The sequence below is a fragment of the Polymorphospora sp. NPDC051019 genome (genome assembly GCF_040683055.1).
In the GTDB taxonomy this organism is placed as follows: domain Bacteria; phylum Actinomycetota; class Actinomycetes; order Mycobacteriales; family Micromonosporaceae; genus Polymorphospora; species Polymorphospora lycopeni.
The window spans coordinates 192820-248494 of record NZ_JBFBCH010000001.1 but is presented as its reverse complement, the minus strand read 5'-3'; the positions used below and the strand labels follow the sequence as shown (position 1 = coordinate 248494).

General features: G+C 73.0%; 55 protein-coding genes (1 of these 55 cut by a window edge). 23 read left to right on the top strand and 32 right to left on the bottom strand.

Translation table 11 applies throughout. From position 1 onward, the window contains the following. Nucleotides 1-147 precede the first annotated feature (147 nt). The 4 genes from AB0M79_RS01110 to AB0M79_RS01095 all read left to right on the top strand — a co-directional run bounded on the left by AB0M79_RS01110 (nt 148) and on the right by AB0M79_RS01095 (nt 3511). Nucleotides 148-306 carry a hypothetical protein gene (locus AB0M79_RS01110; RefSeq protein ID WP_364206554.1) on the top strand — a complete coding sequence of 53 codons (159 nt, stop codon included), beginning with the start codon at nt 148-150 and terminating at the stop codon, nt 304-306. Beyond that, nucleotides 306-1832: an N-acetylmuramoyl-L-alanine amidase gene (locus AB0M79_RS01105; RefSeq protein WP_364206552.1), complete on the top strand. Its 1527-nt coding sequence runs from the start codon at nt 306-308 to the stop codon at nt 1830-1832. Before AB0M79_RS01110 ends, AB0M79_RS01105 begins: the two co-directional genes overlap by 1 nt. 268 nt (nt 1833-2100) lie before the next feature. After that, nucleotides 2101-3126 (top strand): TerC/Alx family metal homeostasis membrane protein, encoded by a 1026-nt coding sequence (locus AB0M79_RS01100; RefSeq protein WP_364206550.1) that lies wholly within the window; start codon nt 2101-2103, stop codon nt 3124-3126. Between the two features lie 73 nt (nt 3127-3199). Then, nucleotides 3200-3511: a hypothetical protein gene (locus tag AB0M79_RS01095; protein WP_364206548.1), complete on the top strand. Its 312-nt coding sequence runs from the start codon at nt 3200-3202 to the stop codon at nt 3509-3511. Nucleotides 3512-3553: 42 nt separating this feature from the next. On the opposite strand, the gene AB0M79_RS01090 is transcribed toward AB0M79_RS01095, so the two are convergent. Next, complete coding sequence (locus AB0M79_RS01090) at nt 3554-4201, bottom strand: hypothetical protein (RefSeq protein WP_364206546.1); 648 nt, start codon at nt 4199-4201, stop codon at nt 3554-3556. A gap of 610 nt (nt 4202-4811) precedes the next feature. Here AB0M79_RS01090 and AB0M79_RS01085 point away from each other — a divergent pair. The 5 genes from AB0M79_RS01085 to AB0M79_RS01065 are packed head-to-tail and all read left to right on the top strand — an operon-like array spanning nt 4812 to nt 8892. Then, nucleotides 4812-5510 carry a GPP34 family phosphoprotein gene (locus AB0M79_RS01085; protein WP_357540193.1) on the top strand — a complete coding sequence of 233 codons (699 nt, stop codon included), beginning with the start codon at nt 4812-4814 and terminating at the stop codon, nt 5508-5510. A gap of 22 nt (nt 5511-5532) precedes the next feature. Then, on the top strand, nt 5533-7041 hold the full coding sequence (locus tag AB0M79_RS01080; RefSeq protein ID WP_364206543.1) for an APC family permease: 1509 nt from the start codon (nt 5533-5535) through the stop codon (nt 7039-7041). A gap of 40 nt (nt 7042-7081) precedes the next feature. Continuing rightward, nucleotides 7082-7693 (top strand): GNAT family N-acetyltransferase, encoded by a 612-nt coding sequence (locus AB0M79_RS01075; RefSeq protein WP_357540197.1) that lies wholly within the window; start codon nt 7082-7084, stop codon nt 7691-7693. Beyond that, the gene (locus AB0M79_RS01070; protein WP_364206541.1) at nt 7690-8268 is read left to right on the top strand and encodes a helix-turn-helix transcriptional regulator; all 579 of its coding nucleotides are present in this window, start codon (nt 7690-7692) and stop codon (nt 8266-8268) included. The genes AB0M79_RS01075 and AB0M79_RS01070 overlap by 4 nt, the downstream gene beginning before the upstream one ends. 36 nt (nt 8269-8304) lie before the next feature. Next, nucleotides 8305-8892 (top strand): GNAT family N-acetyltransferase, encoded by a 588-nt coding sequence (locus tag AB0M79_RS01065; protein WP_364206539.1) that lies wholly within the window; start codon nt 8305-8307, stop codon nt 8890-8892. 112 nt (nt 8893-9004) lie between these two features. Here AB0M79_RS01065 and AB0M79_RS01060 read toward each other — a convergent pair whose 3' ends face one another. The 8 genes from AB0M79_RS01060 to AB0M79_RS01025 all read right to left on the bottom strand — a co-directional run bounded on the left by AB0M79_RS01060 (nt 9005) and on the right by AB0M79_RS01025 (nt 16777). Next, nucleotides 9005-9532: an NAD(P)H-dependent oxidoreductase gene (locus tag AB0M79_RS01060; RefSeq protein WP_357540203.1), complete on the bottom strand. Its 528-nt coding sequence runs from the start codon at nt 9530-9532 to the stop codon at nt 9005-9007. Between the two features lie 152 nt (nt 9533-9684). Next, on the bottom strand, nt 9685-10866 hold the full coding sequence (locus AB0M79_RS01055; RefSeq protein WP_364206536.1) for a carbohydrate-binding protein: 1182 nt from the start codon (nt 10864-10866) through the stop codon (nt 9685-9687). A gap of 78 nt (nt 10867-10944) precedes the next feature. After that, nucleotides 10945-11841, bottom strand: coding sequence for a carbohydrate ABC transporter permease (locus AB0M79_RS01050; protein WP_364206534.1), 897 nt, complete (start codon nt 11839-11841; stop codon nt 10945-10947). After that, nucleotides 11838-12764, bottom strand: coding sequence for a sugar ABC transporter permease (locus AB0M79_RS01045; protein ID WP_364206532.1), 927 nt, complete (start codon nt 12762-12764; stop codon nt 11838-11840). Before AB0M79_RS01045 ends, AB0M79_RS01050 begins: the two co-directional genes overlap by 4 nt. 6 nt (nt 12765-12770) lie before the next feature. After that, on the bottom strand, nt 12771-14192 hold the full coding sequence (ngcE, locus tag AB0M79_RS01040) for an N-acetylglucosamine/diacetylchitobiose ABC transporter substrate-binding protein (RefSeq protein ID WP_364206530.1): 1422 nt from the start codon (nt 14190-14192) through the stop codon (nt 12771-12773). A gap of 292 nt (nt 14193-14484) precedes the next feature. Further along, nucleotides 14485-15237, bottom strand: a complete 753-nt coding sequence (locus tag AB0M79_RS01035) for an SIS domain-containing protein (RefSeq protein WP_364206528.1) — start codon at nt 15235-15237, stop codon at nt 14485-14487. After that, nucleotides 15237-16148 (bottom strand): MurR/RpiR family transcriptional regulator, encoded by a 912-nt coding sequence (locus tag AB0M79_RS01030; protein WP_364206526.1) that lies wholly within the window; start codon nt 16146-16148, stop codon nt 15237-15239. Before AB0M79_RS01030 ends, AB0M79_RS01035 begins: the two co-directional genes overlap by 1 nt. A 104-nt stretch (nt 16149-16252) precedes the next feature. After that, entirely contained in the window at nt 16253-16777 is a 525-nt protein-coding gene (locus AB0M79_RS01025; RefSeq protein WP_364206524.1) for a dihydrofolate reductase family protein, read from the bottom strand. On the opposite strand from AB0M79_RS01025, the gene AB0M79_RS01020 reads away from it, so the two are divergent. Then, entirely contained in the window at nt 16662-17051 is a 390-nt protein-coding gene (locus AB0M79_RS01020; RefSeq protein ID WP_364206522.1) for a hypothetical protein, read from the top strand. The two genes, AB0M79_RS01025 and AB0M79_RS01020, sit on opposite strands and share 116 nt — an antisense overlap. A gap of 129 nt (nt 17052-17180) precedes the next feature. Here the strand turns inward: AB0M79_RS01020 and AB0M79_RS01015 are convergent, their stop codons facing one another. Genes AB0M79_RS01015 through AB0M79_RS01005 form a run of 3 tightly spaced genes read right to left on the bottom strand, consistent with a single transcriptional unit; the run spans nt 17181 to nt 20928 of the window. Then, nucleotides 17181-18497, bottom strand: a complete 1317-nt coding sequence (locus tag AB0M79_RS01015; RefSeq protein WP_364206520.1) for an MFS transporter — start codon at nt 18495-18497, stop codon at nt 17181-17183. After that, nucleotides 18494-19099, bottom strand: coding sequence for a helix-turn-helix domain-containing protein (locus AB0M79_RS01010; protein ID WP_364206518.1), 606 nt, complete (start codon nt 19097-19099; stop codon nt 18494-18496). Before AB0M79_RS01010 ends, AB0M79_RS01015 begins: the two co-directional genes overlap by 4 nt. Nucleotides 19100-19158: 59 nt before the next feature. Further along, on the bottom strand, nt 19159-20928 hold the full coding sequence (locus AB0M79_RS01005; RefSeq protein WP_364206516.1) for a glycoside hydrolase family 3 N-terminal domain-containing protein: 1770 nt from the start codon (nt 20926-20928) through the stop codon (nt 19159-19161). 96 nt (nt 20929-21024) lie between these two features. On the opposite strand from AB0M79_RS01005, the gene AB0M79_RS01000 reads away from it, so the two are divergent. The 6 genes from AB0M79_RS01000 to AB0M79_RS00975 all read left to right on the top strand — a co-directional run bounded on the left by AB0M79_RS01000 (nt 21025) and on the right by AB0M79_RS00975 (nt 28401). After that, a complete protein-coding gene (locus AB0M79_RS01000) occupies nt 21025-22287 on the top strand; it encodes a nucleotide disphospho-sugar-binding domain-containing protein (RefSeq protein ID WP_364206514.1) in 1263 nt (420 codons plus the stop codon). Beyond that, complete coding sequence (locus AB0M79_RS00995; RefSeq protein ID WP_364206512.1) at nt 22284-24083, top strand: glycoside hydrolase family 15 protein; 1800 nt, start codon at nt 22284-22286, stop codon at nt 24081-24083. Before AB0M79_RS01000 ends, AB0M79_RS00995 begins: the two co-directional genes overlap by 4 nt. Before the next feature lie 136 nt (nt 24084-24219). Then, nucleotides 24220-25533, top strand: coding sequence for a low temperature requirement protein A (locus AB0M79_RS00990; RefSeq protein ID WP_364206510.1), 1314 nt, complete (start codon nt 24220-24222; stop codon nt 25531-25533). Nucleotides 25534-25595: 62 nt separating this feature from the next. After that, complete coding sequence (locus AB0M79_RS00985; protein WP_364206508.1) at nt 25596-26738, top strand: DUF5925 domain-containing protein; 1143 nt, start codon at nt 25596-25598, stop codon at nt 26736-26738. A gap of 86 nt (nt 26739-26824) precedes the next feature. Continuing rightward, nucleotides 26825-27376 (top strand): RNA 2'-phosphotransferase, encoded by a 552-nt coding sequence (locus AB0M79_RS00980; protein WP_364206506.1) that lies wholly within the window; start codon nt 26825-26827, stop codon nt 27374-27376. 320 nt (nt 27377-27696) lie between these two features. Further along, nucleotides 27697-28401: a carbonic anhydrase gene (locus AB0M79_RS00975; RefSeq protein WP_364206504.1), complete on the top strand. Its 705-nt coding sequence runs from the start codon at nt 27697-27699 to the stop codon at nt 28399-28401. Nucleotides 28402-28568: 167 nt separating this feature from the next. On the opposite strand, the gene AB0M79_RS00970 is transcribed toward AB0M79_RS00975, so the two are convergent. From AB0M79_RS00970 to AB0M79_RS00950, 5 genes are all read right to left on the bottom strand, one after another. Then, the gene (locus AB0M79_RS00970) at nt 28569-29381 is read right to left on the bottom strand and encodes a lysophospholipid acyltransferase family protein (protein WP_364206502.1); all 813 of its coding nucleotides are present in this window, start codon (nt 29379-29381) and stop codon (nt 28569-28571) included. Then, entirely contained in the window at nt 29378-30130 is a 753-nt protein-coding gene (locus AB0M79_RS00965) for a GNAT family N-acyltransferase (RefSeq protein ID WP_364206500.1), read from the bottom strand. The genes AB0M79_RS00970 and AB0M79_RS00965 overlap by 4 nt, the downstream gene beginning before the upstream one ends. A 120-nt stretch (nt 30131-30250) precedes the next feature. Further along, nucleotides 30251-31411: a DEAD/DEAH box helicase gene (locus tag AB0M79_RS00960; RefSeq protein WP_364206498.1), complete on the bottom strand. Its 1161-nt coding sequence runs from the start codon at nt 31409-31411 to the stop codon at nt 30251-30253. Between the two features lie 342 nt (nt 31412-31753). Next, a complete protein-coding gene (locus AB0M79_RS00955; protein ID WP_364206496.1) occupies nt 31754-32593 on the bottom strand; it encodes an SRPBCC family protein in 840 nt (279 codons plus the stop codon). Then, on the bottom strand, nt 32586-33143 hold the full coding sequence (locus tag AB0M79_RS00950; protein WP_357537493.1) for a helix-turn-helix domain-containing protein: 558 nt from the start codon (nt 33141-33143) through the stop codon (nt 32586-32588). Before AB0M79_RS00950 ends, AB0M79_RS00955 begins: the two co-directional genes overlap by 8 nt. A gap of 96 nt (nt 33144-33239) precedes the next feature. Here AB0M79_RS00950 and AB0M79_RS00945 point away from each other — a divergent pair, with 96 nt between their 5' ends. Then, entirely contained in the window at nt 33240-34208 is a 969-nt protein-coding gene (locus tag AB0M79_RS00945; RefSeq protein ID WP_364206494.1) for an aldo/keto reductase, read from the top strand. A 79-nt stretch (nt 34209-34287) separates the two neighbouring features. Here the strand turns inward: AB0M79_RS00945 and AB0M79_RS00940 are convergent, their stop codons facing one another. Then, nucleotides 34288-36003, bottom strand: a complete 1716-nt coding sequence (locus AB0M79_RS00940; protein ID WP_364206492.1) for an Hsp70 family protein — start codon at nt 36001-36003, stop codon at nt 34288-34290. Nucleotides 36004-36137: 134 nt separating this feature from the next. Here AB0M79_RS00940 and AB0M79_RS00935 point away from each other — a divergent pair, with 134 nt between their 5' ends. Both AB0M79_RS00935 and AB0M79_RS00930 read left to right on the top strand, forming a co-directional pair. Further along, nucleotides 36138-36863 carry a DUF998 domain-containing protein gene (locus AB0M79_RS00935; RefSeq protein ID WP_364206490.1) on the top strand — a complete coding sequence of 242 codons (726 nt, stop codon included), beginning with the start codon at nt 36138-36140 and terminating at the stop codon, nt 36861-36863. A gap of 129 nt (nt 36864-36992) precedes the next feature. Further along, nucleotides 36993-39215, top strand: coding sequence for a choice-of-anchor J domain-containing protein (locus tag AB0M79_RS00930; protein WP_364206488.1), 2223 nt, complete (start codon nt 36993-36995; stop codon nt 39213-39215). A 115-nt stretch (nt 39216-39330) separates the two neighbouring features. Here the strand turns inward: AB0M79_RS00930 and AB0M79_RS00925 are convergent, their stop codons facing one another. Next, the gene (locus AB0M79_RS00925) at nt 39331-39906 is read right to left on the bottom strand and encodes a hypothetical protein (protein ID WP_364206486.1); all 576 of its coding nucleotides are present in this window, start codon (nt 39904-39906) and stop codon (nt 39331-39333) included. Continuing rightward, nucleotides 39903-40376 (bottom strand): hypothetical protein, encoded by a 474-nt coding sequence (locus AB0M79_RS00920; protein WP_364206484.1) that lies wholly within the window; start codon nt 40374-40376, stop codon nt 39903-39905. Before AB0M79_RS00920 ends, AB0M79_RS00925 begins: the two co-directional genes overlap by 4 nt. A gap of 112 nt (nt 40377-40488) precedes the next feature. On the opposite strand from AB0M79_RS00920, the gene AB0M79_RS00915 reads away from it, so the two are divergent. Then, entirely contained in the window at nt 40489-41007 is a 519-nt protein-coding gene (locus AB0M79_RS00915; protein WP_364206482.1) for a GNAT family N-acetyltransferase, read from the top strand. Nucleotides 41008-41104: 97 nt separating this feature from the next. Here the strand turns inward: AB0M79_RS00915 and AB0M79_RS00910 are convergent, their stop codons facing one another. The 5 genes from AB0M79_RS00910 to AB0M79_RS00890 all read right to left on the bottom strand — a co-directional run bounded on the left by AB0M79_RS00910 (nt 41105) and on the right by AB0M79_RS00890 (nt 45781). Further along, nucleotides 41105-42133, bottom strand: coding sequence for an amidohydrolase family protein (locus AB0M79_RS00910; RefSeq protein WP_364206480.1), 1029 nt, complete (start codon nt 42131-42133; stop codon nt 41105-41107). Continuing rightward, entirely contained in the window at nt 42130-42993 is an 864-nt protein-coding gene (locus AB0M79_RS00905; protein WP_364207586.1) for an ABC transporter permease, read from the bottom strand. Before AB0M79_RS00905 ends, AB0M79_RS00910 begins: the two co-directional genes overlap by 4 nt. A 153-nt stretch (nt 42994-43146) precedes the next feature. Continuing rightward, complete coding sequence (locus tag AB0M79_RS00900) at nt 43147-43947, bottom strand: ABC transporter ATP-binding protein (protein ID WP_357537480.1); 801 nt, start codon at nt 43945-43947, stop codon at nt 43147-43149. Next, the gene (locus AB0M79_RS00895) at nt 43944-44765 is read right to left on the bottom strand and encodes an ABC transporter permease subunit (RefSeq protein WP_364206478.1); all 822 of its coding nucleotides are present in this window, start codon (nt 44763-44765) and stop codon (nt 43944-43946) included. The genes AB0M79_RS00900 and AB0M79_RS00895 overlap by 4 nt, the downstream gene beginning before the upstream one ends. Further along, entirely contained in the window at nt 44762-45781 is a 1020-nt protein-coding gene (locus AB0M79_RS00890; RefSeq protein ID WP_357537477.1) for an ABC transporter substrate-binding protein, read from the bottom strand. Before AB0M79_RS00890 ends, AB0M79_RS00895 begins: the two co-directional genes overlap by 4 nt. A gap of 249 nt (nt 45782-46030) precedes the next feature. Between AB0M79_RS00890 and AB0M79_RS00885 the strand changes: the two genes are divergently transcribed. Next, complete coding sequence (locus AB0M79_RS00885; protein ID WP_364206476.1) at nt 46031-47050, top strand: LacI family DNA-binding transcriptional regulator; 1020 nt, start codon at nt 46031-46033, stop codon at nt 47048-47050. Nucleotides 47051-47162: 112 nt separating this feature from the next. Here AB0M79_RS00885 and AB0M79_RS00880 read toward each other — a convergent pair whose 3' ends face one another. The 3 genes from AB0M79_RS00880 to AB0M79_RS00870 all read right to left on the bottom strand — a co-directional run bounded on the left by AB0M79_RS00880 (nt 47163) and on the right by AB0M79_RS00870 (nt 49594). Beyond that, nucleotides 47163-48362 carry a glycoside hydrolase family 64 protein gene (locus tag AB0M79_RS00880; RefSeq protein WP_364206474.1) on the bottom strand — a complete coding sequence of 400 codons (1200 nt, stop codon included), beginning with the start codon at nt 48360-48362 and terminating at the stop codon, nt 47163-47165. A 203-nt stretch (nt 48363-48565) separates the two neighbouring features. Then, nucleotides 48566-49003 carry an NUDIX domain-containing protein gene (locus AB0M79_RS00875; RefSeq protein ID WP_364206472.1) on the bottom strand — a complete coding sequence of 146 codons (438 nt, stop codon included), beginning with the start codon at nt 49001-49003 and terminating at the stop codon, nt 48566-48568. Between the two features lie 66 nt (nt 49004-49069). Continuing rightward, nucleotides 49070-49594 (bottom strand): DinB family protein, encoded by a 525-nt coding sequence (locus tag AB0M79_RS00870; RefSeq protein ID WP_364206470.1) that lies wholly within the window; start codon nt 49592-49594, stop codon nt 49070-49072. Nucleotides 49595-49727: 133 nt separating this feature from the next. Between AB0M79_RS00870 and AB0M79_RS00865 the strand changes: the two genes are divergently transcribed. After that, complete coding sequence (locus tag AB0M79_RS00865; RefSeq protein ID WP_364206468.1) at nt 49728-50882, top strand: glutathione-independent formaldehyde dehydrogenase; 1155 nt, start codon at nt 49728-49730, stop codon at nt 50880-50882. Nucleotides 50883-50925: 43 nt separating this feature from the next. On the opposite strand, the gene AB0M79_RS00860 is transcribed toward AB0M79_RS00865, so the two are convergent. The 4 genes from AB0M79_RS00860 to AB0M79_RS00845 are packed head-to-tail and all read right to left on the bottom strand — an operon-like array spanning nt 50926 to nt 54674. After that, on the bottom strand, nt 50926-51927 hold the full coding sequence (locus tag AB0M79_RS00860) for an acyl-CoA dehydrogenase family protein (RefSeq protein ID WP_364206466.1): 1002 nt from the start codon (nt 51925-51927) through the stop codon (nt 50926-50928). A 10-nt stretch (nt 51928-51937) separates the two neighbouring features. Further along, the gene (locus tag AB0M79_RS00855; protein ID WP_364206464.1) at nt 51938-53113 is read right to left on the bottom strand and encodes an acyl-CoA dehydrogenase family protein; all 1176 of its coding nucleotides are present in this window, start codon (nt 53111-53113) and stop codon (nt 51938-51940) included. Beyond that, the gene (locus AB0M79_RS00850; RefSeq protein WP_364206462.1) at nt 53110-53856 is read right to left on the bottom strand and encodes an enoyl-CoA hydratase; all 747 of its coding nucleotides are present in this window, start codon (nt 53854-53856) and stop codon (nt 53110-53112) included. The genes AB0M79_RS00855 and AB0M79_RS00850 overlap by 4 nt, the downstream gene beginning before the upstream one ends. Before the next feature lie 59 nt (nt 53857-53915). Next, nucleotides 53916-54674, bottom strand: a complete 759-nt coding sequence (locus AB0M79_RS00845; protein ID WP_364206460.1) for an SDR family NAD(P)-dependent oxidoreductase — start codon at nt 54672-54674, stop codon at nt 53916-53918. A 151-nt stretch (nt 54675-54825) separates the two neighbouring features. Between AB0M79_RS00845 and AB0M79_RS00840 the strand changes: the two genes are divergently transcribed. Further along, a protein-coding gene (locus AB0M79_RS00840) for an ATP-grasp domain-containing protein (RefSeq protein WP_364206458.1) crosses the window boundary here: on the top strand, nt 54826-55675 show its 5' portion. The gene runs 293 nt beyond the window's last position; 850 of the gene's 1143 nt are visible here — the first part of the coding sequence; the start codon lies at nt 54826-54828; its stop codon lies beyond the right edge, outside the window.

The following is a 55675-nucleotide window of genomic DNA, read 5'->3' as shown; positions in this document are numbered from 1 at the left end:
CCAACATCATTGGAGGATATTTTCGCCCGGCCAACCCGGCTCCGGGTGCCGCGACGACGCGGCGGTGGTCGGCGGCGTGCGGGGATCCCGCCGGTGTGCCGGACAGCCGGCCGTGCGGGCGGCAGCGTGCCCACCTGAAGGAGCACCATGGACACTGCCCGCACCATCCGGCTGCCGCGCCGCATCCTGCTCGGCGCGTCGGCCCTGATCGCCGCGACCGTCGCCGCCGTCGGCCTGACCGGCCGGCCGGCGCAGGCCCGCCCCCGCGCCGTGGAGTGCGTCGCCGACCTGATCGAGACAGCCTGATGGCCACCGTCCCCTGGCTCGCCGACGTGCTGCGCGGGGCCGGCGTCCAGGTCGTCGAACACGGCGACTGGCGGGCCCGGATGCGCCCCGGCGCCTTCGACCCGATCGGGGTGCTGTGGCACCACACCGCCGCCACCTCCAGCCCCACCAACCCGCACCCGGCGCTCAACATCTGCATCAACGGCCGGCCCGACCTCGCCGGCCCGCTGTGCCACGCGCTGGTCGACCACCACGGCGTCTTCCACCTGATCTCCGCCGGCCGGGCCAACCACGCCGGTGCGAGCCGGGGCAGCGGCCCCATCCCGGCCGGCGACGGCAACACCCTCATGATCGGCTGGGAGATCGACTACAACGGGGTCAACCAGCAGATGACCCCCGCGCAGTACAACGCCTCGGTCGCGGCCACCGCCGCCGTACTGCGCCGGCTCGGGCGCGACGCCAGCCACGCCCGCGGCCACCGGGAGACGAGCACCACCGGGAAGATCGACCCCTCGTTCATCAACCTCGACACGATGCGCGCCGACGTCGCCGCACGGATGGCCGGCGGTGGCGCCGCCCCGGTCGCCGGCCAGGCCTACCTCTACGGCGACCAGCAGCACTTCGTCGCGGTCGGCACCGGCGGGGCGCTGGTCAACCTCTCCTGGTCGCCGTCGACCGGCATCATCCGGCCGGAGTGGGGCGGCGCCGCACTGACCGGCAAGCCGGTCGGCTACGTACACAACGGGCAGCAGCACGTCTTCGCCCGCGGCACCGACAACACGCTGCGACACTGGTGGCAGAGCGGCGGCGGGGCGCCGGGACGCGACAACTGGGGCGCCGTCGGCCGGGTGATGTCCAACCCCACCGGCTTCGCGTACGGCAACCAGCAGCACGTCTTCTACCGCAACCCCGACGGGCTGCTGGAGCACAAGTTCTTCGACCTGGTCAGCGGCCAGGTCAGCGGCGGGGTGTGGGCCGGGGGACCGTTCGTCGGCAACCCGTACGCGTTCGTGCACAAGGACCAGCAGCACATCTTCGCCCGCAACGCCGCCGGCGGCCTCGTCCACTGGTTCTGGTGGCCCGGCATCAACCCGAGCAGCGACAACTGGGGCATCACCTCGGGCATCGCCTCCGACGTCACCGGGTTCTCCACCCCGACCCAGCACCACATCTTCTACCGCAACACCGGCGGTGCGCTGCAGCACCGCTTCTTCGACGACCCGTCCGGCACCCTCAACGGCGGGGTGTGGGCCGGTGGCACCTTCGCCGGCAACCCGCACGCGTTCGTCCACCGCGACCAGCAGCACATCTTCGGCCGGCGGGCCAACGGCGACCTGGCGCACTGGTTCTGGTGGCCGGGCATCAACCCGAGCAGCGACGACTGGGGCGCCCGGGGCGTGGTCGCCGGCGACCCGGCCGGCCTGACCACCGGCGGCGGCCACCACGTGTTCTACCGGACCAACAACGGCACCCTCGAACACCGGGTCTTCCACGACGCCGCGGGCCACCTCGCCACCGACAACTGGGGCGGCTCGCTCGCCGCCTGAACCCCCGTACACCCGTCGGGTCCGGCGCCCGCCGAGCCGGGCGCCGGGCCGGATCGGCCGGCGTGCCTCTTCTGACGGTGCGAGGGGTTTCACGAGAGATAACCGGACTCAAGCCTGCTTGTCCGGATATGGTGCCCACCGTCGTGCCACGAGGAATTCCCAGCTTGAGCACGTACCGTGGGTTTGGTGATCAACTTTGCGAGTGATGTCGCCTTTCGGCATGGCGTCCGCCCAACCGGGGTAGTGCGCGTCGCGGGAGGTAGGCCAGATGCTTGAGATCAGTACCGGGGTGTGGCTGCTCACGATCGGCGTGATCGTGGGGCTGCTCGCCCTCGACCTGGCGGTCGCCGCGGCGAAACCGCACGCGGTCGGGTTCCGCGAGGCGACCGCCTGGTCGGTGTTCTACATCGCCGTCGCGATCGTCTTCGGCCTGGTGTTCATGAGCCAGGCCGGCACCGACTTCGGCGTCGAGTACTTCGCCGGTTACCTGGTCGAGAAGAGCCTGTCGGTCGACAACCTCTTCGTCTTCGTCATCATCATGACCACGTTCGCCGTGCCGGCCGAGCACCAGCACAAGGTGCTGACCTTCGGCATCATCATGGCGCTGATCCTGCGGGCGATCTTCATCGTGGTCGGCGCCACCCTGCTGAACCTCTTCACGTTCATGTTCCTGCTCTTCGGGCTGCTGTTGATCTGGACCGCGATCCAGCTCTTCCGGCACCGGGACGAGGACCCCGACGTGCAGGAGAACGGCCTGGTCAAGCTGACCCGCCGGGTGCTGCCGGTGACCACCGACTACGTCGGCGGCCGGCTGACCGTACGGCACCAGGGCCGGCGGATGGTCACCCCGCTGTTCATCGTGCTGATCGCCATCGGCAGCTCCGACCTGCTCTTCGCCCTCGACTCCATCCCGGCGGTCTTCGGGGTGACCGAGCAGGCGTACATCGTCTTCACCGCCAACGCCTTCGCGCTGCTCGGCCTGCGGGCGCTGTTCTTCCTGGTCAAGGGCCTGCTCGACCGGCTGGTCTACCTCTCCACCGGGCTGTCGGTGGTGCTGGCCTTCATCGGCGTGAAGCTGGTGCTGCACTGGGGGCACACCGTCTGGGACTGGGTGCCGCAGATCGAGACCGTGTTCTCGCTCGGCGTCATCGTGGTGGTCCTCGCCGTCACGACCATCGCCAGCCTGGTCAAGACCCGGCGTGACCCGTCGGCCAAGGCCCATCCGGGCGCGCTGCGCGTGACGAAGACGCCACCGCAGGAGGGGGCGGAGGAGGAGCCGCGACCGCCGCGGTAGCCATCGAAGTTCGTGCTTGTCTCATGGTCATTTTCTTCCTAAGGTGAATATCCTTCTGAAGAAAGGTGCCACGATGAGAGCAAGCACGGTACTGACCAGAATCGCCACCGTCGCACTGCTGTCGGCCGCCGCCGCGGTGCTACCCGCCGCGGCGGCCCAGGCGGCGCCCACCGGCTGCAGCACGTACGCCAACCTGGGGACCGGCTACGCGTCCTGCACCGGCGGGACCGGCGAGGTCCGCGTGGTGATCCACTGCGTCAGCGTCTGGGGCGACGAGACCGTACGCAGCGGACCCTTCGTCCCGGTGGGCCAGACCTCGTCCGTGTCCTGCCCGTCGTCGACCTGGTCCCTGCAACCCGACCCCTGGTACGTCACCCGGGGCTGACGCCTCCGGTCCGGGCCCCCGCCACCGGCGCGGGCCCGGACCTCAGTTCCGCGGGCAGGTCGCCGCCAGCCGGCAGGCGACCTCGTCGGCGACCCGCCGGTGCAGGTCGGCGAGTTCGGCGTCGGTCAGCCCGCCGAGATCCCCCGACGGCACCCCGCCACCCGGGGCACCGGCGTCGCCGTACGCGCCACCGGGCCCGCGGCCGTCGCGGTCGGCGGCACTGCCACAGCGGATCTCCGAACCGTCCGCCCGCTGCAGGCACGTCGCCCGCTCCCCGGAGAGGTCACCGCTGCCGGACGCCCGGTAGAGGATGTTCTGCCCGGTGCCCAGGGTGGCCGCCCAACCGTCGCCGCCGGTCGGCACCACCTCGTAGACGTTGATGTTCACCCAGTTCGGGATGTCCTGGTAGTCGGCCTTGATCCGGTCGACGATCGCGCCCGGCGACACCCACACCGGATCGAGCCGGTGCACCGTGACCGGTGCCAACCCCGGCCCGGAGTGCCGCGCCGGCACCACCGACACCACCGAGATCGCGGTCGCCGAACCCCGCCCGGTCATCGGGGTCACGTAGACCGGCCGCCGGTCGGCCACCGTCGCCAGGGTGAACTCGGAGTCGTTGCCGGCATTGGCGTGGTCGTCGGGGACCCGCCAACCGACCCGCCCGAGGAACCAGTCGGCGAACGAACCCATCGCCCCGGTCGACTCGCGTTGCCAACCGGCGATGCTCAGCGGACAGGACGGGCACCCACCGGCGCTCCGAGGAGATCTGCCGGCCGAGGTTGTGACCGAACCATCCCGCGACCCGGCGCGCGGCCCGGTCCCGGTCGAACTGGCACTTCTGGTCGGTCGCGCCCCGCCCCTGCAACGGGATCTGCTGGGTGAACGCCACCTCGTAGCCGGCGAGCCAGCCGCGCCGGTTCACCAGGGTCGCGAACCGGTCCTCGCCCGGCAGGTAGCTGGTGCCGGCGATCTCGCCGGTGGTGTCACCGAGGTCCGGCCGGGCCTGCGCCACCCCCACCTGGTACGGCGCCCGTGCCGTCACCGCCGGCAGCGCGCCGTCGACCACCTGGACGCCGGCCAGGTAGGTCCGGTCCTGCTCGTAGAACGTGTGCAGCATCCACCAGGCACCGCCGGTCAGGCCGAGCAGTCCGGCCAGCAGCGCGAACCCGGCGCCGTGCCGTGGCGCCCGGGCACCAACGAAACACCCCCTGGATCGCCTACTTCTTCGGTCTGCCGCCCACGCCCGCCAACGGACAGGGTGGACGCACCGTGCGCGACCGGCGACCTCGACGGGGGAACGATGGGAAGCTCCGACGCCCGGCCGCCCCGGGCTGCCCGGCACCCGGCCGGCCGGGAAACCGACGACGTACGCCACCCGCTCGCCGACGACCTCTTCCGGCTGGCCCACCACCACCTGCTCGGCCGGCCCCTGCTGCACCCCCGGGCCACCACCTACGGACTGGCCTCGGCCCTGCTGGCCGAACTGCTCTACACCGGCCGGATCACCGTCCACCACGGCGACGTGTACGTCGTCAGCACCGAACCACCCGCCGACGGCCTCACCCACACCGTCCTCGACCAGCTCGCCGCCGAACGCGGCGCCCACCCGGTCGGCAACTGGCTGGCATACCTGTCGGTCGCCGTCGTGGACCGGGTCGCCGGCCGGCTGCACCGGGCCGGCCACCTCCGGCGGGAGACGTCCCGGTTCCGCATGTCCCGGACCGTCATGTGGGTGCCGGTCGAACCGACCACCGCCGGCTGGCCGTCCGCCCGGCTCGCGATGGCGCTGCGCGGCGCCCGCCCGCTCGCCCCCGCCGACCAGGGCCTGGCCGCGCTGGCCTGGGCCACCGGCCTCGACCGCCAGGTCCTCGACGGCGCCCCCGCCCGGGCCCGCGACAACCTGCGCGCACTGCTCGACCACGGCTGGCCGCCGATGGCCGAACTGGCCCGCCTCACCCACGCGGCGATCGGCCGCTCGGTGGCCGCGTACCGCATCTGACCCTTCCACCCCTGGAGCACACATGCCGACGAGGGCAGCCCCGCACAGCCCGGTCACCCAGGCCCTGGCCCGCAACCGGCTCGGCGTACCGGCCGTGACCGCGTTCGTACTGGCCGCCGCCGCCCCACTGACCGTGGTCGCCGGCTCGGCCGGCACCGGGTTCGCGGTCACCGGCTTCGTCGGGGTGCCGGTCGTCTACCTGACCGTCGGCGTGCTGCTCGCCGTCTTCTCCGCCGGCTACGTCGCCATGGCCCGGCACGTCCGGCAGGCCGGTGGCTTCTACGCCTACGTCACCCTCGGCCTCGGCCGGGTCCCCGGCGTCGGGGCCGCACTGGTCACCCAGCTCGGCTACAACTGCCTGCAGATCAGCCTGTACGGCGCGTTCGGTGCCGTCGCCGCCGATCTCGCCGCCACCCGGGGCTGGTACCTGCCGTGGTGGCTGTGCGCCGCCGCCGGCTGGGTCCTCGTCGCCGTACTCGGGCTGCGGTCCGTCCGGCTCAACGGCCGCGTCCTCGCCACGCTGCTGCTGCTCGAACTCGCCGTGGTGGTGGTCTTCGACATCGTCATGCTCGCCCACCCGGCCGCCGGCGGCGTCACCCTCACCGCGCTGTCCCCGGCCCGGCTCGCCGACCCCGCCGCGGTCGCGATCCTGGTCGGTGGCCTCGCCGGATTCGTCGGATACGAGGCCACCGTCGTCTTCGCCGAGGAGGTCCGCGACCCGCGCCGCACCGTGGCCCTGGCCACCTACCTCGCGCTCGGCCTCATCGCCGGCCTGTACGCCCTGTCCACCTGGGCGATGACGGTCGCCGCCGGCCCGGCGGACGTCGTCGCCGCGGCCCGCGCCCACGACGCCGACCTGTTCTTCGTCCTCGCCGCACCGCACCTGCCGGCGGCCCTCGTCGACCTCGGCCGGCTGCTGCTGTTGACCAGTCTGTTCGCGGCCCTGCTCGCCTTCCACAACATGGTCGCCCGGTACGCGTTCTCGCTCGCCCGTGAGGGCCTGCTGCCCGCCGTACTGGGCCGCACCGGGCGGCTCACCGGGGCGCCGGTCTACGGCTCGCTGCTGCAGAGCGGCCTGGCCCTGACCGCCCTCGGGACCTTCGCCGGCGCCGGCCTCGACCCGATCCGCCACGTGTTCTTCACCGGCGGCGTCACGGGCGGGCTCGGCGTGCTCGTCCTGATGGCCGCCACCAGTTTCGCGGTGCTCGGCTACTTCGCCCGCGACCGGCGCGGCGAGCCCGCCTGGCGCCGCGTCACCGCACCGGCGGTCGCCGCCGTGACACTCACCGCCGTCCTGGTCGTCACCGTGGCCGGCTTCGGCGCGTTGCTCGATCTGCCGGGGGACTCGCCGCTGCGGTGGCTGCTCCCCGCCGGATACGCGGTGGCGGCCGTGGCCGGTGCCGGCTGGGCGCTGATCCTGCGGGCCACCCGACCACGGGTGTACGCCGCGATCGGGCTCGGCCCGGACAGCGTCACCGCCGTGCCGGCCACCCCGTCCGGCGTGTCCCGGTCCAGCCCTGTCCACGCCTGAACCGCCCCGAGCCCGACCGACCCAGCGAGGAGCCGTACCGATGCGACACCCACCCACGGCCGTGACCGTGCGGACCGCCACCACCGCGGACATCGGTCCGCTCGCCGTCACCCTCGTCGACGCCTTCCTCGACGGCCCGGACGGCGTCTGGCTGATCCCCGACCCCGTCGAGCGGCGGGCCGTCTACGAACGCTTCTGCGCCGGCCTGATCGGCGAGGTGCTGCGGCACGGCGCGGTGCTGACCACCGACGACCACAGCGCGATCGCGATCTGGCAGTCGTACGTCGGCGGACCACCCGACCTGAGCGGCTACGACCGCGTCGTCACCACCGCCTGCGGCCCGTACGCCGACCGGTTCCGGCGGCTCGACGCGGTGTTCGCCGACCACCACCCCACCACCCCGCACCACTACCTCGCCTATCTCGGCGTGGCGCCCACCCGGCAACGGGCCGGCCTCGGCGGCGCCCTGCTGGCCTGGCGCAACACGCTGCTCGACCGGGCCGGGGTCGCCGCCTACCTGGTCGCGACCAGCCCCGGCGCCCGTGACCTCTACCTGCGCCACGGCTACCGGCCCTGTGCCGCCCCGTTCCACCTGCCCGACGGCGGGCCACCGATGTGGCCGATGTGGCGCAACCCCGGCGGGCTGCGATGACCGTGTCGACCGACGACGCGGTCGCCGACACCCGCCGGGCGCTGGGCCGGCGGCTCGCCGCCGCCCGCCGGTGGATCGGGATCACCCAGGTCGAGCTGGCCCGGCGGCTCGCCTACAGCCGCAGTTCGGTGGCGAACGCCGAGATCGGCCGGGCGTTGCCGGAGCGGACCTTCTGGGGGTACGCCGACCGGGTGCTCGGCACCGGCGACGAGTTCGTACGCGCCTACGACGCCCACCGGGAACTGGTGCTCGCCCAGCTCCGGCAGTCGTGCCCCGACCCGCCACCGGCTCCCGCCCCGGCACCCCCGGCCGTTTCGCCGGCCCGCCCCCGGCCGGCCGTCCTGCCGGGGTCGCCTCCGGTGGCGGCCCCACCGGAGCCGGTCCGGTCGGACGGTGTGCACCGGCCCGCCGTCCGTGGTGGCGCCCCGGACGAGTCCGGATGGCGCGGTACGGGCGGGACCGGGCCGGTCGAGGCAGGGCCCGTCGAGCTGGTCTGGGGCGGCTACCTGATTCCCGCGCCCGCCGGTGACCACCGGTCGCCGCAGCGCCCGGCGGCCCGGGTGCCGGGCGGCTGACCTGCGAAGGGCGCCGGCCGGACGTAGCATCGGCTGATGCCGGACGAGAAGGTCGAGGTCCACCCGGCGACCGCCGATCGGTGGGACGACGTGGCGACCCTGCTCGGCGCGGGGCAGACGAAGCAGCACTGCTGGTGCACCTATTTCCGGATGTCCTCGGGCGCCTATTCCCGCGGCTCGGACGAGGAACGGGAGCGGTTGCTGCGCGACCTGACCGGCCGGCGGCCCGCGCCCGGGCTGATCGCGTACGCGGGCGGCGAGCCGGTCGGCTGGATCGGGCTCGGACCCCGCGCCGACCTGGAACGGCTCAACCGCTCGCGGACGATCCCGAAGATCGACGATCGTCCGGTGTGGTCGGTGGTGTGTTTCCTCGTCCGTCCCGGTCACCGCCGTCGGGGGATCGCCCACACCCTGCTGGCGGCGGCCGTCGACCGGGCCCGTGCCGAGGGGGCCTGCGGGTTGGAGGGGTATCCGGCCGATCCGGCCGGCGGCCGGCTGGACAACACGTTCGCCTACTTCGGCACCCTCGGCCTGTTCGAGGCGGCCGGCTTCCGGCGGGTCCGGCCGACCGCGTCCCGCACCAGCGGCCGTACCCGCTGGGTGGTCCGCCTGGACCTACCCTGACCCCCGCCGGCACCACCTCCGCGATCAAGGGGATGTGTCACGCAAATCGGGCACCCGAGGGGACGACTTCCCCTTGATCGCGCCCCAAGGGCCGGCCCGGCCCGGGGCGGGGTCAGGCCAGGTACGGGGTGTGGGTGCGGGCTTCGCGTAGGGCGTTGGCCCACCAGGTGAGCCGGTTCAGGAGCACGTCGGCGGCGTCGACCGAGGCCCGGTCGACCGGCTGCCCCTGTGGGTCGAAGCACTGCTGGATCCGGTGGAAGCTGACCGTGTCGCGCACCGTCATCGCGTGCAGTTCGGCGAAGACGCCGCGCAGGTGTTCGACGGCGCGCAGGCCCCCGGAGATCCCGCCGTACGACACGAACGCGACCGGCTTGGCGTGCCACTCCTTGTAGTGCGCGTCGATGGCCTCCTTCAGCGGCCCCGGGTAGCTGTGGTTGTACTCGGGGGTGACGACCACGAAGCCGTCGGCGGCGGCGAGGGTCGCGCTCACCGGTTGGGGATCGGCCAGGTCCACGATCTCGACGTGCAGGTCGGGACGTCGGGCGGCGTGACCGGTGAACCAGTTCGCCACGATCGGCCCGAAGCGGCCGTTGCGGGTGCTGCCGACGATCACCGAGATGCGCAGGGGAGGCATGGTCATTCCGGAGGCCCTTCAGATTCGCCGTGAGCAGGTGCTTCGAGGCTAAAACTGAAACCAAGCTTGAGGTCAAGGTGCTCTTCGGCGACGGGCCCTCCGCGCCGGTGCGCGGAGGGCCCGGGCCGGTGCGGAGGGCCCCGGTCGTGCGGTACGGGTCAGCAGCGGCCGATCTCACGCCACTGGGCGGTCAGTCCGGGCTCGGAACCCTGCGTCCACCAGTTCGCCTGCCACAGCCCGCCGTTGTGGCGTACCCGCTGGCCCTCGAGGTAGACGGTGCCCCAGTTCCAGGCCGGTACGCCGGCGCAGCCGACCGGGGGGTTCGTCGGTGTCCGGGTCGGCGTCGGCGACACCGTCGGGGAGACGGTGGGCGACGGGGTGGGGGAGGAGGTCGGGCACGGCCCGCCGGTGCCGACCGTGTCGACGTGGCTGGTGCCGGCCGTGCGGTAGGCGTTGACCCGGTTCTTCGCCTCAACTGTGGTGATGGCCTGGTCGGCGATGAAGTAGAGGTAGTCGACCTGCTGGACGTAGGTGGCCAGGCCCGGGGTGCTGCGGCCGTTCAGGTCGATGAACCACAGGTTGAAGTTGATCGACATCGGGGTCTCGGGGTAGTAGCGGTCGCCGTGGTCGGCCACCAGTTGACCGTCCACATAGTATTTGACCCGGCCGTCCTTGACCGTGAAGACCAGGTCGTGCCAGCCGGCGTGGCTGGTCCGCTGGGCGGTGTGCGTGTTGTCGGCCACCCACGGCTCGTTCTGGTACGTCTCCCACGTCGTCTGGTAGAGGATCGGGCCCTGCTCACCCCAGCCGCCGTTCGGCAGGTACTCGAAGTCGATCTCCCCGTAGTTCGGGTCCATCGGCCGGTCCAGCGGGGTGATGGTGAAGAACGTCTCGACCAGCCGGTCGCCGTCCGGGCCGGACACCGGGGCGTCGGTGAACTTCACCCGCGAGGCGTACGTGCCCTCGTAGAACTTGCGCTGGTGGAAGAACTCGGCGTGGCTGGTGCCGGCGGCGGTGCCGTCGGTCTTCGCGGTCAACTGCAGGACCTTCTGGCCGGCGTCGGTCGGGAACGAGATGTTCGACGCGGGCCAGGCGGCGCCGGGTACGCCGGGACCGCCGGCGTTGGTGCGGACGGTCCAGTTGCGGGCGGCGATCGCCGGGTCGGACGCCGACGAGTAGTTGAAGTCGTCGAACAGGATGCCGCAGGTGGCGGCGGTGCCCGGGGCGGCGGCCGGGGTGGTGCCGGCGGTCGCGGTGGCCGCGACCCCGGCGAGCGTGCCGGCGGTCAGCAGGGTGGCGGCCGCGGCGGCGACCGTGCGGACGGTGGGTCTCCGTGACATCGGAATCTCCTCACGGTGGGACAAAAGGGGTACGGGTGGCCGGACGGCTCCGGCCGGTCACCCGGGTGGCGCCGGGGATCAGCGGACCGCGCCGGCGGTCAGGCCGGTGCGGATCTGGCGCTGGAAGAGCACGTACGCGGCCAGGACCGGGACCATCGCGATGGTCAGCCCGGCGAACAGGCCGCTCCAGTCACTGCGGTAGCCCTGGCTGACCGACAGCGCGGCCAGGCCCTGCGCGAGCACGTACCGGTCGGGGTCGGGGTTGAGCACCAGCGGCAGCAGGTACTGGTTCCACAGCCCCAGGAAGTTGAAGATCGCGATGCTGACCAGCCCGGGGCGGGCCAGCGGCAGCATCACCCGGAAGAACACACCCCAGTGCGAGCAGCCGTCGAGGAAGGCGGCCTCGGCGACGGCGGACGGCAGCGTACGGAAGAACGAGTGCAGGAAGAAGACCGTGAACGGCAGGGCGTACGCGGTGTAGACCAGGATCAGCCCGTGGTAGGTGCCGAGCAGCCCGAGCTGCCTGACCACGAAGAACAGCGGAACCAGGGCCAGGAACACCGGGAAGAGCAGCCCGGCGACGAAGACCAGGTGGACGATCCGGTTGCCCGGGAACGGGTAGCGGGCCAGGGCGTACGAGATGGTGGCGCCGAGCAGCATGGTCAGGACCAGCGCACCGCCGACGACGATCGCGCTGTTGAGCAGGTAGTCGCCGATCGACGCCTGGTTCCAGGCCCGCGACCAGTTGTCGAGCCGGGGCGTGGCCGGCAGGCTCCACGGACTGGTCAGGATCTCCCGGTCGGTCTTCAGCGAGCTGACCACCGCCCACAGCAGCGGCAGGGTGACCACCGCCGCCCAGGCGAGCAGGAACAGGTGCGCCCCGCGCCCGCCGCCACCGCCGCGTGTGGCCCGCCGCCCCTGTGGCGCCGGCCCGGTCCACCGGTCCGGCCGCACCCTGTCGACGGTGGTCGTCATGACAACTCCACGGGTTCTCGCCGGCCGGCCCGCATGGTGACCACGGCCAGTGCCAGGGTGAGGAGGAACAGCGCGACGCCCATCGCGGCGGCGTAGCCGAACTTGCCGTAGGTGAACGCGTTGCGGTAGAGGCCGAGCCCGATCACCTCGGTCGAGCCGTCCGGCCCGCCCGGCCCGACCGTCATGATCTGTACGACGGCGAAGCCGTCGAGCGCGAGCACCCCGAGATAGACGAAGGCGACCTGTACGTTGTCGCGGACCAGCGGCAGGATCACCCGGCGCAGGGTGTCGAGCCGGCCGGCGCCGTCGAGCACGGCGGCCTCCAGCACGTCGCGGGGGATCGACTCCATGGCCGCCGAGAACAGCACCATGTAGAACCCGACCGACGACCAGACGAGCACCGCCATCACCGCCCACAGCGCCAGCCGGGGATCACCGAGCCAGGTACGCGCCAGCGCGTCCAGCCCGACCGCCCGCAGCACGCCGTTGAGCAGCCCCTCGTTGGGGTGGTATACGAACTGCCAGAGCACGGCGATGATCGGCAACGACAGTAGTTGCGGGAAGAAGTACGCCGTCTTGTAGAACTCGCCGCCGCGCACCGCCGACAGCATCGTGCTGCCGCCCCGGCCGCCGAAGTTGACCAGGGTGGCCAGCAGCAGGCCGAGCGCGATCGTCGCCGCCGGCACCACCAGCAGCATCAGGGCGTTGTTGCGCAACGCGGCCAGGAAGAGCGGGTCGGACAGCAGTTGCCGGAAGTTGGCCAGCCCCACGTAGTCGACCTGACCGGAGACCCCGGACCAGTCGGTGAGGGCGAGGTAGAACGCCTGCGCGTACGGCGACAGCACGAAGACCGCGTACAGCGCCAGACCGGGCAGGATGGCCGCGGCGAGGAACCGGTGGCGACCGTGCCGGATGGCCGTCATCGCCGGCTACCGGGTGTATTTGGTGACGGTGGTGTCCCGGGCGAGCGTGTCGGCGGCCCGCTGGATCCGGTCCGACCACTGCGCCGGGGTGGCCCGACCCGTCACGAGTTCGCCGGTGGCGTCGTCGACCGCCTTGGCCAGCGGCGCGTACCAGGTCCGGAACCGGAAGGTGAAGGTGTGGGTGCCGGCGGCGGCGACCGCCTCCCGCACCGATGCGAGGCCGCTGCTGACGGTCAACCCGTCGGTGGCGCCGGCGACGGTCGGCAGGGTGCTGTTGAGTTCGGCGAACCGGCGCGCCGACCGTTGCGAGAACAGGATCCGCAGGTATTCCAGCCCGCCACGCGGGTTCTTCGCCCGGCTCGGCACCACGAACGACTCGCTGCTGGCCGCCTGGAGACCGGCGGCCGGCACCCGGTCACCGGTGCCGAGCGCGGGCACCGCGCCCATCACCATGTCGAAGCCGTCCGGGGTGACGCCCTTCTGTTCGGCCTCCAGCCACGACCCGCAGGGGATGATCGCGGCCTTGGACTGCGACCAGGCGGCCTGCGCCTCGGTGTGCGACAGCGCCTCCGAACCGGACAGCAGGTAGCCCCTGGCGGCCAGCTCGTGCAGGGCGGTGGCGGCGTCGACCAGCTCCGGCCGCTTCCACGCGCCCGGTTCGAGGTTGTCGACCGCCTTCAGCAGGTCGGGGCCGCCGGCCTTGGCCGCCATCGACAGCAGCGGGTCGTTGATGTATTCCGGGTACTTGCCCTGGTAGGTCCAGGGGGCGAAGCCGGCGGCCTTGATCTGCCCGCACAGTGCCAGCATCGCGTCCCACGTCGCCGGCCAGGTCCAGCCGTGCCGCTCGAACAACGGCTTCGAGTACCACAGGCCCCAGACGGTGTAGGTGAAGTTGAGCGCGTAGACCTTGCCGTCGAAGGTGCCGTCCCCGGTCACGCCGGGCAGCAGCGTGTCCCGTACGGTGCGGGCCGGGTCGTCCAGCGTCGGGGCGTCGAGCAGTTCGGCGAGGTCGGTGAGCTTGCCGGCGGCGACCAGGGTGGCCAGGTCGAGGCGGCCGGCGCCGGTGTTGTCGACCACGTCCGGCGGGGTGTCGGCGACGAACCGGGGCTGCAGCGCCTCGCCGACCTTCTGGATTCCCTTGTGGTCGATGGTCGCGCCGGGGTGCCGTTCCTTGTAGACGGTGCCGGCGTCGATGGCGTACTGGTCGCCGTACCCGCCCTTGAAGATCACCACCTCCAGCGGGGTCGAGTCGGGTACGCCGAGCGGGTTGCCGGCGTCGCGGGCACCGGTCGGTGCCGGGGCGGCGGGTCCGCCGCCGCTGTTCGTGACGCAGCCGGCGAGGGCGGGGGTGGCCAGGGCGGCGGCACCCGCGGTGCGGACCAGGGTCCGCCGGGTCAGCCGGCGGCCGGGGGACGGGGAGGCGGTCATGGGGGTGCCTCGACTTTCTTCGGTCGGGCGGCGCGGGGCGCCGGGGCGAGCCGGCGCGGGGACGCCGGTCCGGGTACGGCGCGCGGGCGCGCCGGGGTGCGGCACGCCGGCGCCGACTCCGGCCCGGCGCGGAACGCCGATCGGGTCGCGGCGCGCGGGCGCCGGTTCGGGTACGGCGCGGGCGCCGCCTTGTGTGCGGCGCGGGGGGCGCCGTTTCTGCTGCGGCGCGCGAGGCGCCGTTTCTGGTACGGCGCGTAGGCGCCGGTGTGAGGTACGGCGCGGGCGGCGCCGGTCAGGCGGTACGCCGGATGCGTCCGGCGTACCGGGCTTCCAGTTCGTGGTTGTGCGTGTCCCCGCCGGGCACGTTCGCCGACAGGTAGACCGGTGGCTGCTCGCCGGCGGCGAGCAGCCGGGCGACCACCTCGCAGACGATCTGCTGGGCCAGCAGCGCCCCGGTGATCGACGAGATCGCGCCGACGGCGCCGCCACCGGGTAGCGGCAGGGCGGCGTCGCCGTACGGGGCGCCGTTGTCGAGCACCACGTCGGCGATGTCGGCCAGCCGGCGGCCGGACGGGTGCCGGGAGGCGACCCTGGCGCTGTGGGAAAGCGAGGTGATCCCGATGACCCGGTGGCCCTGCTCCTTGAGCAGCAGGGCGAACTCGACGATGACGCCGTTGACGCCGGAGTTGGAGGTGACGACGAAGACGTCGTCGGGCTTGACCGGGGACAGTTCGTAGAGCCGGCGGGCCACGGCCGGGTCGCGTTCGAGCAGCGGGTCGTCGAGTACGGCCCGGTCGGCGCCGCCGTACAGCACCAGGTCGCGAAGGGCGATCCGGTTGGTCGGCACCAGTCCGCCGGCCCGGCCGGCGATCTCCATCGACAGTGCCTCGGAGTGCCCGCAGCCGAACGCCTGGAGCACCCCGCCGGCCCGCAGGCCCGCGGTGACCAGGTCGGCCGCCCGCCGTACGCCCTCGGTCTGGCCGGCGGCGACCCGGCCGATCGCCGCGGTGACCGCGTCGAGGTAACCGTGCGCGCTGATGCTCATCAGACCTCCGATCGGGGGCGCCGGCGGCCGGCGCGATTGGCTTCGTCGGGCAGGCGGTGGGCGTCGACCGCGCGGGCGGTCACCTCGAACGCCTCGGTGGTGCGCTGGTAGGTCCGCTGGGCCACCGCGACGTAGATGAGGTCGAGGACCAGCAGTTGGGAGTGCAGGGCGGAGAGCGCGGCGAACCGGAACGTGGTCTCCTGCACGGCGGTGGTCATCACCACGTCGGCGGTCTCGGCCAGCGGCGAGCGGGGGAACGAGGTGACCGCGACGGTGAGCGCGCCGTGGTCGGCGGCCTCGGCGAGCACTTCGATCACCTCGCGGGTACGGCCACTGTGCGACAGGCCGATCGCCACGTCGCCGGGGCCGAGCAGGGCCGCGTTGGTCAGCGCGGTGTGCGGGTCGGGCCGGTGCCAGCACGGCACCCGGATCCGTTCCAGCCGGAACGCCATCTCCCGGGCGGCGTTGCCGGAGCTGCCGAGGCCGAAGAGTTCGACCCGGGTGGCGGTGGCGACCGCCGACGCGACCCGGTCGACGGCCGCGAGGTCGACCTGGCCGGCGGTTTCCTGGATGGCCCGGGCGTCGGCGCTGGCGACGACGCCGAGCAGGTGGTCGAGCGGGTCGTCGGGACCGATCTCCCGGTCGATGTCGGTGTCCCAGCGGGCCTGCGCCGCCCGGCCGGTCTCGGTGGCCACCGCGACCCGCAGTTCGGCGTAGCCGCGGTGGCCGAAGAGCCGGCAGAACCGGGTGACCGTGGCGGTGGACGTACCGGCCCGTTCCGCCAGGTCGATGATCGTGGCGCGGGCCGTCTCCTCGGGGGCGATCAGGATCTGCTCGGCGACCCGTTGCAGGGCGACCGGCAGGGTCGGTAGCTCGGTGCGGATCCGGCCGAGCAGGCCACTGTCGGTCATCAGCATTCCTTTCACCAAACCTCGTTGGTGATGAAAAGTATGACCATCGACGGTGTTCTGTCAATACTGTTAACGATTGGCGGGGGTGGCCGGGGGTGCCGTGCTCAGTGGTGGGCGCGGTACGTCAGGTGGGTGACCAGCGACGCCTGGCGGGCGGACACCTGCTCGAGCCGCAGTGGCGGCACCCCGTCGAAGAGCCGGTCGCCGTGCCCGAGCGTGACGGGTACGACGTGCAGCCGCAGCTCGTCGATCAGGCCGGCGGTCAGGTACTGGTTGACGGTCGCCGCGCCGCCGCCCTGGCCTGTTCGAAGGCGGCGTGGATGCCGTCGGTGACGAACGTGAAGGTGGTGCCGCCCTTCATCGTCGGCGGCTCGCGTGGCTGGTGGCCGAGCACGAACACCGGCGCGTGGTACGGCGGGGGCCGAACATGTTGCGGCCCATGATGTAGGCGCCGGCCCCGGTGACGGCGGCGATCTCGGTCGCGTTCTCGTCCGGGGTCTCGAACATCCAGGTGTGCAGGTCGACGCCGGTGCCGAACGGGTGTTCGCGGGACTGGTCGGGGCGGGACGAGAAACCGTCGAGGGAGATCGCGATGTCGGTCGTGACAGGAGACATGATCCGGGCCACAAACAGAAGATCGTCTACCGGCTCACCGAGCCGTCGATCCAGCTCGTCCCGGTCCTCGCCCAGCTCGGCGCGTGGGGCGTCCGGCACCTGCCGGTCAGCCCCGAACTGGCCGTACGCGCCCGGCTGCTCGCCGACGGCGGACCGTCGCTGTGGGACGACTTCATGGACGAGCTGCGCGAACTCCACCTGGGCATCCCACGGCCGGCGGGGGTGGAGCCGGTGTTCGGCCGGCTCACCGCCGCCTACCAGGCTGAGCTGGCCCGCGCCGGCAACTGACTCCAGCTCGGTTGGCGGCCGGGGATGGTCGCTGTTCCGCTCCACAGCGAATTCGCTGTTGCTACGCCGAATTCGCTGTGGAGCGAAACAGCAGTACCCCGCCTGGCGACCGGCACGAGCGCCACCGTTTCACGAGACGTGTTCCGGGACGGGAGCCGGTCGGGCCGGGGCCGGGCGGGACATGTCCCGCCACGGGCCGCCGAGCAGCGGCGTCAGTGAGAGCAGCAGGTAACAGCAGCCGGCGACGACCAGGGTGGCGGTCGTACCGAAGGCGTTGACGGCCAGGCCGGCGCCGACCGAGCCGACCGGCATCGCCGCCCAGCAGCCGGCGCCGATGACGCCGTACACCCGGGCGCGCATCCCGGCCGGCACCCGCTCGAGCTCGATCGTCCCGATCATCGGGTTGATCGCGCCGGCGGCGAAGCCGGCGACGACGGTGACCGTGACCAGCGCGGGCAGCGGGAGCCCGGCGGCCAGGGCCAGGAACGGCGGGGCGCCGGCGATCAGGAAGGCGACCACGTACGTGGGCCGGCGCGGCAGCCGGTGGCCGATCGCGCCGAAGACCAGTGAGCCGGCCAGCGCGCCACCGCCCATCGCGCCGACCAGCAGGCCGAACGCGGTCGCCCCGCCGAGTTCGCGGTCGGCGACGACGGGCAGCAGGACGGTGCTCTTCGCGGCGTCGAGAAGGTTGGTGAACAGCACCATCAGCACGATGAGGCGCAGCAGCGGCTCGCGGAGCAGGAACCGGACCCCGTCGGTGAACTCCCGCCAGTAACCCGCCGGGCGGGCGTCGGCACCCGGCCCGGCGTCGGCCGCCGGTTCCGTGGCCGGCCGCAGCCCGCGCGGTACGAGCACGGCGACCACGGCGGCGGAGACCGCGAACGTGACCGCGTCGATGGCGAGCACGGTCAGCGCGCCGAACGCCGCCACCAGCAGCCCGGCGACCGGGGCGCCGACGAGCCGGGCACCGCGGCTGGTCGCCTCGAGCATGGCGACGGCCCGCTCGACCGGCATGCCGGCCGCGGCGGCGGCCTCGGGCAGCAGCGCGATCCGGGCGGTGTGCCCGGGGGTGTCCAGCAGGCCGGTGGCGAAGACCAGCGCGAGCAGCGCCCAGAACGGCAGGCCGACCGTACGGTCGAGCAGCGGTACGGCGGCGATCGTCACGCCCGAGACGAGGTCGGCGGCGACGCTGGCCCGGCGGTAGCCGATCCGGTCGACCAGCACCCCGCCGAAGGCGCCGCCGATCACCATCGGTGCGGTGGCGAAGGCGCCGACGAGGCCGGTCGCCGCCGCCGACCCGGTCTCGGCGAGCACGTAGAGCGGCAGGGCGATGATGGTGAGCATGTTGCCGGTCAGCGACACCGCGTGGCCGACGACCAGGCCGAGCAGTGGGCCGTACCGCCGGTCGGGGGTCCGCCGCGCCGGGACGCGCGCGGCGGCCTTCATTCCGGCCGCCGGAACGCGTGGAACATCAGGGTGACCGCTTCGGTGCCGGCCCGACCGGCGGCGCCCCGGGCCTCCCACCGGTCGACGAGCGCCTTCAGGTCGGCCTGCAGTTCCGTCAGCTCGTCGCTGGTCAGGTGCAGTTGGGTGTCGCCGCTGGTGGCGCCGGCGACCCAGGCCGGGGCGAGGGTCGCCTCGGATTCGAGGTAGCGCTCCAGGACCTCGACATAGCGGCGCAGGACGGTGCGGCGCAACGAGTCCAGGGCGGCCCGGCGCTCCGGGTCGTCGAGGACCTCCACCGGCTTCCACGCGGTCCGCTCGTGGGTTGCCCGCCACCACCGTTCCCGCCGGTCGCGGGCGAGTTCCGGAACCTCCTCGACGAACCCGAACGACGCCAGCTTGCCAAGGTGGTAGCTGACCGAGCCGACCGCCTCGTCGACGATCTCGCTGAGCATGCCGACGGTCTGCGGGCCCCGGCCGCGCAGTTCGCCGAGGAGCCGCAGGCGGGTCGGGTGGGCCAGGGCACGCATGGCCCGCGGATCGGTCAGGTGCACGGTCCGGCCGTCGTCGGACGGCCCGCCGGCCTCCTCGCTGCGTTCGGTCATGCGATTCACCGTAGACCCACAAGAAATGATGTACAAGAGATGACGTACAAGAAGTCTTGTCAATCTCGGTAGGTCAGGCCGTGACCGAAGCGAAAGACCGGGTCGACGGTGTCGAACGCCACGTCGGGCCGGCCGGCCCGAACCGCCGCCGACGAGCGGGGCAGGTCGAACGGCAGCCGCCCACCCGGCGCCGCCCGCCCGGCCAGCACGTCCGTCAGCGCCTCGTCGCACACCCCGAACGACACCGTCAGCGCCGCCACCCGCGCCGCCAGCCGGGACAGCACCGCCGGCCGGTCCAGGTAGACGTCGACGACCGTCGGTACGGTCTCGGCGATCGTCAGCACCCGCGCCATCTCCCCGGCGGCGAACTCCAGCGACCCGGCGTGGAAGAACGCCTCGAACTGCCCGGGCCGGTGGTCGTACGGTGCCTGCAGGCGAAGGAGCGCCACGTCGGCGTCGGCCAGCCGGTCCACCACCCGCCAGTCGCGGGCGACGACCTCGGGGGCCACCCCGTCGCACCAGACCCGCAGCCCGCGCCGCAACGGCAGACGCGCCGCCCGGTCCGGGGCCGCGTTCGACAACAGCGTCACGCAGGCCCGCTGGGCGGCCAGCCCCGCCGCCCGGAACCGCGCGCACCCGACGACGGCAGCCGCCCGGTCCGGGTCCACGTACGGCCGGTCGAAAAGCCCGAGGGTGAACTTCTCCCGCAACACCCGCCGCACCGACGCGTCCAGCCGGGCCACCCCGACCCGCCCCGCCCGCACCAGGTCGACGACCAGCCCCGGTACGGCCTCGCCACCGATCTGGTCGGCGCCGGCGTCGAGAACCCGGTGCGCCCGCCGCGCGGGGGAGAGGTGCTCAAGCCCCCAGGCCCGCGCCGGCCGGACCTGCCCCCGGAACACCGCCCCGGTCAGCACCCCCCAGTCGGTGCAGACGATGCCGCCGAAACCCATCCGCCGCCGCAGCAGCCCGCCGACCACGTCCCGGTTGAAGCTGAATCCGACCTCTGCGTAGCCGGTCCCGCGCGGCATCCCGTAGCCGAGCATCACCTGCGAGCAGCCGGCGTCCAGCGCCGCCACGAACGGCCGCAGGTGGTCGGCGAACCGGCCGCCGGGATAGACCTGCTCGCGGCCGTACCGGAAGTGCGGGTCCTCGCCGTCGTGGGCGGCACCGCCGCCGGGGAAGTGCTTCACCATCGCGGCGACCCCGTCCGGCCCGAGCGTCGGCCCCTGCAACCCGCCGACGTACGCCCGCACCAGCTCGGCGGCGAGCCCCGCGTCCTCGCCGAAGGTGCCGAGCGTACGCGGCCAGCGCGGTTCGGTCGCCAGGTCCGCCTGCGGGTGCAGGGCGACCCGGATGCCGACCGCGGCGTACTCCTGCCGGACCACGTCCGCCCACCCGCGCACCAGCGCCGCGTCCCGGGTCGCGGCCATCCCCAGCGGCTCCGGCCACACCGAGAACGCACCGGCCAGCGCGGCGGTGTTCGGGTTCGCCGAGTACGCGTGCCGGGGGTCGGACGACACCGTGACCGGTATGCCGAACGGGGTCGCGGCGGCCAGGTCCTGCAGCCCGTTGTGCCAGCGGGCCAGGTCGGCGGGCGCGGCCGTACCGAGCAGGTTGAAGTGGTTCATCCGCCGGTCGCGCACCATCTCGGCGGCCGACAGCAGCCCGGCGTCCGGGTCGGCCGGGGCCAGCGAGCCATCCGGCCCGATCCCGACCATGGTGTGGAAGAGCAGCCCGGCCTTGTCCGGCAGCGTCATCCGGCGCAGCAGGTCCTCGACGCGTACCGCCACCGGCAGCCGCGCGTCCCGGTACGGCGGCCCGTCCACCACCGCCACCGTACCGGCGCACCCGGCCGCGGTCCCCCGTTTGGAGCACGCCCGACCGGGCATTCGCCGCCGACGCCGACTGGCCTAGGGGGCGCGATGGCGGGTAAGCGGATCATGGTCTTCACGATCCCGAACGACGGGCATCTCAACATCCTCAAGCGGATGATCCGCGCCTACCGGGCCGAGCACACCTTCCGGCTGGTGCTGGTCGACCGGCAGACCACCGCACCCGACCTCGGCGACCTGGCCGGGCTCACCGACACCCTCGACGGCTCCCGGCACTTCGTCAACACGCCGGCGTCCGGGGTCCTGAACCGGGTCTGCGAACTGCTCGACGAGAGCCTCGCGATCACCCGTGACTTCGGCCCCGACCTGGTCGTCCACGACTTCTGCGCGCTGGAGGGCCACTTTGCCGCCCGGCTCGCCGGGGTGCCGTACTGGGCCTCCGTACCGGGGCTGATCGGCCCGATGACCGACCGCCGGCACCTCGCCGACTGCCTGTCGTCGCCGACCAACCGGGCCGCGACCGAAACCCTGCGCCGCCGGTACGGCCTCACCGTCGCCCCCGGCGACGTCGAACTCGTCTCCAACAGCCTGCACATCCCGGCACCGACGAACCTGCTGTGGTCGTACCCGGCGGTGACGCCCGCCGACTTCCGCCACCACCGCCGGCCGGCCCACTACCGGTTCGCCGGCTACCTCTCCGACGGCCACCGGCGCCCGGCCCGGCCCGCCGGGCGGCCGCTGGTCTACCTGTCGTTCGGTACCGAGGTGATGGACAACCTGTGGCACGCCGATCCGACCACCCGCGACGGTGTACGCCGCTGCGTCGCCGGCCTCGCCGCCCGGTGGACCCGCGACGTCGACGTCGTCTTCGTCACCCGCGGCCGGCCGGTGCTGCCCACGTATCCGGCGAACTGGGCCGTGCACGACCGGGTCGACCAGCAGCGGATCCTCAGCCGGGCCGACGTCTTCGTCACCCACGGCGGCAGCAACAGCTTCCACGAGGCGCTGCTCGCCCGGGTGCCGGTCGTCGTCGTACCGTTCTTCGGCGACCAGCCGCTGGTCGCCCGGCGCGCCGCCGAACTCGGCGTCGGCATCGCCCTCGACGGCGGCGCCACCGTCGAACGCGGCGCCGCCGCCCGGTTCCTGCACCCCGACCTGCCGGCGCTGATCGCCGCCGCCGTCGACCGGATCCGCGCCGACGGCACGTACCGCCGCAACCTGCGCGACCTGTGCACGTCGGTCACGCCCGCGCTGGCCGGCGTCGACCGGCTGCACCCCACCGGACCGGTCCGGGGCACGGTGCCGCCGGGTGCCGCGTCCCCGGTCCCGGCCGGACCCGGCGGTACGTGGTGACCGCCGGCCCGCCGGAGATCAGCGACTACGGCCTGCTGTCCGACTGCCACAGTGCCGCCCTAATCAGCTCGCACGGCTCCGTCGACTGGTGGGGCCCGCCCCGCTTCGACTCGCCCGCCGTCTTCGGCCGCCTGCTCGACCCGGACGCCGGGCACTGGTCGATCGCCCCGGTCGACGCGCACACCGTGACCCGGGACTACGTCGGCGACTCCCTGGTGCTGCGGACCGTGCTGCGGACCGCCACCGGCGCGGTCGCGGTCACCGACGCGCTCGCGCTGCACCCCGGCAGCCGGGGCCACGAGATCGGCTTCGACGCCCCGCACACCCTGCTGCGCATCGTCGAGGGCCTCGACGGCACCGTCACGGTCGCCGTCGAAGTCGCCCCCCGCCTCGAATACGGCCTGACCGAGCCCCGGTGGTACCGCGACGGCCGGACCTGGATGGCGCGGGCCGGAGCAGTCGGGCTGCGGCTGACCGACGACTCCGAGCTGACGGCCACCGGCGGCACCCTCGCCGGCCGCTACCCGGTCGCCGCCGGCCAGCGGGTCAGGTTCCGGCTGGCCTACGAGCCGACGTACGAGCCGGTCGACCGCGGCGGTCCGGAGCCGTCGGTGCACGACACCCTGGAGGCGTGGTACTCCTGGGCCGCCCTGCACCGCGGCTACCAGGGCCGTTACCTGCCCCAGGTACGCCGTAGCGCCCTGGTGCTGCAGGGCCTGACCTTCCAGCGCAGCGGCGCGGTGGTCGCCGCCGCCACCACGTCGTTGCCCGAACAGATCGGCGCCGACCTCAACTGGGACTACCGCTTCGCCTGGCTGCGCGACGTCAGCCTGACCATGCAGGCGCTGTGGGTCGCCGCCTGCCCGGACGAGGCCGGCCGCTTCTTCGACTGGATCGCCGACGCGTTCGGCCCGCTCGGCGGCGCACCACTGCAGATCATGTTCGGCGTCACCGGCGAACGCGACCTGACCGAACACGAACTCGACCACCTCGCCGGCCACCGGGCCAGCCGCCCGGTCCGGGTCGGCAACGACGCGTGGAAGCAACGCCAACTCGACGTCCTCGGCGAGGTCCTGTTCGCCGCCGAACTGCTGCGCGAGCGGATCGGCGAGCTGAGCGACGCCACCCGCGAACTGCTCGTCTCCCTCGCCGACCAGGCGGCGGACAGCTGGCGGCTGCCCGACTCGGGGATGTGGGAGTCCCGCGAGCACCCCCGGCACTACACCTCGTCGAAGGTGATGTGCTGGGTGGCCCTCGACCGGGCCGTACGGCTCGCCGGCGCGCTCGGCGTACCCGGCCGGGCCGCCGGCTGGGCCACCGCCCGCGACGAGATCCGCGCGGCCGTGCTGCGACGCGCCTGGTGCGAGCGGATCGGGGCGTACGCCGGCGCCTTCGACTCCGACCGCCTCGACGCCTCGGTGCTGCTGCTGCCGCTGGTCGGGTTCCTGCCCGCCGACGATCCGCGGATGCTCGCCACCATCGAGGCGGTCCGCGACCGGCTCGCCGACGGCCCGCTGGTGCGCCGCTGGTACGGCGACTCCGCCGCGTTCGTCGCCTGTGGCTTCTGGCTCGTCGAGTGTCTGGCCCTGGCCGGTCGGGTGGACGAGGCCGGCGTGCTCTTCGACGACCTGCTGGGCCACGGCAACGACCTCGGCCTGTTCGCCGAGGAGATCGACCCGGCCACCAGACGGCAGCTCGGCAACCACCCGCAGGCGTTCTCGCACGTCGGCCTGATCAACGCCGCCTGGCGCCTGACCGAGGCGTCGGCTGCCGGCGGCGCACCCCGGCCGGCCTGATCGTCTGCGGCTCGGACACCCGACACGCCGTGAGTGCCGCGCCTGAACCGCAGACGATCACGCGGTCGGCTCGGCCCGCGTCCCCGGGTTGGCGGTTGCCGCCCGGCGAGGTTGGCCGGCTGCAAGACTCGACCTGGTGAGCACCGAAGGCGAGTTCCGCTGGTCGCGGTGGATCCGGCTCGGCGCGCCGGGATCGCGGGTCACCCGCCTCGAACTGTTCTTCGACCTGGTCTACGTGTTCGCGTTCCTCAACGTGACCCAGTTGACCGGCGAGGAACTGGGCCTGCTCGGGTTGCTGCGCGCCCTGCTGGTGCTCGCGCTGCTGTGGTGGTGTTGGACGAGCATGGCGGCACTGGGCAACCTGATCCGGGCCGACCAGGGGATCGTCCCGGTGATCGTGTTCATCAACATGGCCGCCGTGTTCGTGCTGGCGCTCACCATCTCGGAGGCGTTCGTCGACCAGCCGGGCGGGCTGCACGGGCCGCTGCTCTTCGCCGCCTGCTACTTCATCGTCCGGGCCATGCAGGTCGCCATCGTGTGGGGCGTGAACCGGGTGACGCCGGGGCCACGGCACGGAGTACTGCTGTTCGCCGCGCCGATCCTGATCAGCGCGACGCTGATCGGGATCGCCGGGTTCGTGCCGGCCCGGCTCTTCGCGGGCGATGCCGAGTACGCCGTGCGCCTCAGCCTGTGGCTGGCCGCGCTCGCCGTCGAGTACGGCTTCGGAACGAAGATCTACACCAGCCGGTGGACGCTCACCTCGGCCGGGCACTGGGCCGAGCGGCACGCGCTGATCGTGTTGGTGGCGCTGGGCGAGTCGATCATCTCGCTGGGCGTCGGCGCCAACCTCATCGGCAGCGCGCCGGTCTCGTGGCAGGCGGTCGCGGCGGCGGTGTTCGGCATCGCCGTGATCGCGGCGCTGTGGTGGGCGTACTTCGACGAACCGGCGCTCGCCATCGAGCAGGTGCTGCACGGCACCCGGGAACGCCGCGCCCGGATGAGGCTGGTCCGCGACGCGTACACGTTCCTGCACCTGCCGATGATCATCGGGATCATCCTGTTCGCCCTCGGCCTCAAGAAGTACCTGACCGACATCACGGCGGACACCTCGACCGGCTGGCAGCACCGGATCGGCGGCATCGAACTCGACGTCCTGTACGGCGGCGTCCTGCTGTATCTGACGGCCCTGGTCGCGATGGCGTGGCGGGTGCTGCCCGGGTTCCGGCCGAGCCTGATCCTGCCGTTCGTGGGGATCCTGCTGCTCATCACGGTGGTGCTGCGTCCCCCGGCGCTGATCGCGCTCGGTATCCTGGCGGCGGGCAGCGTCACGGTCGCGGTGACCCAGATCCGGCACCGGGAGCGGCACCGGTCCAGAATCCGGGAGACCGCGCTGAACGAACAACTGGCCAGCGAGGCCGACCAGAGCGAGTGGCGCCGCAAGCACCTGTGACGGGCCCGCTCCGGCGCGAAAAGCGGTATCCCGCAACACCTTCCGGCCGCGATCATGTCCGGGTGCGTATCCCACGGCAGATCCCGCTCGAAGTCGGCGCTCCCGGCCCCGCGCCGGAGTCGCTGCTGCCCGTCGTCCTCACCGTGGACGACTCCGATTCCCCGCGCGACGTCATCGACGCGCTCGGGCTGACCGCGTTCGTCGCCGGCCACCAGCCGTACGCGACGTCGAAGAGCCTGAACAACGTCCGCGACGACGCGACGCTGCTGCCGCCCGACGTACGGGTGCTACGGGACAGCCGCAGCGACACCGAGCACGCCCGGCTCGCCGCCGGGGACGGCTGGACGCTGCGCGCGGTGCACTGGCCGCGTGGCAGGACCGCCCACGTCGCGGTCACCGCGACCACCGCCGAGCTGGGCGACGAGATCCTCGCCCGGGCGACCGACGGCATGACGGAGCCGCCGCCACCGGTCGAGGAGGCCGTGACGATGGGCTTCTGGTACGCGTCGTCGAACGGCCCGCAGCGCAACCCGCGCTCGATCAGCGTGGGCTCGTGGGCGGACATCCGGGGCAACTACGCCGCCCCGGCCCGGGCCGAGTTCGACCGGCTCGTCAAGGTCGATCGTGACTCGGTACGCGGCCGGCTGGTGCTGCTGCACGGCCCGCCGGGCACCGGCAAGACCACGGTCCTGCGGGCGTTGGCCCGCGAGTGGCGGGACTGGTGCCAGTTCGACTGCGTGCTCGACCCGGAGGCGCTGTTCAACAGCCCGGCCTACCTGATGGAGGTCGCGCTCAACGGGGGCCGCGAGTGCTCGTGCCCCGACCGCAAGCACGACAAGTGGCGGCTGCTGCTGCTCGAGGACTGCGACGAGCTGATCCGCGGCGAGGCGAAGCAGACCACCGGGCAGGCGCTGTCCCGGCTGCTCAACCTCACCGACGGCCTGCTCGGCCAGGGCCGCAAGGTGCTGGTGGCGATCACCACCAACGAGGATCTGGCCCGGCTGCACCCGGCCGTCGTACGACCGGGGCGCTGCCTGGCCCGGATCGAGGTGCCGGCGCTGTCGCCCGCCGAGGCGCAGACCTGGCTGGGTACGTCGGCCGGCGTGCCGGCGGCCGGCGCGACGCTGGCCGAGCTGTACGCGCTGCGGGACGGCTACCAGGTGGCGGTGGAGCCGGAGCCGCTGCCCAGCGGCCAGTACCTGTGACCGGGTCCGGGGCGCCTGCCCCGGACCCGGCATCCGGCCCGGAAAACCCCTGGAACCCGGCGACCCCGGCGCCCACACTCATCGGCGTGGATCACGAACGGATCGTCAGTCTGAGCAAGCGGATGTCGCGGTTGTTGCGGCACGCCCCGGAGCGGGTCGGGCTGACCCTCGACGCGGCCGGCTGGGTGCCGGTCGACGAGTTCCTGGCCGCGACCCGGATCGGGCGCGACGAACTCGACCTGGTGGTGGCTGGCAACGACAAGCGCCGGTTCGCGGTGGAGCGTGGCCCCGACGGGGTGGAGCGGATCCGGGCCAACCAGGGGCATTCGGTTCCGGTGCAACTGGGCCTCGCCCCGGTGGTGCCACCGGAGCGGCTCTTCCACGGCACCGGCGCCGCCGCGCTGGAGTCGATCCGGGCGACCGGCCTGGACCGGGGTGGCCGGCACCACGTGCACCTTTCCGCCGACCGGGCCACCGCCCACCGGGTCGGCGCCCGCCGGCGCGGCGCCGTCGTGGTCCTCACCGTCGATTCGGCGGCGATGCACCGGGCCGGCCATGAGTTCTTTCGCAGCGCGAACGGCGTCTGGCTGACCGACGCCGTACCACCGTCCTATCTGGACGGGCTTGGCGCGGGCTGACGTCGCGACCTCCTCGGGCGGTGTGGTGGCGCCACGCCGATGATCCGGATGAGCCGGTCTGCTGGATGTCAACTGTGAGCCTGCTGTAAAACTTCTGACAGAGTCGCCTTGGCCGAGGTCAGCCCGGTGATGGCCGGCCGTGTGGGGTGAAACGGGGTTCCGCCGTCGACCGGCGGTGGGCACGATCGATCCGACCGAAGGCGACGCCCCGCACACAGCCGGCGACCGTCGCCCGGAGCGGACCGGAAACCTGCCGGCTCCACCCACAGCCCCACCGAGCCGGACGCCGGCTCGCCATCGCTTCGCCGAGAGGACACGCCTTGTCACGAGAGACCCTCCGCCGCAGGACGTTGCTGACCGCCGGCGGCCTCACCGCCGGCGCGATCGCCGTCGCCGGTGTCGGCGCCCCGACCGCCGCGTCCGCCGGCGGCCCGGCACCGTCGACCCCGGCCGCCGCTGTCGCCCACCTGCTGGCCGGCAACCGGCGCTTCACCCGCGGCCACGCCCGGCACCCGCACCAGTCCGTCGCCTACCTGCGCCAGCTCGCCAACGGCCAGGACCCGTTCGCGATCACGCTCGGCTGCGCCGACTCGCGGGTCTCCCCGGAGATCCTGTTCGACCAGGGGCTCGGCGACCTGTTCGACAACCGGGTGGCCGGCAACATCGTCGACGACCTGCTGCTCGGCAGCATCGAGTTCGCGGTCGAGGAGTTCGCGCCGCCGCTGATCATGGTGCTCGGCCACGAGCGGTGCGGCGCCGTCACCGCCACGATCGAGGCCATCGAGCACGGCGGTCACGCACCCGGCCACATCGGCACCATCGTCGACGCGCTGCGGCCGATCGTCGAGCCGCTGGTCGGCGGCCCCGGCGACGTCGTCGACCGGGCGGTCAAGGCCAACGTGCGCGCCCAGGTCCGGGCGCTGCTCGACCGCAGCGAGATCATCCGGGAGAAGGTGCGGCACGGCCAGCTGGCCGTCGTCGGCGCCCGCTACGACCTCGACAACGGCCACGTCACTCTCGTCTGAACGGCCGGTGGCGCCGCCCGGGCGGCGCCACCATGCCGACCGGCATCCCGCCGGCAGGCTGCCGGCACTCCGCCGGCAGGACCAGGCCCGGCCGGAGCCGACCCGACCCGGCCGGGCCACGCGCGGCACCACCGGCCGCCCCGCACGGCCGGCCGCCGCCGCCCGGGTCAGGCGGCCAGCACCCAGTGGTCGTCGGCGCGTACGGCGGCCTCGGCGATCCGGGCCAGCCGGCGCCGGGTGGCGGCGTCACCCGGGTGCAGGGCGGCCCGCGCGGTGGCGGTGACGGTCAGGTCCGGCGCGGCCAGCACCCGCCGTACCGAGGCCCACAGCGTGTCGTCGCCGAGGAACGCGGCCACCGTCGTCGCCGTACCCGACGACCGCCGGTAGGCGAGGGTGACCGGGACGACCGGCGCACCGGTGTCGACCGCGGCCTGGAACATCGCCGGCCGGAACCGTCCGGCCTTCCGACCGCACCAGGTGGTCCCCTCGGGGAAGACGGCCACGACGGCGTCGCCGGCCAGCGCCGAGCGCACGGCGGCGACGGTCGCCGGCAGCGTCCGCGGCCGTTCCCGGTCGACGAAGATCGTGCCGCCGGCGTCGACCAGGGCACCGATGACCGGCCAGTCGCGTACCTCCCGCTTGGCCGTCATCCGGGCCGGCGCGACGGCCAGCACCACCAGCGCGTCCAGCCACGACACGTGGTTGGCGACCAGCAGGGCGCGGCGCTGCGGCAGCCGGCCCCGCACGACGAGGCGTACGCCGGCCGCCCGCAGCAGCGCGCGGGCCCAGCCCCGGGCGACCGCGTGTCGGCGGTGTCCCGGCAGCATGGGCAGCAGCAGTGGCAGCGGCAGGCCGGCGAGCAGCACGGCGACCAGCGCCGCGAGGCGCGCGGCCAGCCGTACCGTCCCGACCCGGGGCGCGCCGGCGGGCGGCAGGCACCCCGGACCGCAGGGCGACGACGGCCGCCAGAGCGGGTTCACCCCTGCCCGCCGAGGAAGTGCCGCAGGTAACGCGGGTGCATCCGGTCGGTCGACAGCAGCACGTAGAAGTCGGCGACGTCGAAGTCCGGGTCGTGGGCGGGCGGGCCGCACACCCACGCCCCGAGGCGCAGGTAGCCGCGCAGCAGCGGCGGGATCGCAGCCCGGTCCCCGTCCGAGGTCGCGACGCCGGCCGGCAACGGCCGGCGGGGGCGTACCCGCAGCAGGGGCGGGGACAGGTGTTTCGCGGCGACCCGGGTCCAGACCGCCGCGGCGGTCGCCCCACCGTCGGCGAGCGGCACCGAGGCGCAGCCGCCGAGCCAGCGTCGCCCGCTCAGGTGCAGGTAGCGGGCGATTCCGGCCCACATCAGGTTGATCACCGCACCGGACCGGTGGTCCGGGTGCACGCACGAGCGCCCGGTCTCCACCAGTACGTCGGCGAGCGGTGCCAGCGACGACAGGTCGAACTCGGTGTCGCCGTACCGGCGGGTGGTCCGGCCGGGCGGCAGCATCCGGTAGGTGCCGACGACGGCGCCGGTGGTGTCGTCGCGGACCAGGAGGTGGTCGCAGTGCTCGTCGAACTCATCGACGTCGAGCCCGGCGACGGGGGACCGCAGGGTGGCGCCGAGTTCGCCGGCGAAGACCTCGTGGCGTAGCCGCTGCGCGGCGGCCACCTGCGCCGAGTCGTCGGCGATCAGCAGCGTGTACCCGCCGGTCCCGGCGGTTGCCGGGCTGGTCAGGAGCAGTTCCATGCAAGATGTGTACGGCCGCTCCCCGGCGACCGTGTGTCGCCGGGGAGCTGCATGGGTGTCGATTCAGTGAACGGCGCACGCCGGACGCGCGCACCGCCCGGTGGAGCGGATCGCAGCAGGTCAGCGCCCGCGGCGACGCCGGCCGGGAGCCGATCCGGCGGTGGGTTGCGGCTTCGGGACGACCGGTACGCCCGAGGGGGTGCGGGCACCGGTTATCCGGGCGAGTTCGGCGTCGCCGGGGCGTACCCGCAAGGACTGGGCGGCGATCCCGGCGGCGGCGAGCAGCCGGGTGGTGTCCCGGTGCTGGTCGGGCAGGACCAGGGTGACGACGGTGCCGGACCGTCCCGCCCGGGCGGTCCGGCCTCCCCGGTGCAGGTAGTCCTTGGCATCGCCGGGCGGGTCGACGTTGACGACCAGGTCCAGGTCGTCGATGTGGATGCCGCGGGCTGCCAGGTCGGTGGCGATCAGGGCGTTGATCGTCCCGGTGCGGAACTGCTCGAGGGCACGGGCGCGCTGTGGCTGTGACTTGCCGCCGTGCAACGCCGCGGCGGGTACGCCGCTCGCGAGCAGTTGCCGGGCCAGCCGGTCGGCCCGGTGCTTGGTCCCGACGAACATGATCACTCGCCCCTCGCGGGCGCCGATCTGCGCGGTCGTCGAGGTCTTGTCGGCGGCCTCGATGTGCAGCAGGTGGTGGTCCATCCGGGGCACCACAGCGGCCGGCAGGTCGACGGAGTGCCGGGCCGGGGTGGTCAGGAAACGGCGGACGAGCTTGTCGACGTCGCCGTCGAGGGTGGCCGAGAAGAGCATCCGTTGCCCGGCCCGGTCGGTGCGGGCGAGCAGTTTGCTGACCTGTGGCAGGAACCCCATGTCGGCCATCTGGTCGGCCTCGTCCAGGACGCTGACCGTGATCTTGTCGAGGAGACAGTCACCGCGTTCGACGAGATCGTTCAGTCGACCCGGGGTGGCGATGACGACCTCCGCGCCCCGCCGCAGCGCCTCGGCCTGCCGGTTGAGTGACAGTCCGCCCACGACGGTGCAGGTGCGCAGCTTGACGGCCCGGGCGTACGGTTCCAGCGCGGTGGTGACCTGCGCGGCGAGTTCGCGGGTGGGCACCAGCACCAGCGCGATCGGCTGGCGTGGCTGGGACCGCTGCCCGGCCAGCCGGGTCAGCAGCGCCAGCCCGAAGGCCAGGGTCTTGCCGGAGCCGGTGCGGGCCCGGCCGAGGACGTCGTGTCCGGCGACGGCGTCGGGCAGCGCCGCGGCCTGGATCGGCGACGGCACGCCCAGCCCCTGTCCGGCCAGTGTGGCCAGCAACGCCGGGTGCAGCGGCAGGTCGCCGAACGAGGTGGCCGGTGGGGCGGTCGGGGCCGGGGAGGGCGGGGTGGCACCCGGTGTCTGCCGGTTGGCCTCCGGCGGCTGTCGATCAGCGGCGGGTGAACGCCGACGGTTATTACGGGCACGCGTAGGCGTGGTCAATACCAGAACCTTCCGTTGTTGGAACGCCACCGGAAGGCCCCGGTCTGCTCGGGGGTCACAGGAACGAACCGTCGGCGGTGGCGGGTCGGCCCGCCACCGCCGACGGTACACGGCCTGCCCGGCCGCCCCGTCGTACGCCGCGGGAGGTCAGGCCGCCAGCCAGACCGGCTGCCAGTTCGGCAGCTCGTGGTAGCGGCGCAGTTCGGCCAGGCCGGACAGGGTGCCGGCCCAACCCGCGTACGGCGGCCGCCCGGTGTCGAACCCGCTCTGCACCAGGGTCAGCCGGGTCCGGCCGGCGGAGCCCTCCAGTTCCCAGGTGTTCACCCCGGCCGGGCCCCAGTCGACGGTCAGCCGGCGGCCGGGCGTGAGGTCGACGATCTTCGCCGGGTTGGGGTTGTCGTCGAAGCCGCCCATGGCGTACCGGCCGCCGACGTGCGGCTCGATCTCGATCGGGTAGCCGAACCAGCTGCTGGCCGCCGCCGAGTCGGTCAACGACTCGAAGATCTTCTCTGCCGGCGCGTCGATCTCGACCTCGGCGCGGAGTTCGGCGGAGGTGAAGTCGACCCGCGGGGTGAGCGGCCGGCCCTCGAGGTGGTCGATCAGGTTGGCGACGGACAGCGCCCAGAAGGTGTTCAGGACGCCGCGGATGCTCTTGCCGGTGATCACGTCGGAGAAGTCGAAGTGGGTCTGCGAGAGGGTGATCAGGGTCGAGTCGGCGGACTCCGCGGTCAGGTCGATCGCGAGGGTGGTCTCCTCGCCGTCGAGCACCCAGGCCAGCCGCAGGCTGTGGTCGTCGACGTGCAGCAGCCGCTGGTGCGGTGCGTCGCCCTCGGGGGTGTGGCGGCCCCAGAACTCGTAGCGGTGCGGCAGTTCGACCTCGGCGTGCTCCGCGAACCAGGTGCGCAGCGCCCCGGCGTCGGTCAGTGCGGTGTGGACGGCGGCGAGCGGGGCGGCGACCCGGGCGCGCAGGGTCATCGGCTCAGTCACGGTCTTCTCCCTTGGGATAGCAGGCGACGGCGAGTTTGAACGCGTCGCCTTCGGCTCCGCCGTAGCGGGTGAACAGGTCCTGCAGCGCGGACTGCAGGTCGTTGAGGAACTGTTGGCGCTGTTCGGGTGGCACCCGGATCTCGCCGGACAACCCGACCGACGGCAGCTCGGGCGCCGTGCGGTCGAGGCCGGCGATGTCGGCCTGGACCTCCTCCATCAGGTCCAGCAGGTAGCCGAGGCTGAACTCGTCCTGCACGCGGCGCAGGCCGAGCCGGCCGACCAGGCGCGGGGACAGCCAGTAGGTCCGCGCGCTTGCCTGGTAGATCCCCTCGTGGATGCCCCGGACCTTGCGTTCGGCGACCTGGTCGACCAGTCCGGCGTCGACCAGGCGTTTGACGTGGTAGTAGACCCGCTGCGGGGTCTGGCCCAGCCGGGCCGCGACTTCGCCGCAGGTGCCGGGTTCGGCCAGTTCCCGCAGCACCTCGATGCGCTGCGGCTTGAGCAGGGTCTCGGCCTGCTCGATCTGCTCCAGGTACAGGACGTCTCTCATGGCAAAATCAGTTTGTATGTAAAACCAAATTTTGTCAATCGGTTCGTCGCGGCCGGACCGGGGGCGTCGCGGCCCGGAGCCGGGTACCGTCCGGACATGCGCTTCGCTGAACTCGACACCGCCCGACCCATGTCCAAGATCGGTCTCGGGACCTGGCAGTTCGGTTCCCGGGAGTGGGGCTACGGCCCCGAATACGAGCAGATCGCGCGGGTGATCGTCCGCCGGGCGCTCGACCTCGGCATCACCCTCTTCGACACCGCCGAGGTCTACGGCTTCGGGCGCAGCGAACGCATCCTCGGCGCCGCCCTGGGCGACGAGCGGCCCCGGGCCGTGGTCGCCACCAAGCTCCTCCCGGTGCTGCCGCTACCGCCGATCGTGCAGCAGCGGGCCGTCGCCTCCGCGGCCCGGCTCGGCGTGCGGACCATCGACCTCTACCAGGTGCACCAGCCGAACCCGCTGGTCAGCGACCGGACCATCATGCGGGGGATGCGGACGCTGCAGGGCGTCGGGCTCGTCGGCGAGGTCGGCGTCAGCAACTACGACCTGCGCCGCTGGCGGATCGCCGAGGCGGCGCTGGGTGGCCGGGTGCTGTCGAACCAGGTCCAGTACAGCATCGTCGCCCGCGCCGCCGAGGACGACCTGATCCCGTACGCGGAGAAGGCCGGCCGGATCGTGATCGCCTACAGCCCGCTGGCGCAGGGCTTCGTCTCCGGCCGGTACGACAGCGCCAACCCGCCGCCGGGCGCGATCCGCCGGGCCAACCCGCTGTTCCTGCCGGAGAACCTGGAGCGTGGCCGGGGGCTGCTCGACACGCTGCGGGCGGTCGCCGACGCGCACGACGCCACTCCGAGCCAGATCGCGCTGGCCTACCTGATCCGGCACCCCAACGTGGTGGCCATCCCCGGCGCGTCCTCTGTGGAACAGGTGGAGGCCAACGCCGCGGCCGCCGACATCGAACTGCGCGACGACGAGTACGCCGCCCTCGCCACCGCCGCCCGCGCGTTCCGTCCGGTGACCGGGCTCGCCGCCGTACCGGACCTGGTCCGCGCCCGGCTGCGCCGCTGACCGCCTCTGCCGGAGTCAGCCGCTGGCTGTCCCTGCCGGAGCCAGCGGCCGCTGGGCCGTTGGCCGCCGCCGGCCGGAGTCAGCGGCGGCGGGGGAGCGGGAGCCCGCGCAGCAGCGTCCGCAGGTCGGCCGCGATCAGCACCAGGAGCAGGAGCAGGGCCAGCCAGAATCCGATCCCGACACCGACGTAGTCGGACGCGTCGCGGTTGGCCGGCACCGTACCCAGGGCGTCGACCCGCGCGGTGAGCTGGCACAGCACCAGCAGTTCGCCGGCGACGAGCAGGACGGCGGCGGCGACGCAGAGCCGGCCCGGCAGGTCGGGCCGTGGCCGGCGGCCCGGTGACGGGCCGGGCTGCCCCGCCGGCCGGGCCCGGAGGCGGAGCGTGACGACGAGCGCCCCGATCACCGCCAGCGCGGCGGCGAGCAGTGGTAGCTGCGGCGGAAGCCGGTCCGGCCGCCGGTCCGCCGGTGCGGCGAGATGGCCGTCCGACACCTCCGGAGCCGTGCCGGTGACCAGGGTGCCGCCCCGGTAGGTGGTGGTCCCGCCGGCCTCGGCGCGACCGTAGCCGCCCGGCAGCCCGCACGAGACGGTGGCGAACGGCAGCCCGAAGCAGAGCACGACGGCGGCCAGCAGCACCGGGCGGGCCCACCCGTGCCGCGCGCGTACCGCCGGCGCCGGTGGTGCCGGCGGTGGCGGTGCCGGCGCTGGTGGTGCGGGAACCCGGTCCGTCGGGGATGCGGTCGGCGGCTCGCCCGTGGGCGGCGCCGGCATCCGGTCCGCGGGCCGGGGCGGTACGGCGACCAGCGCGCCCTCGACGACCGCGGTCTCCGGCCGTTCGACGGTGGTCGGGGCGACGCCGAGCCGGCTGTGCAGCACGTGGGCCGCCAGCGGGATCCGGCTGCCGCCACCGACGAGGAACACCCCGGCGAGCCGCTCCGGCGCCACCCCCGACGCCGTCACCACCCGTTCGGTGAGCGCGCCGACGCCGGCCAGGACCGGGGCGGCGACCGTCTCCAGTTCGTCGCGGGTCAGGTGGGTCGCCGCCGGCCGGCCGGGCAGCCGCAGCGGGGTGTGGCTGGTGCGCGACAGGCTCTCCTTGGCCGCCCGGACCTCCTGCCACAGCGGTACCCGGTCGCCGGCGTCGGCCGGGACCGGCCCGCCGACCAGGTGTGTGACGAGGGCGGCGTCGATGTCTGCGCCGCCGAGGTCGGCCCCGGCCCGGGCGACGACCTCGAGGTCGTCGCCGCGCCGCACCACCGCGACGTCGGTGGTGCCGCCGCCGATGTCGACGATCGCGAGCGCCGTGTCGGCCGGGTGCGGTCCCAGCCGGGCGGCGAAGTACGCCGCGGCGGCGACCGCCTCGCCGACCAGGCGCACCGGGCCGAGCCCGGCCCGGTCGGCCGCCTCGGCGAGCACCCGGCGGCGGGCCGCTCCCCACCCGTCCGGGCAGGTCAGCACGGTGTCGATCCGGCGGGTGGGCAGGCCCGCCTCGGCGCGTACCCGGGCCAGGACCGCCGCGAGCGCGTCGCGGACGTCGACCTGGTGCGCGCCGAGCAGGAGCATCCCGTCGTCGATCCGCCGTTTCGGGTGCGGCTCGAACCCCGCCGGGTCGACCCGGCCGAACCGCTCGGCGTCGCGGCCGGTCAGCAGGTCGGTGCCGGTGCGGGCGAAAACCGCCGACGGCAGCAGTTCCGACCCGTCGAAGAGCAGGGGCCGGGGCGCGGCACCGGCACCGTCGAGCACGGCGACGGTGTTCGACGAGCCGAGGTCGATCGCCAGCCGGTACGCCCCCACGGCCGCCGAGCCTACGGCAGCCCCGCCACCGCGTCCCGGTACGCCGGCCATGACCATCGGCACTTCCGGCCGGCTCGCGCCCGGCGCAGGCTGGGCCGTACGCCGGAAACGCCGGCCCGTGACGAGGAGCCCGAATGCGCCGCTACAGTCCGACGGAACTGCTGCTGGTGGCGGGAATCGCGGGCCCGGTGCTGTTCGTCGTGGTGTCCACCGTCGACGGAGCGACCCGGACCGGCTACGACCCCGCCTACCACCCGATCAGCGCCCTGAGCCTCGGCGACCGGGGCTGGCTGCAGATCACCAACTTCATCGTGTCCGGCCTGCTCGTGACGGCCTTCGCGGTAGGTCTCCGGCGCCACTGGCGGCCCGGCCCCGGCGCCCGGTGGGGGCCGGCCCTCGTGGGCACGTTCGGGATCGGCCTGGTGCTGTCCGGGGTCTTCGTGATGGACCCGATGCGCGGCTATCCGCCGGGTGCCGTGACCGGTGACCCGGCCACGTTCAGTTGGCACCACACCCTGCACGACCTCTTCGGCATGGTGGTGTTCCTCAGCCTGCCGCTCGCCTGCTTCGTCGCGGCGCGCCGGTTCGCCGCGCGGCCGGGCCGTCGGGGCCGGGCCGGATACAGCGTGCTGTCCGGGGTGGCCGGTCTGGTGCTCATGGGTTTCTTCGGCACGGCGTGGGAGACCGACGACGCGCTCACCGGCGTCGTGCAGCGGGTGATGATCGTGGTCGATTGGCTCTGGCTCGTGCTCCTGGCGTCGTGGCTGGTGGCCGACGCGCGCCGCGCGCGGGACGCGGACCCGGACGTGTTGCGGGCGGCGGACCAGGGGCGCGAGGGGTCCAAAACAGATCGAGGCTAACCCGATTGCAGTAGGTACACCTGGCGCGCGCACACGGTACGGTGACTCCGGTCCCGTCGATCGACGCCGGTGAGCTGGGCTCCGCGCGCCCGTCGATGGGCGATGGCACACCCCCAAAAAGGAGGTTTCATGGCACGTAGCCGTATTGCTGGGGCAGCCGCCACAGTAATGGTTCTGCCGTTCCTGACCGTCGTGGCCGCGACGGCGCCGGCCGCGGCGGCACCCCCCGCCGCGCCGAAGACGAACCTGCCGAGCGACACCCGCTCGTTCGTCCCCAAGGCCGAGACGGTCGACGGCAAGGCGATCGAGGTGCCGCGGGAATACCAGCCGAAGTCCAGCGCGCGCAACCGGGCGCAGACCCAGGCCGCTGGCACCCCGGCGGTCGGTACGGTCCGGCAGTGGGTCGCCCTCGACGACGTCCAGGGTGGCGCCTACCGCAAGGACTACACCCTGCGTGGCGTCGGCGACAAGATCGAGGTCTGGGTCGCCAACGACCTCGCGTTCCTGCCCGGTGACTGCCGTCTCCAGATCCCGTCGTCCACCGAGATCACCGACGCGCAGGTCGCGCGGCTGATCGACGAGTTCGACAACAACATGTACCCGAAGGAGACCGCCGCCTTCAGCACCCCGCCGGACCGGGACGGCAGCAACGCCGTTCTCGGCCCCGACGCGAACGGCAACGGCGGCGACTACACCGGTGACGGCGACAAGACCGTCGCGCTGATCGACAACGTCCGGGACGACAACTTCTACGACTTCCCGGCCGCGTCGTCCTACATCGCCGGCTTCCACTGGTCGTACTTCAACGAGCTGCTCGACCGCAACGTCATGACCATCGACGCGTACGACTGGGCGCACCGCACCGGTGACAACCCGCCGAACGAGCCGACCGACGACGTGTGCACCAGCCGGCCGGCCCGTCCGAACCTCTACGAGGGCACGTTCGCGCACGAGTGGCAGCACCTGCTCCACTACTACACGGACCCCTTCGAGGGCATCATGATCAACGAGGGGCTGTCGGACTTCGCGCAGACCCTCACCGGCTACACCGACGCCACCAAGACCGTGTTCGACCTGGGTGGTGACGGTCACCTCTACTGCTACCAGGGCTTCGGCACGGTCCAGACGCCGAACAACACCAACCCGCGTGACTGCGGCGGCCCGGAGAACTCCCTCAACCTGTGGAACGAGGGCAGCAACCCGAGCGCCGTGCTCGCCGACTACGGCAACGTCTACCAGTTCATGCTGTTCCTGTACGACCGGTACGGCACGGAGTTCATCTCGCGGCTGCACCAGGACGGCGACCTCCAGGGCCTGGCCAGCATCGAGGCGGCCCTGGCCGCCGAGGGCGAGAACGACCTCTACAAGGTCATCCACGACTACCAGACGATGACCCTGGTCGACAAGATCATCGGCGACTCGCGCTTCGGGCTGTCGCTCGGTGTGCCGAAGGGCCGGGTCACCTCGCCCAGCCTGCGCTCGACGGTCAACCTGGCCAACCCGGCGGCGAACATCACCCCGGGCGCGGCTCCGAACGGCGCGGACTTCGTGCCGCTCCAGAAGGCCAACGGTCAGGTCCTGCGCGGCCGTGACCTGCGGTCGGTGAAGTTCAACGGCTCGCCGTCGCTGCCGGCGGTCCCGCTGGCCTGGACCCTGGTCGACAACGACCCGGACCGGCCGGGCAACTCGGTGCTGTGGTCCGGCAACGGCAACAGCCTCGACGTCGGCGCGATCGCCTCGGTGGCCGTCCCGACGACCGACCCGACGCTACGCTTCCTCGCCAAGTACGGCGCGGAGGCGGGCTACGACTACGGTTACGTGGTCGTGTCCACCGACGGTGGCGCCACCTACACGGCCATCGCCGGTGACAAGACCATCGACGGCCCGCTCGGCCCGTCGCTGAACGGCACCACGAACGGGTTCGAACCGCACTCGTTCGACCTGTCCGCGTACGCCGGTCAGACGATCCTGGTCGGGTTCCGCTACGTCAGCGACGGCGGCGTCAACGAGGGCGGTCTGCTCGTCGACGACGTCACGGTCGGTGGCACGACGGTCAGCGACGGCTCCAGCCTCGCCGCGTTCGACTCGCCGAGCGAGATCCGGCCGACCGACGTCCACAACTGGAACGTGCGGCTGATCGGCATCAACGAGCAGCTCAACCTCACCTGGCAGTTCGAGTTCGACGGCAAGGACAACTTCTCCGTCGGCTGGGCCCAGCTGCTGCTGCTCAGCGCGTTCCCGAAGGTCGTCGCGATCGTCGCGTACGACGAGCCGACCGAGCAGGTCACCCAGTACGCGCCGTACCAGCTCACGGTGAACGGCGTCGTGCAGCCGGGGGGCCAGGCTTTCTGAGCCTGACCCGCTGACAAGGTTGCGGGCACCCGTCGTCGCTTGCGGCGGCGGGTGCCCGTAGTCCTTTCCGGAGGACGGACCCGCGATACCCGTCAGCGGCGCGCCCTTCGGCCCGCTAGCGACGGAGTGCGGCGAACCGCGCCGGCCCGGTGTGCCGGACCGCTGTCGTGGCCAGGCCGACCGTCACCAGGTCCTCGGCGAGCGCGGCCAGGGTCGGATGACCGCGCCGGCTCGCGTACGCCCGAAAGCGGACCCCCACCATGCTGGCGGCGACGACCCCGGCACAGGCGAGCAGGACCGGCAGTAGCGGCCGGGTGCCGTCACGCCGGGCGAGCGCGGTGGCGGCCACGGCACCGGTGGCGAGCCGCCCGGCCAGCGGGGCCGGGGCGAGTCGACTCGGCGTCCGGGGACTCTTGTCAGCGGCGAGTTCACCGGCGGCGGCGAGGGTGGCCAGGATCCGCAGCGGTCTGGCGACCGGGGGCCGGGCGCTGAGCGTGATGCCGGCCAGCCCGGTCATGCTGCGCCCGCCGGTCGCCGCGCCCAGCACCACCGCCCGCCACGCCGTCCCCGCCCCGGCCCGGTGGCCGTTGCGGCGCCGGTGGCCGTCGCGGCGGAGATGGCCGCCGGAAATGTGCCGGCCGTGGGTGCGGATCCGGCGGGCCGGTCCGGCCACCGGTCGGGTGCGTCTCACCGCCGGCTCCGCCGGTCCGTGGCGGCGAGCACGGCGCTGGTGACGGCGCCGTACGCCAGGTGCGGGATGATGTCGCTCAGCCACGAGCCGGCCGACCAGGTGCGCGGGTCACTGACCTTGAGCCCGGCCATCGGTACGTCGCTGGCGGCCATCGCGGCCAGCCCGATGACCACCGACGCGAGCAGCGGGTGCGGGCGGAACCCGACGGCGCGCAGGGCACCGAAGGCGGCACCGACCGCGACGCCGGTCCCGATGCCGGACAGGGCGCCGAGGCCGGTGAGCCGGTTCTGCCGGGTGTCGCCGTCGCCGGGGACGTCGACCTTCAGCCGTCCGGTGATGGCTTCGACCGTCCGCTGCGGGGTGCTGCTCGCGGGGCGGCCGCGTTGGGCCATGTCGAGGTAGGTGACGGCGTCGAGGGCCGTGGTGCCGGCGGCACCGGCGGCCGCGCCGGAGAGGAGTCCTGACCACATGCTCTCTGGCTTCCCCGGCGTGACCGGGGCAAACGACCACCGGGTACGGGCGGGTCGCCGGCGGGCCGAAAACCGGTGGGCCGGTCCGGGCCGGTGCGCCGAGAATGGCGCGGTGCGTATCCGGACGGTCGGCGTGGACGAGTTGGAGATCCTGCGGGACATCGAGCGGGCTGCCGGCGCCTGCTTCCGTGAGGTCGGGATGCCGGAGATCGCCGACGACGAGACATTGCCGGTGGCGGTCCTGGCGGCCTACCGGCGGGCCGGCCGGGCCCGGGTGGCGGTCGACCCGGCCGACCGGCCGGTGGCATACCTGCTCACCGATCCGCTCGACGGCAACGTCCATGTCGAGCAGGTGTCGGTGCGTCCCGACCACGCGCGGCGCGGGATCGGCCGCGCGCTGCTGGAGGACGTGGCGCGGCGGGCGGCGGCCGACGGGGTGCCGGCGCTGACCCTGACCACGTTCGCCGAGGTGCCCTGGAACGCGCCGTACTACCTGCGGTGCGGGTTCCGGGTGCTGGACGAGGAGCGGTGGACGCCGGGACTGCGGGAGATCCGGCGGCGGGAGGCCGGCCACGGGCTGGACCGGTGGCCGCGGGTGTGCATGCGCCGGGAGCTGGTGAACCACCGCTGACCGGGGCGGCCGCCGGAAATGGCCTCGCGATCTTGCACTTGCGGCCCGTTGAAGGCGGACGGGGTGGACAAGCGCAAGATCGCGAGGGGTCGGTGGGTCAGCCCGCGGCGGGGGCCGGCAGCGGCAGCCGCATCAGCCGCAGCACGTTCCCGTGGTAGATCCGGTCCCGGTCCTCCTCGGTCAGCCCCAGCGCGTCGATGACCTTGATCGTCTCCCGGATGTACATCGGGCCGCCCTCCGGGTCGAAGGGGCAGTCGGTGCCGAAGAGGACCCGTTCGGCGCCGAAGAAGTCCAGCCCGCACCGGGTGCCGATCAGCGACCCGGACAACGCCGTGTCGGCGTAGAACCGGCGGAAGTAGTCGACCGGCCGCAGCGGCATCCGCTCCCGGAGCGCGGCGTAACCCCCGGGTGTACGGCTGCCGAGCTGGTCGCTCCAGCCGAGCCCGACCCGCCCCTCCAGGAACGGGATCATCGCCCCCATGTGGTGCGTGATGATCTTCAGGTCGGGGTTCTCGACCATGATGCCGGAGAAGACCAGCCGGGCCATCGCCGCACTCGTCTCGTACGGCCAGCCCAGCGCCCACCAGATCTCGAACCGCGACGAGTCCTCGCTGGCGTAGTCGGCGGCGCCGGCGCCGCGGGTCGGGTGCATCCAGATCGGCAGGTCGCGGCGGGCCATCTCGGTGAAGATCGGCCGCAGCGGCGGATCGTCCAGCGGCCGGCCGTTGACGTTGGTGAAGACCTGTACGCCCCGGGCGCCGAGCTGATCGATGGCGAAGGCGAGTTCGTCCAGCGCGGCGTCCGGGTTGTTCATCGGCAGCGAGGCGACGAACGCGGGAAACCGGTCCGGATAGCGGTCGCACAGCTCCCGCATCGACTCGTTGGCCAGTCGGGCCAGCGCGGGGGAGTCGGCCGGCCCGGCGAGCAGTTCGATCGGCGGCGACGAGAGGGTGAGGATCTGCTGGTAGTCGGCGCCGAACTCGTCCATCATCCGCAGCCGGGCCTCGACGTCGTGCAGGGCCGGCAGTTCCAGCCAGCGGCGCAGCGCGCCGGCGTCGACGACGAGTTCGCGCATCCGCTCGAAGTAGCGGGCCGGCAGGATGTGGCTGTAGGCGTCGAGTTTCACGGGGTTCCTCCGGAGGTCTTGCGGGCCCCGGCCGGTGCCGGCCGGCGGGACGTGGTGGCAGGCCGCGACGTGGTCGGCAGCCAGCGGGTGAGCCGGCGGTCGACGGCCTGCACCAGGGCGACCGCGCCGAGCGCGACGGCGATGATGACCAGCAGGATGGCGAGCACCCCGGCGCCGTCGAAGCGGCCGCCGGCCTGGGTGACGATCCGGCCGAGGCCGATGACGGAGATGAACATCTCGCCGTTGATCATGCCGACGACGGCCCGGCCGACGCCGAGCCGGACCCCGGCCATGATCAGCGGGGCGGCGGCGGGCAGCATGATCTGCAACAGCACCTGGCGCTCGCTCGCCCCGTAGGAGCGGGCCATCTCGACCAGGTGGCCGGGAACCGTCTGGATCGCCGACGCGGTGTTGATGATCATGATGAACGCGGAGTACATCACCACGACCCCGACGATCGACCCGCGGCCGTCACCCAGCAGCGAGAAGAAGATCGGCGCGAAGACCAGCGACGGCGCGGTCAGCAGCGCGTAGACGTAGACGCCGAGCGCCGCCTCGACCTTGCGGTAGCGGCCCATCGCCACCCCGACGACCAGCCCCAGCGCCAGCGAGATCCCGAAGCCGAGGGCGAGGTTGGTCAGGCTGGCCCCGAGACTGCTGACGATCATCCCGCTGCCGACCATGTCCGCCAGCCGGGCGACCACGGCGCTCAGCGGCGGCAGGAACGGCTGGTCGACGATCCGCCCGGCGATCTCCCAGACGACCGCGCCCACGGCCAGGCTGATCACCCCGGCCGGCAGCCGCCGCGGCGACAGCAGCCCGGGCGCCCCGGTCGAGGTCAGTTGCCGCCCACCCACCATCGTGCTCACGCCGTCACCTCGCTTCGCTCGGCGCCGTCGTGTCCGGCACTGAGCCTGATGGTTCGCTCGCTGCGCTCGCTCACGCTGTCACCTCGCTTCGCTCGGCGCCGTCGTGTCCGGCACTGAGCCTGATGGTTCGCTCGCTGCGCTCGCTCACGCTGTCACCCCGGCGCGGACGTCGCGGTGCTCCTCGTGCATGTCCCGCAGCCGGTCCCACAGGTACGCGGTGATCTGCACGTACTCGGGGGAGCGGCCGACCGCGCCGATGTCGTGCGAGCGGGGGCGGGCCATCGGCACCGGCACGATCTCGGCGATCCGGCCCGGCCGGGCACTCATCAGCACTACCCGGTCGCCGAGCAGCACCGCCTCCTCCATGCTGTGCGTGATGAAGACGACGGTGAGCTGCTGGCCCTCCCAGATGCCGAGCAGTTCCTCCTGCAACAGCCGCCGGGTCTGCTCGTCGACGGCACCGAACGGCTCGTCCATCAGCAGGACCTTGGGGCGTACGGCGAGGGCCCGGGCGATGCCGACCCGCTGCTGCATGCCGCCGGACAGTTCGCCGGGCCGCTTGGTCTCGAAGCCGGACAGCCCGACAGTCTTGATCAGCGTACGGGCCCGCTCCTCGCGTTCGGCCTTGCCGACGCCGCGCATCCGCATCCCGAACGCGACGTTGTCGAGAACCGTGGCCCAGGGCATCAGCGCGAAGTTCTGGAACACCATGCTGCGGTCCGGGCCGGGGCCGCGCACCGGCTGCCCGTCGATGACGATGTCGCCGCTGTCCCAACCGATCAGCCCGGCGATCGCCTTGAGCAGGGTGGTCTTGCCGCACCCGCTCGGACCGAGCACGGTGAGGAACTCGTTCTCGTTGACGGTGAGGTTGACGTCGTCCAGGGCGTTGACCGTGCTGCCGTCCTGGCCGACGAAACTCTTGTGCAGGCCGCTGATTTCGATCATCGGGGGTCCTTCGCGGAGTTGGTCCTGGCCCACGGGGTGAGCTTGCGCTCGCACCACCGGGCGACGGAGATGAGCAGCAGCGCCTCGGCCAGGATGATCACGATCGTGCCGTAGAGCAGCGGGGCCATGAACAGCCCGCGGTATTCGAGGATCAGGCCGCCGAGGGCGACCGAGACCATGAGCAGTTCGACGATGACCATGCCGGTGACGGCGCGGCCGAGGCCGAGCCGGATTCCGGTCATGATGGCGGGCAGGGCGCCGGGGAGCAGGATCTCCCGCCAGATCTGGCGCTCGGAGGCGCCGAACGAGCGGGCCATCTCGATCAGCCCGGGGTCGACGCCGCGCACCCCGGTCCGGCTGTTGACGATCACCATCACGATCGAGAAGACGGTGACCAGGATGACCCGCGAGGTCAGCCCGAAGCCGACCGACATCACCAGCAGCGGGATGATCGCCGCCATCGGGGTGACCAGCAGGATGTTGAGGTAGACGTCGCTGAACCGCTCCAGGGTCGGGAACCGGCCGAGCACGATCCCGACCGGTACGCCGACCACGACCGCGATCCCGAAGCCGATCGCCAGCGCCTGGTTGCTGACGTACAGCGCGTGCCACAGTTCGGGGTCGCCGAGCAGTTCGAAGGTGGCGGCGACGGTCTCGCCGAAGGTGGGGATCAGCAGTCCGCCCCACTGTCGCGCGTAGACCTCCCAGACGACGGCGAACACGACGAAGGTCAGGATCTGGTACGGCCGGTCGGAGTCGGCGATCCGGCGCAGGAGCCCCCGCCGGCGTGGCGGCAGCGGGCCGGCGAGGGTGCTCACGAGGTCGCCTTGACGAACGACAGGTCGGCGGCGTCGGCGGCGGTCATGCCGTCCTTGAGCACGCCGGCCCGGACGAAGAAGTCGATGGTGCCCTGCACGTTGGTGTCGGTCAGCGCCGCCGCGTCGAAGAGCCCGCCGTCGACGTAGCGCTGCGCGATCTGGGCGACGTTCGGGTCCTTGGTGTCCGGAAGGTGTTTGGTGACCAGGTCGACCAGGTACTGCGGGTTCTCGTTGATCTTGCGGTGTTCGGCGACCAGGGCGTCGACGAAGAGCTGGGTCACCTCGCGGTGGTCGCCGATGAAGTCCGCGTTGGCGTAGACGGTCTGCGGGTGCAGGTCGGGCAGGCTGGTGGCGAAGTCGGCGATCCGGGTGAAGCCGGTCTTGCCCGATGCCTCCAGGGTCACCGCGTCGGTGATCTCCAGCGGTGTCGCGTCGATCTCGCCGGCGAGCAGCGCCTGGGCGCGTACGTCGGAACCGCCGATGGTCAGGTAGCGCGGTTCCTTGCCGGCGGCGCAGGTGCCGCGTACCCAGTCCTTCGCCATGGCGGTGGCGACCGCGCCCTCGCTGAAGATGCCGAACGGACGGCCGGCCAGGTCGTCGCAGGTGTTGACGCCGGTCGTGCCGTAGACGGCCCACTGGTTGCCGACCACGTCGGCGATGATCCGGATCGGGGCCCCCTGCTGGATGGCGATCAGGGCCGGGCTGGTCGCCTCGGCGGAGAACGCGTAGTCGCCCTTGGCCAGGCCCTCGATGGCCAGCTCCGGTTCGGCGAGTTCGACGACCTTGACCTGGTGCCCCTCCTGCCGTACGGCGTCGAGCGCGGCCAGGATCGGGACGGTGGTGATGTCGGGCTCGATCAGGGCGACCGAGAAGGTCAGCGTGCCGTCGGCGTTGGTGGTGGCGCCACCGCCACCACCGCAGGCGGCGACGGCGGCGGTCAGCAGGGCGGCGGTGACCGCGGCCAGGGTGCGGCGGGTGGCCCGGGCGGTTCGTGTCGAGAGGCTTCGGTGGCTCATGGGGGTGCCTGCTCTTCCTCTGGTCACTCAACGTGAGTGGAAAGCGTTTGCCGTTTCCGCATGCTAGTGGCCCACCTAACACCGCCGTCAAGAGTCTGACATCAGCCCGTTACCTGAGCCGGGCCGCCACCTGCGGTTTTCCGGACCGATCGGGAGGGTGGGCAAGGTCGGCCGGTGTCGGGGTGGCTTCGGTGTGGTCGGGTGTGGCAAAGTAACGGCAAACGTTCTCCGAACCGAAGTGAGGGTGCGATGGCCTCGCTCGCCGACGTGAGCCGGGAGGCCGGTGTCTCCGTCGCCACCGCCTCCCGGGTGCTCAACGGCGCCACCCACCCGGTCTCCGCCGACACCCGCTCGCGGGTCCTGGCCGCCGCCGAGCGCCTCGGCTACTCGCCGAGTGCCCTGGCCCAGGCGCTGGTCACCCGCACCAGCCGGCTCATCGGGGTGATCGTCAGCGACATCGTCAACCCGTACTTCTCGGTGATCGCGCGCGGCGTCGACGACATGTCGACCCGGGCCGGATACGTCACGATGCTGTCCAACGCCGACCGGCGGACGAGTTCGGAGATAACCCGGCTGCAGACCATGCGTGACTACCGGGCGGCCGGGGTGATCTTCGCCGGTAGCGGCTACGTCGACGACCCGCGGACGCCGGAGCTGGCGAAGGCGGTCGCGGCGGCGCGCGAGCGGGGCGTGCTGTCGATCTCGCTGACCGAGCGCGACATCGACTGCCCGGTCATCACCGCCGACAACCGTGCCGCCGCGTACGACCTCACCGACCACCTGGTGTCCCAGGGGCACCGGCGGATCGTCTTCGTCGAGGGGCCGGCCGGCATGGTCGCCACCGAGCAGCGGCGCGCCGGGTTCCTCGACCGGATGACCGAGGCCGGTCTGCGCGACCTCGCGGAGTGCGTCGAGGGCGGTTTCGACTTCGAGGCCGGCCACGCGGCGGCGCTGCGGGTGCTGGCCAGCCGGGACCTGCCCGACGCGATCGTCGCCGCCAACGACGAGGCCGCCGTCGGCGCGCTCAACGCCCTGCGGCAGGCCCGGATCGACGTACCCGGGCAGGTCTCCGTCGCCGGCATCGACGACCTGCCGGTGGCCCGGTTCGTCGGCCTGACCACGGTCAGCCTGCCGCTGTACGAGCTGGGCGCGATGGCCGCCCGGCGGGTGATCGACGCCGGCACCGCCGGCCCCGCCCCCGAGCCGGGACCGCCCGTGGTCCTCCCACACCGCCTGGTCCCCCGCGAAACAACGGCCCGCCGCCCCTGACCCCGCCGCCCCTGCCCCCGCGATCTTGCACTTGTCGCCCGACAAACCCGAGCAAAAAGGGGAGACAAGTGCAAGATCGCGGGGAGGGTGGGGCGGGGCGGGCGGGGAGGGGTCAGAAGGCGGTCAGGGTGATGCGGGCCGCGACCGGGGAGCCGTTGTGGACCAGGGACTCGAAGCCGCCGACGTCGTCGAAGGCGAAGCCGTACGCCCGGCCGTCGACCATGTGCTCGTGGACGACCCGCGAGTAGTGGTCGGTGACGTCCCGGGTGTAGAAGCCGGTCGGGTCGTACGTCGGCTGGGTGTGCGCGAACCCGAGCGTGGAGCGGTGCAGCGCGGCGCACAGCGTACGCGCGATCGGCCCCACCACGTGGTCGTTCGGGGCGTGCAGCCGGCCGTCACAGCCGAACACGTCCTTTGTGGTCGGTCGCTGGAACGAGGCCACCTCGGCGCCGCCGCCGTCGGTGAACCGCAGTACCCCCGCGCCGTCGGTGCGGCCGTGGAACCTCTTGTCCGGCTCGTGCTGGAACGGCACCACGGTCAGCGTGGTGTCCCGGTAGGTGTCCCACGCCTGCGCGATGTAGCCGTCGAGGTAGGTGTCGCTGAAGACGGCGGTGTCGATGCCCTTGTGCGGTGACAGCACACGCAGCCGGGTGCCGTCGGCGCGGGTGTGGATCAGCCGGCCCCAGTCGCCGGGCTGGCCGGCCAGCGCGTCGAAGATGCCGTCGCGGCCGCCCGCGACCAGATCGCCGGCGGTGCTGCTGCCGCCGTCGGCGCCGGTGACCCCGACCGAGTGCGGCACGCTGAACATGTCGACCTGCGAGCTGTTGAGCCACAGCCCGTCGTCGTTGTAGGTGAACTCGCTCCAGTCGAACAGGATGCCGTGGTTGGGGTCGCCGGACGCCCATGGCGCCGGCTGCACGAGCCCGTCCGGGCTGAGGAAGAACTTCAGCTTCTCGCCGAACGACATGTAGACCCGGCCGGACAGGCCGCGCGGGATCTGCAGGATGGTGGTGCCGCCGCCGGCCGGGCCGGCGATCGCGACGTCGGGTGCCGGGCTCGGCGGCAGCGACCCGCCCGACCAGGCGGTGAAGGTGCCGCCGGCGTCGACGTATCCGAGCCGGCCGGTGGCCAGGTTGACCCCGAGGACGTAGAGGTGGATCTGCTCGCCGCGGCCCGAGTTGTTGGTGACGTGGAGCGGCAGGTGGTCCGGCGGTAGGGCGGACGCCGGTGCCGCCCCGCCGAGCGCGACGGCGGTGGACGCGGCGGCCGCGACCACGGCCAGTCGGTGGAGCAGTTTCCGTCCTGTACGCATGTATCAACTCCTTACGCTTGCGGCCTCCGGCCGCGCTCTGGGCACACTCATGCCCCGAACGAAATGCTCCTTCCTGGCCTGATATGGCCTACCTGAGAGCGCTCTCTCGCTCGAATCCACCCTTACCCGGCAAGCGACCCATGTCAATAGATAGGGGTCCTAAAAATTACCCTCGCGTTACGGCGTCGCATGGCGACGCGGCGTCACCCGGCCGGTGGGGGTGCCGGCGGCAGCCGGTCGGGCAGCAGCGCCAGGGTGGCCATGAGCTGGGAGTGGGCCGGCCGCGGCAGGTCGTCGGGGGCGAACCAGTCGAGCCGGTCGAACTTGTGCGGCTCGCCGATCTCGACCCGTGCCGGGTCGACGCGTACCGCGAAGACCACCGCGACCCAGTGCGACGGCGGGTCGTCGCGCAGCACGTTGCGTACGCCGAGCAGGGTGATCTCCAGCGGGTCGGCGGCGTACTCCTCGCGCACCTCGCGGGTGACCGCGTCCTCGAAGCTCTCGCCGTACTCCAGCGCCCCGGCGCCGGTGTCCCAGGTGCCGGGCTCGTCGCGGGCGCCCGGCCCGCGCCGGGCCAGCAGCAGCCGCCCGGCGCCGTCGTGACACACGAACACACAGGAAACCGACGGGGTACGTCGCATCGCCAACTCCATTTCTCGCGAACCGCCTCGGTGATCCGGGCGTCAGGTTTCCACACCGGGCACCCGTCAGCCGCGGGCGGCGCGCAGCAGGCGGAGCTGGCCGATCTCGGCGACGTTCTTCATCAGTTCCGCGTTGGCCCAGCCCACCATGTGGGCGACGGTGAGCCCGGAGCCGGCCGGCCACGGGAACGGGGCGGGCCGGTCGAGGTCGGCGTCGGTGAGCCGGTCGAGCACCGCCAGCCACTCGGTGCGCAGGTCGCGCAGCCACGCCACCGCCGCGGCGCCGTCGCCGGGCCACCGGACCTCGGTACGGTCCCGTGGCGTACGACCCCGGGCGTGGTCGATCGTCACCGTCCACCACCAGCCGAGATGCCAGGTGGTCCAGGCGATCGTGGGCACCGGGACCGGCTCCGGCTCGGACTCCGCCCAGTCCGGCACCCACCGCCCGTCGGCGTCCGGACGTACGGTCCAGTGGATGCCGGCCGGCACCCAGAGGTGGTCGTCCGGCTCCAGCCGCTCCAGGTGGTATTCGAGCAGCGACCAGGTCAGGTCGAACTGCCAACGCAGCAGGTCGGTGCGGGATGCCGGCATCCGCCGATCCTCGCACCCGGGCAGGTTCGCGCTCGATCGCATTTCCGCGCCGCCGCCCGGGGGACGCCGGCCGGGGACGGTTCAACGCGGTTTCAGCGGGCACACCTTATGTGAAGAGGAAGCGACGCAGGGGGTGAACGACGTGAAGGCAGTGGTTTACGAGGGACCGCGTTCGGTGGCGGTGCAGGACGTACCCGATCCGAAGATCAAGAAGGACACCGACGCGATCATCAAGATCACCTCGACCAACATCTGCGGATCCGACCTGCACATGTACGAGGGGCGGACGAACGTCGAGCAGGGCAAGATCCTCGGGCACGAGAACATGGGCATCGTCACCGAGGTCGGCAGCGGCATCGACCGGGTCAGGGTCGGCGACCGGGTCTCCGTACCGTTCAACATCGCGTGCGGGTACTGCCGCAACTGCCTGACCGGCTGGACGTCGTACTGCCTGCGGATGAATCCCATACCGGGGCGGGACGGCGCCGCCTACGGCTACGCCGACATGGGCCCGTACGACGGTGGCCAGGCCGAGTACCTGCGGGTCCCGCACGCCGACTTCAACCTGCTCGAACTGCCGCAGGGCGACGAGCAGGAGAACGACTTCACCATGCTCTCCGACATCTTCCCGACCGGCTACCACGGCACCGAACTGGCCGGCATGGAACCCGGCGACACCGTCGCGGTCTTCGGCGGCGGCCCGGTCGGGCTGCTCGCCGCGCACAGCGCGATGCTGCGCGGTGCCACCCAGGTCTTCGTGGTCGACAAGGAGAACGACCGGCTCGCGCTGGCCGAGAAGCTCGGCGCGACCCGGATCGACTTCACCGTCGCCGACCCGGTCGAGCAGATCGTCGACGCCACCCACGGGCGGGGTGTCGACCGGGGCGTGGACGCCGTCGGCTACCAGGCCCACGGCAAGGAGGGCGAGCAGCCGGCACGGGTGCTCGACAACCTGGTCGACGTCGTACGCAGCACCGGCGGCATCGGCGTGATCGGCGTCTACGTGCCCGAGGACCCGGGGGCCGTGGACGAGGGTGCCAAGCACGGCCGGATCGGCTTCAACTTCGGGAAGATGTTCTCGAAGGGCCAGCGGATCGGGACCGGGCAGTGCCCGGTGATGCGCTACAACCGGCACCTGCGGGACATGATCATCAGTGGCCGGGCGACCCCGTCGATCGTGGTGTCGCACGAGCTGCCGCTGACCGAGGCACCGGACGCGTACGACAAGTTCGACCGGCGCGTCGACGGCTACACCAAGGTCGTCCTCAAGCCCGAGACGACCGGCTGACCCGTACGGCACGGAGCTGGCCGCCGTCCGGCGGCCAGCTCCGCTAGCCGACCAGGGTCTCCCACAGGGGCCGGTCGGCGCCGTGCACCAGGGCCGACAGCCGGCGGGCCCAGAACTCCTCGCCGCCGGACTCGTCCCGCCAGGCCCACAGCCGGCGGGTGTGCCGGTGCAGCGGGTACTCGCGGGTGACGCCGATCGCGCCGTGCACCTGGTGTGCCGCGCGGGCCACCGCGGTCGCCGCCGTCCCGGCCTGCACCTTCGCCGCGGCCACGGCGAACCGCGTCGCGCCGGTGTCGTCGGCGAGCAGCAGCTGGTCGATGGCCGCCCCGACGGCGGCCGAGGTCGCGGCGACCTCACCGGCCATCAGCGCGACCTGCTGCCGGACCACGTCCAGCTGGGACAGCCGCCGGCCGAACTGGACCCGTTCGGTGCTGTAGCGCAGGGTCATCCGCAGCACCGCCCGCAGCGAGCCGGCGATCTGCACGGCGCGGACGAGCGCCGCCCGGTGCAGGAGGATGTCGTGCGCCGGCGCCGCGACGGTCCGGCTCTCGTCCGGTACGACCGCGACGAACTCGACGTCGTCGCGGGGCTCGTCGGCGAGGTTCCGGCCGGGACGCACCCGGACCTGCTCGACGCGGACGAGGGCCACCGCGGTCCGGTCCGGCGCGGTGGCCACCGGGACGAGCAGATGCCCGGCCCGCGACGCCCACGGCACCCGCCGCGCCGTGCCGTGGATCCGACCGTTCTCGGACCGTAGGTCCGCGTCACCGGCGACGACGACCAGCCCCGCCGGCAGCCGGATGCCGGCGCGGGCGGCCAGCCAGCCGGCGAGGACGGACTGGTCGGCCACGGGCGTGGCCGCGCCGTGTTCGGCCAGCGCGGCGGCCACCGCGAGGGCGTCGGCGGGATCGCCGCCGGTGCCGCCGAACCGCTCCGGGATGCCCGCCCGGTCGAGTCCGGTTTCGGTCAGCGTCCGCCAGAGACCGTCCTCGTCGTTGTCGTGGTCGAGGCAGATCCGCCCGATCAGCTGGTGCAGCTCTTCCATGGTTTCCTCGCTATCGCATGCCGATCGCGCGGGCCACCAGCCCACGCAGGATCTCGCTGGTCCCGCCGCGCAGGGTGAAGCCCGGGGCGTGCAACTGGGCCTGCGCGAGCAGCCGGTCGTACCCGTCCGGAGCGTCGGGCGCCGGAGCGCTCGGGCGCCACCGCCGGGCCTCGTCGACGATCTCGTTCTCCAACCGGGTCCCCATGTCCTTGACCAGCGCGGTGACCAGCGACGACGCCGTCCCGGCGTCGATCGAGCGGGCCACCCCGGTCGACATCTGGCGCAGTACCCACAGCCGGGCGTACGCGCGCCCGAGCACGCCGCCCACCTCGTCGCCGCCGCCGGCCAGCGCCGCGCTCATACGTTCCAGCAGCGGGAACGTGGACAGGTAGCGCTCGGGTCCGCTGCGTTCGTGGGCCAGCTCGGCGGTCACCTGCGTCCAGCCCTGCCCGGGGGTGCCGACCACCATGCCGTCGGAGACGAAGACGTCGTCGAGGACGACCTCGTTGAAGTGGTGGCCCCCGTCGAGGTACGGGATCGGGTTGACGGTGACGCCGGGCGCGGACAGGTCGACCAGGAGCTGGCTGAACCCGGCGTGCCGGGACCCCGGGTCCGGGGCGGCGGTGCGGACCAGCGTGAGCATCAGGTGCGACCGGTGGGCGTGGCTCGTCCAGACCTTCGTGCCGGTGACCCGCCAGCCGCCGGCCACCTGCCGGGCCCGGGTCCGTACCGAGGCGAGGTCCGAGCCGCTGTCCGGTTCGCTCATCCCGATGGCGACGTACAACTCGCCCCGGGCCATGGCGGGCAGCAGCCGGTCCCGTTGCTCCTCGGAGCCGTAGCGCAGCAGCCCGGGGCCGACCTGCCGGTCGGCGAACCAGTGGGCGGCCACCGGCGCCCCGGCGGCGAGCAGTTCCTCGACGACCGCCTGGCGTAGCAGGTTCGACGCCGCCCGCCCGCCGTACCGGCGGGGCCAGGTCATCCCGATCCAGCCGCGTACGGCCAGGGCCTTCGAGAACTCGGGGGAGAAGCCGCCGAGCCAGCTGTCGCATCGCGGCGCGAAGAGTCCCCGGTCGAGGGAGCCGGCGAGGAACTCGCGGACCCGGACGCGTTCCGCGCGGATCGCCGCGGCCTCCTGCTCGTCGGGTGGTGCGACGGGCCGCCACAGTTCGTCGAGGGGCGTGGTCACGCGGTGCTCCCGGCGCTTCCGGCGCTTCCGGTGGCGAACCGGCTCTGCCCGAGGGACCACAACTGCTGGCCGAGTTCGAGTTCCACGGCCTCGGCGTGGTCCCGTACGGCGGCCGTGCCGGCGAGCGTGGCCTTCGTCCGGGTCACCAGTTCCCGGGGGGTGCCGGCCAGCCGGGCCGCCAGGGCGGTCGAGTACGCGACCACCTCCGCATCGGCGACGCAGCGCCAGGCCAGGCCGACCGCTTCGGCGCGGGCGCCGTCGAGGACCTCGCCGAACAGCACGATGGCGGCGGCGGCCGAGGGGCCGACGGCGCGCCGCAGCAGCCAGCCGTGACCGCCACCGGGGTGCAGCCCGACCCGCAGGAACCGGGCGTCGAAGCGCGCCGACCCGGCGGCGACCCGTACGTCGCAGGCCAGCGCCAGGTTCATGCCGGCGCCGACGGCCGGCCCGTTGACGGCGGCGATGGTGGGTAGCGTGATCCGGCTGACCCGCAGGAAGCTGGCGTAGATGCCGCGCAGGGTCGCCTCGTCCGCCCCGTGCAGCGCGCCGAGGTCGGCGCCGGCGCAGAAGGCGCTGCCGGCGCCGGTGACGACGATGGCGCGGGTGGCGGGGTCGGCCTCGACGGTGTCGATCGCCGCGACGAACTCGTCGACCAGTTCGTGGGTCAGCGCGTTGCGGCGGTCCGGTCGGTTGAGGGTGATCGTGGCGACCCCGTCGGTGACGGAGGTCTGGACCTCGGGCATGGCGGTCTCCTGCGGTCGGCGGATGGGGGGCGGGGGGTCGGCGGGGGCGCCGGCCGGGGTCAGCGGGGCGGCATCCGGGTCGCCGCGTCGAGGCGTACCACCTCGCCGTTGAGCAGCCGGATCTCCAGGCAGGTCAGCACGAACTCGGCGATCTCGGCCGGGTCGGCCAGCCGGCGGGGAAAGACCGGCAGGGCGGTCAGCCGTTCCCGCAACGGTTCCGACATCCCGGCGAGCATCGGGGTGTCCACTATGCCCGGACAGAGGCTGAGTACCCGGATGCCGAGGGCGCCCAGTTCCCGGGCCAGGGGCAGGGTCATCGAGGCGATGGCGCCCTTGGTCGCCGCGTACGCGGACTGTCCGATCTGGCCGTCGAACGCGGCGATGGAACTGATGTTGACGATGACGCCGCGTTCGCCGTCGGGGCCGGGCTCGTTGTCGGCCATCGCGTCGACGCAGTGGCGCAGCACGTCGTAGAGCCCGACCAGGTTGACGGCGACGACCGAGCGGAAGCGGTCCAGCGGATGGAGTTGCCCGTCGGGTCGCCGGACCGGGGTGGGTGTGGCGACGCCCGCGCAGCTCACCAGGGCGTCGATGCCGCCGAGTGCCTGCCGGGCGGCGCCGATCGCGGCCCGTACCGAATCCGGGTCGGTGACGTCGACCGGTACGAAGGTGGGCCCGCCGGCCGCCGGTGGCGGCGCGCTCGACGGCAGGTCGAGGACGGCCACCCGACTTCCCGCGTCGTGCAGCCGCCGCGCGACGGCCCTACCGATGCCGGAGGAGCCCCCGGTCACCACCACCCGTGTGTTTGTTGCGTCCACGTCACACCGCCTTGAAGTCTTTGTTAGGTGCATCTTGCGTCTTAGGCATATTAGGCGCATGATTGCCGTCACATCACTAGTCCGTACGGCCCAAGCCGCTCCAGAAGCCCCCTGAGCTGCCCGGACTCGACCCCGACCCGATGGAGGCGTGGTGCATGCGCTGACCGAGGAAGCCCTCAAGGCCCGGCTTTCGACGCGCCGGGTACGGGTCCCCGAGCACGCGGTCATCGGTGCGACGGACGACGTCGAGGCTCTCGCCGGCCGCCTTCCCGGCCCGACCATGGTCAAGGCCCTGGTGCCGCTGACCGACCGGGCCCGCCGCGGGCTCGTCGTCCGGGCCGCGGACCCGGGGGAGGCGGCGACCGCCGCCAGGGCGATGCTCGGCTCCACCGTGGCCGGTCACCGGGTCGACCGGGTCCTGGTCGAGGAGCTCGCCCCGGACGGCACCGAGTACTACCTCGCGGCCGGCTTCGACTACGCGCACGGGGTGCCGGTGCTGCTGTTCGGCCCGGGCGGCTCGGGTGTCGAGGGGCGGGCCGCGCCCCGGCGGATCCCGTTCGCCATGGCCGACCCCGGCGGCCTGGCGGCGCTGCCCGAACCGCTGCGCCCGGTCGCCCGGGCGCTCGTCGAGGAGTTCCTGGACCTGCGGGCGAAGCTGGTCGAACTCAACCCGGTACGCGTCGGCCCGGCCGGCGCCATCGTGCTCGACGCGAAGGCCGCCCTCGATCCGGACGTGCCGGCCCCGGCCGGGGCGGTCGAGGTCGGCGTACCCGACGAGGCCGACCGGCGCCTGCGGGAGCTGGCGCGCAGCCTGCCCGGCGGCACCGAGGTCCGGTTCGGGCGGCTGGACGGCACCGTCGGGCTGATCAGCGCCGGCGGCGGGGTGCTCGCCATCGTGCACGACGCGCTGCGCCGGCACGGCCTGCGCCCGGCCAACTTCTCCGACGTCTCCGGCGGCAGCGCCACCACCGAACTACTGGGCGCCGTCGCCGGCGAGGTGC

Bases quoted from the DNA above. Each gene is read 5' to 3' on its own strand.
- AB0M79_RS01065 (WP_364206539.1), top strand. From the start codon at position 8,305: ATGCCGGACGAGAAGGTCGAGGTCCACCCGGCGACCGCCGATCGGTGG.
- AB0M79_RS01045 (WP_364206532.1), bottom strand. From the start codon at position 12,764: ATGACGGCCATCCGGCACGGTCGCCACCGGTTCCTCGCCGCGGCCATC.
- AB0M79_RS00850 (WP_364206462.1), bottom strand. From the start codon at position 53,856: ATGCCCGAGGTCCAGACCTCCGTCACCGACGGGGTCGCCACGATCACC.
- AB0M79_RS00870 (WP_364206470.1), bottom strand. From the start codon at position 49,594: ATGCCGGCATCCCGCACCGACCTGCTGCGTTGGCAGTTCGACCTGACC.
- AB0M79_RS01085 (WP_357540193.1), top strand. From the start codon at position 4,812: ATGGGAAGCTCCGACGCCCGGCCGCCCCGGGCTGCCCGGCACCCGGCC.
- AB0M79_RS01095 (WP_364206548.1), top strand. From the start codon at position 3,200: ATGAGAGCAAGCACGGTACTGACCAGAATCGCCACCGTCGCACTGCTG.
- AB0M79_RS01015 (WP_364206520.1), bottom strand. From the start codon at position 18,497: ATGAAGGCCGCCGCGCGCGTCCCGGCGCGGCGGACCCCCGACCGGCGG.
- AB0M79_RS00950 (WP_357537493.1), bottom strand. From the start codon at position 33,143: ATGAGAGACGTCCTGTACCTGGAGCAGATCGAGCAGGCCGAGACCCTG.
- AB0M79_RS01070 (WP_364206541.1), top strand. From the start codon at position 7,690: ATGACCGTGTCGACCGACGACGCGGTCGCCGACACCCGCCGGGCGCTG.
- AB0M79_RS00920 (WP_364206484.1), bottom strand. From the start codon at position 40,376: ATGTGGTCAGGACTCCTCTCCGGCGCGGCCGCCGGTGCCGCCGGCACC.
- AB0M79_RS00900 (WP_357537480.1), bottom strand. From the start codon at position 43,947: ATGATCGAAATCAGCGGCCTGCACAAGAGTTTCGTCGGCCAGGACGGC.
- AB0M79_RS01010 (WP_364206518.1), bottom strand. From the start codon at position 19,099: ATGACCGAACGCAGCGAGGAGGCCGGCGGGCCGTCCGACGACGGCCGG.
- AB0M79_RS01030 (WP_364206526.1), bottom strand. From the start codon at position 16,148: ATGACCGACAGTGGCCTGCTCGGCCGGATCCGCACCGAGCTACCGACC.
- AB0M79_RS01035 (WP_364206528.1), bottom strand. From the start codon at position 15,237: ATGAGCATCAGCGCGCACGGTTACCTCGACGCGGTCACCGCGGCGATC.
- AB0M79_RS00890 (WP_357537477.1), bottom strand. From the start codon at position 45,781: ATGAGCCACCGAAGCCTCTCGACACGAACCGCCCGGGCCACCCGCCGC.
- AB0M79_RS01090 (WP_364206546.1), bottom strand. From the start codon at position 4,201: ATGGGTTCGTTCGCCGACTGGTTCCTCGGGCGGGTCGGTTGGCGGGTC.
- AB0M79_RS00965 (WP_364206500.1), bottom strand. From the start codon at position 30,130: ATGGAACTGCTCCTGACCAGCCCGGCAACCGCCGGGACCGGCGGGTAC.
- AB0M79_RS01110 (WP_364206554.1), top strand. From the start codon at position 148: ATGGACACTGCCCGCACCATCCGGCTGCCGCGCCGCATCCTGCTCGGC.
- AB0M79_RS01000 (WP_364206514.1), top strand. From the start codon at position 21,025: ATGGCGGGTAAGCGGATCATGGTCTTCACGATCCCGAACGACGGGCAT.
- AB0M79_RS01060 (WP_357540203.1), bottom strand. From the start codon at position 9,532: ATGACCATGCCTCCCCTGCGCATCTCGGTGATCGTCGGCAGCACCCGC.
- ngcE (WP_364206530.1), bottom strand. From the start codon at position 14,192: ATGACCGCCTCCCCGTCCCCCGGCCGCCGGCTGACCCGGCGGACCCTG.
- AB0M79_RS01100 (WP_364206550.1), top strand. From the start codon at position 2,101: ATGCTTGAGATCAGTACCGGGGTGTGGCTGCTCACGATCGGCGTGATC.
- AB0M79_RS00935 (WP_364206490.1), top strand. From the start codon at position 36,138: ATGCGCCGCTACAGTCCGACGGAACTGCTGCTGGTGGCGGGAATCGCG.
- AB0M79_RS01055 (WP_364206536.1), bottom strand. From the start codon at position 10,866: ATGTCACGGAGACCCACCGTCCGCACGGTCGCCGCCGCGGCCGCCACC.
- AB0M79_RS00885 (WP_364206476.1), top strand. From the start codon at position 46,031: ATGGCCTCGCTCGCCGACGTGAGCCGGGAGGCCGGTGTCTCCGTCGCC.
- AB0M79_RS01050 (WP_364206534.1), bottom strand. From the start codon at position 11,841: ATGACGACCACCGTCGACAGGGTGCGGCCGGACCGGTGGACCGGGCCG.
- AB0M79_RS01105 (WP_364206552.1), top strand. From the start codon at position 306: ATGGCCACCGTCCCCTGGCTCGCCGACGTGCTGCGCGGGGCCGGCGTC.
- AB0M79_RS00880 (WP_364206474.1), bottom strand. From the start codon at position 48,362: ATGCGTACAGGACGGAAACTGCTCCACCGACTGGCCGTGGTCGCGGCC.
- AB0M79_RS01080 (WP_364206543.1), top strand. From the start codon at position 5,533: ATGCCGACGAGGGCAGCCCCGCACAGCCCGGTCACCCAGGCCCTGGCC.
- AB0M79_RS00930 (WP_364206488.1), top strand. From the start codon at position 36,993: ATGGCACGTAGCCGTATTGCTGGGGCAGCCGCCACAGTAATGGTTCTG.
- AB0M79_RS00875 (WP_364206472.1), bottom strand. From the start codon at position 49,003: ATGCGACGTACCCCGTCGGTTTCCTGTGTGTTCGTGTGTCACGACGGC.
- AB0M79_RS01075 (WP_357540197.1), top strand. From the start codon at position 7,082: ATGCGACACCCACCCACGGCCGTGACCGTGCGGACCGCCACCACCGCG.
- AB0M79_RS00905 (WP_364207586.1), bottom strand. From the start codon at position 42,993: ATGGTGGGTGGGCGGCAACTGACCTCGACCGGGGCGCCCGGGCTGCTG.
- AB0M79_RS00945 (WP_364206494.1), top strand. From the start codon at position 33,240: ATGCGCTTCGCTGAACTCGACACCGCCCGACCCATGTCCAAGATCGGT.
- AB0M79_RS00860 (WP_364206466.1), bottom strand. From the start codon at position 51,927: ATGGAAGAGCTGCACCAGCTGATCGGGCGGATCTGCCTCGACCACGAC.